General features: G+C 56.5%; 57 protein-coding genes, 2 pseudogenes and 1 riboswitch (1 of these 60 cut by a window edge). Of the genes and pseudogenes, 31 read left to right on the top strand and 28 right to left on the bottom strand.

What is annotated here, in order from left to right:
- Positions 1-36 carry the 5' portion of a bifunctional glutathionylspermidine amidase/synthase gene (gss, locus tag ABLV11_RS16500; RefSeq protein ID WP_224329746.1) on the bottom strand. It extends 1,836 nt beyond the left edge of the window, so only the first 36 of its 1,872 coding nucleotides appear in the window; the start codon lies at positions 34-36; its stop codon lies beyond the left edge, outside the window.
- Between the two features lie 76 nt (positions 37-112).
- Positions 113-220 (bottom strand): hypothetical protein, encoded by a 108-nt coding sequence (locus ABLV11_RS16495; RefSeq protein WP_340689373.1) that lies wholly within the window; start codon positions 218-220, stop codon positions 113-115.
- 22 nt (positions 221-242) lie between these two features.
- On the opposite strand from ABLV11_RS16495, the gene ABLV11_RS16490 reads away from it, so the two are divergent.
- Positions 243-803: a thioredoxin domain-containing protein gene (locus ABLV11_RS16490; RefSeq protein WP_004115608.1), complete on the top strand. Its 561-nt coding sequence runs from the start codon at positions 243-245 to the stop codon at positions 801-803.
- 60 nt (positions 804-863) lie between these two features.
- The gene (gene yghU, locus ABLV11_RS16485) at positions 864-1,730 is read left to right on the top strand and encodes a glutathione-dependent disulfide-bond oxidoreductase (protein ID WP_004105799.1); all 867 of its coding nucleotides are present in this window, start codon (positions 864-866) and stop codon (positions 1,728-1,730) included.
- Positions 1,731-1,764: 34 nt separating this feature from the next.
- Here yghU and ABLV11_RS16480 read toward each other — a convergent pair whose 3' ends face one another.
- The 5 genes from ABLV11_RS16480 to exbB all read right to left on the bottom strand — a co-directional run bounded on the left by ABLV11_RS16480 (position 1,765) and on the right by exbB (position 4,943).
- Positions 1,765-2,052: a DUF2623 family protein gene (locus ABLV11_RS16480; protein WP_004105801.1), complete on the bottom strand. Its 288-nt coding sequence runs from the start codon at positions 2,050-2,052 to the stop codon at positions 1,765-1,767.
- Between the two features lie 78 nt (positions 2,053-2,130).
- Positions 2,131-3,018: a YghX family hydrolase gene (yghX, locus tag ABLV11_RS16475; RefSeq protein ID WP_224329745.1), complete on the bottom strand. Its 888-nt coding sequence runs from the start codon at positions 3,016-3,018 to the stop codon at positions 2,131-2,133.
- Between the two features lie 121 nt (positions 3,019-3,139).
- Positions 3,140-3,634, bottom strand: a complete 495-nt coding sequence (locus ABLV11_RS16470; protein WP_004105804.1) for a TIGR00645 family protein — start codon at positions 3,632-3,634, stop codon at positions 3,140-3,142.
- A gap of 145 nt (positions 3,635-3,779) precedes the next feature.
- Entirely contained in the window at positions 3,780-4,205 is a 426-nt protein-coding gene (gene exbD / locus ABLV11_RS16465) for a TonB system transport protein ExbD (RefSeq protein WP_004105810.1), read from the bottom strand.
- A gap of 6 nt (positions 4,206-4,211) precedes the next feature.
- Entirely contained in the window at positions 4,212-4,943 is a 732-nt protein-coding gene (exbB, locus tag ABLV11_RS16460; protein WP_004105812.1) for a tol-pal system-associated acyl-CoA thioesterase, read from the bottom strand.
- Positions 4,944-5,194: 251 nt separating this feature from the next.
- Between exbB and metC the strand changes: the two genes are divergently transcribed.
- A complete protein-coding gene (gene metC, locus ABLV11_RS16455) occupies positions 5,195-6,382 on the top strand; it encodes a cystathionine beta-lyase (protein WP_004105814.1) in 1,188 nt (395 codons plus the stop codon).
- A gap of 132 nt (positions 6,383-6,514) precedes the next feature.
- The gene (gene yghB / locus ABLV11_RS16450) at positions 6,515-7,174 is read left to right on the top strand and encodes a DedA family general envelope maintenance protein YghB (protein WP_004105816.1); all 660 of its coding nucleotides are present in this window, start codon (positions 6,515-6,517) and stop codon (positions 7,172-7,174) included.
- A 43-nt stretch (positions 7,175-7,217) separates the two neighbouring features.
- Here the strand turns inward: yghB and ABLV11_RS16445 are convergent, their stop codons facing one another.
- Positions 7,218-8,117 (bottom strand): AraC family transcriptional regulator, encoded by a 900-nt coding sequence (locus ABLV11_RS16445; RefSeq protein ID WP_004115613.1) that lies wholly within the window; start codon positions 8,115-8,117, stop codon positions 7,218-7,220.
- Positions 8,118-8,313: 196 nt separating this feature from the next.
- On the opposite strand from ABLV11_RS16445, the gene yqhD reads away from it, so the two are divergent.
- The 3 genes from yqhD to ABLV11_RS16430 all read left to right on the top strand — a co-directional run bounded on the left by yqhD (position 8,314) and on the right by ABLV11_RS16430 (position 10,991).
- Positions 8,314-9,477, top strand: a complete 1,164-nt coding sequence (gene yqhD, locus ABLV11_RS16440) for an alcohol dehydrogenase (protein WP_017145414.1) — start codon at positions 8,314-8,316, stop codon at positions 9,475-9,477.
- A 132-nt stretch (positions 9,478-9,609) separates the two neighbouring features.
- Entirely contained in the window at positions 9,610-10,437 is an 828-nt protein-coding gene (gene dkgA, locus ABLV11_RS16435; protein ID WP_004105823.1) for a 2,5-didehydrogluconate reductase DkgA, read from the top strand.
- 98 nt (positions 10,438-10,535) lie between these two features.
- Positions 10,536-10,991, top strand: coding sequence for an HIT family protein (locus ABLV11_RS16430; RefSeq protein WP_004105825.1), 456 nt, complete (start codon positions 10,536-10,538; stop codon positions 10,989-10,991).
- A gap of 153 nt (positions 10,992-11,144) precedes the next feature.
- Here the strand turns inward: ABLV11_RS16430 and ABLV11_RS16425 are convergent.
- The 5 genes and pseudogenes from ABLV11_RS16425 to ABLV11_RS16405 form a co-directional block, all read right to left on the bottom strand.
- Positions 11,145-13,359: pseudogene (locus tag ABLV11_RS16425) on the bottom strand (YgiQ family radical SAM protein); the annotation flags it as partial.
- Positions 13,360-13,390: 31 nt separating this feature from the next.
- Entirely contained in the window at positions 13,391-14,803 is a 1,413-nt protein-coding gene (ftsP, locus tag ABLV11_RS16420) for a cell division protein FtsP (RefSeq protein WP_004105829.1), read from the bottom strand.
- An 84-nt stretch (positions 14,804-14,887) separates the two neighbouring features.
- Positions 14,888-15,625, bottom strand: coding sequence for a 1-acylglycerol-3-phosphate O-acyltransferase (plsC, locus tag ABLV11_RS16415; RefSeq protein WP_004115619.1), 738 nt, complete (start codon positions 15,623-15,625; stop codon positions 14,888-14,890).
- 184 nt (positions 15,626-15,809) lie between these two features.
- On the bottom strand, positions 15,810-18,068 hold the full coding sequence (gene parC, locus ABLV11_RS16410) for a DNA topoisomerase IV subunit A (protein ID WP_064343840.1): 2,259 nt from the start codon (positions 18,066-18,068) through the stop codon (positions 15,810-15,812).
- Between the two features lie 150 nt (positions 18,069-18,218).
- A complete protein-coding gene (locus ABLV11_RS16405) occupies positions 18,219-18,626 on the bottom strand; it encodes a YgiW/YdeI family stress tolerance OB fold protein (protein WP_004105835.1) in 408 nt (135 codons plus the stop codon).
- Positions 18,627-18,777: 151 nt separating this feature from the next.
- Here ABLV11_RS16405 and qseB point away from each other — a divergent pair, with 151 nt between their 5' ends.
- The 4 genes from qseB to ABLV11_RS16385 all read left to right on the top strand — a co-directional run bounded on the left by qseB (position 18,778) and on the right by ABLV11_RS16385 (position 21,876).
- Complete coding sequence (gene qseB / locus ABLV11_RS16400; protein WP_348855464.1) at positions 18,778-19,437, top strand: quorum sensing response regulator transcription factor QseB; 660 nt, start codon at positions 18,778-18,780, stop codon at positions 19,435-19,437.
- Entirely contained in the window at positions 19,434-20,783 is a 1,350-nt protein-coding gene (gene qseC / locus ABLV11_RS16395; RefSeq protein WP_163530460.1) for a quorum sensing histidine kinase QseC, read from the top strand. The genes qseB and qseC overlap by 4 nt, the downstream gene beginning before the upstream one ends.
- A 106-nt stretch (positions 20,784-20,889) precedes the next feature.
- Positions 20,890-21,471, top strand: a complete 582-nt coding sequence (locus ABLV11_RS16390) for an NAD(P)H-dependent oxidoreductase (RefSeq protein WP_004105846.1) — start codon at positions 20,890-20,892, stop codon at positions 21,469-21,471.
- Between the two features lie 90 nt (positions 21,472-21,561).
- On the top strand, positions 21,562-21,876 hold the full coding sequence (locus ABLV11_RS16385) for a putative quinol monooxygenase (RefSeq protein ID WP_004105848.1): 315 nt from the start codon (positions 21,562-21,564) through the stop codon (positions 21,874-21,876).
- A 42-nt stretch (positions 21,877-21,918) separates the two neighbouring features.
- On the opposite strand, the gene parE is transcribed toward ABLV11_RS16385, so the two are convergent.
- From parE to nudF, 5 genes are read right to left on the bottom strand one after another with little or no spacing between them, the layout of a single operon-like run.
- The gene (parE, locus tag ABLV11_RS16380) at positions 21,919-23,814 is read right to left on the bottom strand and encodes a DNA topoisomerase IV subunit B (protein WP_004105850.1); all 1,896 of its coding nucleotides are present in this window, start codon (positions 23,812-23,814) and stop codon (positions 21,919-21,921) included.
- Positions 23,815-23,844: 30 nt separating this feature from the next.
- On the bottom strand, positions 23,845-24,420 hold the full coding sequence (gene yqiA, locus ABLV11_RS16375) for an esterase YqiA (RefSeq protein WP_004115623.1): 576 nt from the start codon (positions 24,418-24,420) through the stop codon (positions 23,845-23,847).
- Positions 24,420-25,247, bottom strand: a complete 828-nt coding sequence (gene cpdA / locus ABLV11_RS16370) for a 3',5'-cyclic-AMP phosphodiesterase (protein WP_004105854.1) — start codon at positions 25,245-25,247, stop codon at positions 24,420-24,422. The genes yqiA and cpdA overlap by 1 nt, the downstream gene beginning before the upstream one ends.
- Positions 25,248-25,271: 24 nt before the next feature.
- Positions 25,272-25,694, bottom strand: a complete 423-nt coding sequence (locus ABLV11_RS16365; RefSeq protein ID WP_004105856.1) for a DUF1249 family protein — start codon at positions 25,692-25,694, stop codon at positions 25,272-25,274.
- The gene (gene nudF, locus ABLV11_RS16360) at positions 25,691-26,323 is read right to left on the bottom strand and encodes an ADP-ribose diphosphatase (protein ID WP_004105859.1); all 633 of its coding nucleotides are present in this window, start codon (positions 26,321-26,323) and stop codon (positions 25,691-25,693) included. The genes ABLV11_RS16365 and nudF overlap by 4 nt, the downstream gene beginning before the upstream one ends.
- A gap of 195 nt (positions 26,324-26,518) precedes the next feature.
- On the opposite strand from nudF, the gene tolC reads away from it, so the two are divergent.
- The 3 genes from tolC to ABLV11_RS16345 all read left to right on the top strand — a co-directional run bounded on the left by tolC (position 26,519) and on the right by ABLV11_RS16345 (position 29,983).
- Positions 26,519-27,979: an outer membrane channel protein TolC gene (tolC, locus tag ABLV11_RS16355; protein ID WP_023330044.1), complete on the top strand. Its 1,461-nt coding sequence runs from the start codon at positions 26,519-26,521 to the stop codon at positions 27,977-27,979.
- 169 nt (positions 27,980-28,148) lie between these two features.
- The gene (locus ABLV11_RS16350) at positions 28,149-28,817 is read left to right on the top strand and encodes a DUF1190 family protein (protein WP_004105863.1); all 669 of its coding nucleotides are present in this window, start codon (positions 28,149-28,151) and stop codon (positions 28,815-28,817) included.
- Between the two features lie 5 nt (positions 28,818-28,822).
- Entirely contained in the window at positions 28,823-29,983 is a 1,161-nt protein-coding gene (locus ABLV11_RS16345) for a glutathionylspermidine synthase family protein (RefSeq protein ID WP_004105865.1), read from the top strand.
- Between the two features lie 45 nt (positions 29,984-30,028).
- Here ABLV11_RS16345 and ygiD read toward each other — a convergent pair whose 3' ends face one another.
- Entirely contained in the window at positions 30,029-30,820 is a 792-nt protein-coding gene (ygiD, locus tag ABLV11_RS16340) for a 4,5-DOPA dioxygenase extradiol (protein ID WP_023330045.1), read from the bottom strand.
- Between the two features lie 195 nt (positions 30,821-31,015).
- On the opposite strand from ygiD, the gene zupT reads away from it, so the two are divergent.
- Entirely contained in the window at positions 31,016-31,786 is a 771-nt protein-coding gene (zupT, locus tag ABLV11_RS16335; RefSeq protein WP_026055884.1) for a zinc transporter ZupT, read from the top strand.
- Between the two features lie 61 nt (positions 31,787-31,847).
- On the opposite strand, the gene ribB is transcribed toward zupT, so the two are convergent.
- Positions 31,848-32,501, bottom strand: coding sequence for a 3,4-dihydroxy-2-butanone-4-phosphate synthase (ribB, locus tag ABLV11_RS16330; RefSeq protein ID WP_004105870.1), 654 nt, complete (start codon positions 32,499-32,501; stop codon positions 31,848-31,850).
- 105 nt (positions 32,502-32,606) lie between these two features.
- A riboswitch (FMN riboswitch) is annotated at positions 32,607-32,758 on the bottom strand.
- A 120-nt stretch (positions 32,759-32,878) separates the two neighbouring features.
- On the opposite strand from ribB, the gene ubiK reads away from it, so the two are divergent.
- Positions 32,879-33,160, top strand: coding sequence for a ubiquinone biosynthesis accessory factor UbiK (gene ubiK, locus ABLV11_RS16325; RefSeq protein WP_004105871.1), 282 nt, complete (start codon positions 32,879-32,881; stop codon positions 33,158-33,160).
- Positions 33,161-33,213: 53 nt separating this feature from the next.
- Here the strand turns inward: ubiK and glgS are convergent, their stop codons facing one another.
- On the bottom strand, positions 33,214-33,423 hold the full coding sequence (gene glgS / locus ABLV11_RS16320) for a cell surface composition regulator GlgS (protein ID WP_004115630.1): 210 nt from the start codon (positions 33,421-33,423) through the stop codon (positions 33,214-33,216).
- Here glgS and ABLV11_RS16315 point away from each other — a divergent pair.
- Positions 33,415-33,543: a hypothetical protein gene (locus tag ABLV11_RS16315; protein WP_319922773.1), complete on the top strand. Its 129-nt coding sequence runs from the start codon at positions 33,415-33,417 to the stop codon at positions 33,541-33,543. The two genes, glgS and ABLV11_RS16315, sit on opposite strands and share 9 nt — an antisense overlap.
- Positions 33,544-33,696: 153 nt before the next feature.
- On the opposite strand, the gene hldE is transcribed toward ABLV11_RS16315, so the two are convergent.
- From hldE to ABLV11_RS16300, 3 genes are read right to left on the bottom strand one after another with little or no spacing between them, the layout of a single operon-like run.
- Positions 33,697-35,130: a bifunctional D-glycero-beta-D-manno-heptose-7-phosphate kinase/D-glycero-beta-D-manno-heptose 1-phosphate adenylyltransferase HldE gene (gene hldE, locus ABLV11_RS16310; protein WP_004115631.1), complete on the bottom strand. Its 1,434-nt coding sequence runs from the start codon at positions 35,128-35,130 to the stop codon at positions 33,697-33,699.
- Positions 35,131-35,188: 58 nt separating this feature from the next.
- Positions 35,189-38,023, bottom strand: coding sequence for a bifunctional [glutamate--ammonia ligase]-adenylyl-L-tyrosine phosphorylase/[glutamate--ammonia-ligase] adenylyltransferase (glnE, locus tag ABLV11_RS16305; protein WP_348855460.1), 2,835 nt, complete (start codon positions 38,021-38,023; stop codon positions 35,189-35,191).
- A gap of 23 nt (positions 38,024-38,046) precedes the next feature.
- Positions 38,047-39,345 carry an inorganic triphosphatase gene (locus ABLV11_RS16300; RefSeq protein WP_032726653.1) on the bottom strand — a complete coding sequence of 433 codons (1,299 nt, stop codon included), beginning with the start codon at positions 39,343-39,345 and terminating at the stop codon, positions 38,047-38,049.
- A 214-nt stretch (positions 39,346-39,559) separates the two neighbouring features.
- Between ABLV11_RS16300 and ABLV11_RS16295 the strand changes: the two genes are divergently transcribed.
- Both ABLV11_RS16295 and ABLV11_RS16290 read left to right on the top strand, forming a co-directional pair.
- On the top strand, positions 39,560-40,180 hold the full coding sequence (locus tag ABLV11_RS16295; RefSeq protein ID WP_004105876.1) for a TIGR04211 family SH3 domain-containing protein: 621 nt from the start codon (positions 39,560-39,562) through the stop codon (positions 40,178-40,180).
- Between the two features lie 60 nt (positions 40,181-40,240).
- On the top strand, positions 40,241-41,482 hold the full coding sequence (locus tag ABLV11_RS16290; protein ID WP_126489567.1) for a multifunctional CCA addition/repair protein: 1,242 nt from the start codon (positions 40,241-40,243) through the stop codon (positions 41,480-41,482).
- 10 nt (positions 41,483-41,492) lie between these two features.
- On the opposite strand, the gene bacA is transcribed toward ABLV11_RS16290, so the two are convergent.
- Both bacA and folB read right to left on the bottom strand, forming a co-directional pair.
- Positions 41,493-42,314, bottom strand: coding sequence for an undecaprenyl-diphosphate phosphatase (gene bacA, locus ABLV11_RS16285; protein ID WP_004105879.1), 822 nt, complete (start codon positions 42,312-42,314; stop codon positions 41,493-41,495).
- Positions 42,315-42,516: 202 nt separating this feature from the next.
- Positions 42,517-42,900, bottom strand: coding sequence for a bifunctional dihydroneopterin aldolase/7,8-dihydroneopterin epimerase (folB, locus tag ABLV11_RS16280; RefSeq protein ID WP_004105881.1), 384 nt, complete (start codon positions 42,898-42,900; stop codon positions 42,517-42,519).
- Between the two features lie 221 nt (positions 42,901-43,121).
- Here folB and plsY point away from each other — a divergent pair, with 221 nt between their 5' ends.
- On the top strand, positions 43,122-43,742 hold the full coding sequence (gene plsY, locus ABLV11_RS16275) for a glycerol-3-phosphate 1-O-acyltransferase PlsY (protein ID WP_004105883.1): 621 nt from the start codon (positions 43,122-43,124) through the stop codon (positions 43,740-43,742).
- 207 nt (positions 43,743-43,949) lie between these two features.
- Here plsY and ABLV11_RS16270 read toward each other — a convergent pair.
- Positions 43,950-44,033 (bottom strand): annotated as a pseudogene (locus tag ABLV11_RS16270) (short-chain dehydrogenase); the annotation flags it as partial.
- Between ABLV11_RS16270 and ABLV11_RS16265 the strand changes: the two are divergent.
- From ABLV11_RS16265 to ABLV11_RS16230, 8 genes are all read left to right on the top strand, one after another.
- Complete coding sequence (locus ABLV11_RS16265) at positions 44,023-44,847, top strand: urease accessory protein UreD (RefSeq protein ID WP_126489568.1); 825 nt, start codon at positions 44,023-44,025, stop codon at positions 44,845-44,847. The pseudogene ABLV11_RS16270 and the gene ABLV11_RS16265 sit on opposite strands and share 11 nt — an antisense overlap.
- A gap of 9 nt (positions 44,848-44,856) precedes the next feature.
- Positions 44,857-45,159, top strand: coding sequence for an urease subunit gamma (locus tag ABLV11_RS16260; RefSeq protein WP_004105887.1), 303 nt, complete (start codon positions 44,857-44,859; stop codon positions 45,157-45,159).
- Between the two features lie 9 nt (positions 45,160-45,168).
- Positions 45,169-45,489 (top strand): urease subunit beta, encoded by a 321-nt coding sequence (locus ABLV11_RS16255; RefSeq protein WP_004105889.1) that lies wholly within the window; start codon positions 45,169-45,171, stop codon positions 45,487-45,489.
- The gene (ureC, locus tag ABLV11_RS16250) at positions 45,482-47,185 is read left to right on the top strand and encodes an urease subunit alpha (protein ID WP_016808009.1); all 1,704 of its coding nucleotides are present in this window, start codon (positions 45,482-45,484) and stop codon (positions 47,183-47,185) included. The genes ABLV11_RS16255 and ureC overlap by 8 nt, the downstream gene beginning before the upstream one ends.
- A gap of 9 nt (positions 47,186-47,194) precedes the next feature.
- Positions 47,195-47,665: an urease accessory protein UreE gene (gene ureE, locus ABLV11_RS16245; RefSeq protein WP_004105893.1), complete on the top strand. Its 471-nt coding sequence runs from the start codon at positions 47,195-47,197 to the stop codon at positions 47,663-47,665.
- On the top strand, positions 47,666-48,340 hold the full coding sequence (locus ABLV11_RS16240) for an urease accessory protein UreF (protein ID WP_064356506.1): 675 nt from the start codon (positions 47,666-47,668) through the stop codon (positions 48,338-48,340).
- A gap of 8 nt (positions 48,341-48,348) precedes the next feature.
- The gene (ureG, locus tag ABLV11_RS16235) at positions 48,349-48,966 is read left to right on the top strand and encodes an urease accessory protein UreG (protein ID WP_004105899.1); all 618 of its coding nucleotides are present in this window, start codon (positions 48,349-48,351) and stop codon (positions 48,964-48,966) included.
- Between the two features lie 151 nt (positions 48,967-49,117).
- Positions 49,118-50,725 carry a cytosine permease gene (locus tag ABLV11_RS16230; RefSeq protein ID WP_126489569.1) on the top strand — a complete coding sequence of 536 codons (1,608 nt, stop codon included), beginning with the start codon at positions 49,118-49,120 and terminating at the stop codon, positions 50,723-50,725.
- A gap of 47 nt (positions 50,726-50,772) precedes the next feature.
- On the opposite strand, the gene tsaD is transcribed toward ABLV11_RS16230, so the two are convergent.
- On the bottom strand, positions 50,773-51,786 hold the full coding sequence (gene tsaD, locus ABLV11_RS16225) for a tRNA (adenosine(37)-N6)-threonylcarbamoyltransferase complex transferase subunit TsaD (RefSeq protein WP_142472333.1): 1,014 nt from the start codon (positions 51,784-51,786) through the stop codon (positions 50,773-50,775).
- Between the two features lie 237 nt (positions 51,787-52,023).
- Between tsaD and rpsU the strand changes: the two genes are divergently transcribed.
- The 3 genes from rpsU to rpoD all read left to right on the top strand — a co-directional run bounded on the left by rpsU (position 52,024) and on the right by rpoD (position 56,209).
- Positions 52,024-52,239: a 30S ribosomal protein S21 gene (gene rpsU / locus ABLV11_RS16220; RefSeq protein ID WP_001144069.1), complete on the top strand. Its 216-nt coding sequence runs from the start codon at positions 52,024-52,026 to the stop codon at positions 52,237-52,239.
- A gap of 233 nt (positions 52,240-52,472) precedes the next feature.
- Complete coding sequence (gene dnaG, locus ABLV11_RS16215) at positions 52,473-54,215, top strand: DNA primase (RefSeq protein ID WP_224329738.1); 1,743 nt, start codon at positions 52,473-52,475, stop codon at positions 54,213-54,215.
- 149 nt (positions 54,216-54,364) lie between these two features.
- A complete protein-coding gene (gene rpoD, locus ABLV11_RS16210; RefSeq protein ID WP_004105908.1) occupies positions 54,365-56,209 on the top strand; it encodes an RNA polymerase sigma factor RpoD in 1,845 nt (614 codons plus the stop codon).
- Positions 56,210-56,299 lie beyond the last annotated feature (90 nt).

Raw genomic sequence — 56,299 nt, 5'->3', positions numbered from 1 at the left:
AAACGGGGCGTCACTGTTTGTCGAACCTTTGCTCATTTAGCCTGACCTCAAATTAATGCAGCCCGGGCAGTTGGCGAAACAAAACTCCCTCTTCTTATCCTGCCGCAGGCACTTACCAGACAGAGGTGAAGTGATGATACCACTCATTCGATTCGCTAATCGTGCCCTTAAGGAAAATAAGCCTGCGCCCCCGGGCAAAAGTGATATCGTTATTTGAGATAAAAAATTATCAGGAGCCGACAATGAGCACACCTTCGCATCTGACCGCCCAACCGCTGGTCTGGGGTCATGGGCCACGCACCTTTGAGGTGTTCCTTGAACCCACCTGCCCCTATTCCGTTCGCGCCTTTAATAAGCTTGATGACCTGCTGGATGAAGTTGGCGCAGATAACGTGACGATCAAAATACGTTTGCAGTCTCAACCGTGGCATCTGTTCTCCGGCGTCATCGTCCGCTGTATTCTCGCCGCGTCAACCCTCCCGCACGGCCGCGAGCAGGCGCATAAGGTGCTTAAAGCCGTCGCCGACCACCGCGAAGAGTTTGAGTTTACCGACCACTGTAGCGGGCCGAATATGGACGCCACGCCGCAGCAGATTATTGAGCGTCTCGAACGCTACAGCCGCGTCTCGCTGGCCGCGGCGTTTGCCCGTCCCGAGCTGCAAAACGAGATCAAATGGCATAGCAAATACGCCCGCCAGAACGGCATCCACGTGTCGCCGACCTTTATGGTTAATGGCCTGGTGCAGGCGGATCTCGGCAGCGGCGACGACGTCAGCGTATGGGCCGCGCGGATTCTGGCTTAGACCGGCGCTCCGGCACGGTAACGTCACGACTTCAACACCTCACTAAAAAGGCAGATCAGCATGTCAGAGAATAACTACCAGCCACCTAAAGTGTGGGAATGGAAGCAAAACAACGGCGGCGCATTCGCCAATATCAACCGCCCGGTCTCCGGCGCAACGCACGAGCGGGAACTGCCGGTGGGCGCGCATCCGCTTCAGCTCTATTCGCTGGGGACGCCCAACGGCCAGAAGGTGACCATCATGCTGGAAGAGCTGCTGGCGTTAGGCGTTAGCGGCGCGGAATATGACGCCTGGCTGATTCGCATCGGTGAAGGCGATCAGTTCTCCAGCGGCTTTGTGGAGGTTAATCCAAACTCAAAAATCCCGGCGCTCCGCGACCATTCCACCACTCCGCCGACCCGCGTTTTTGAATCCGGCAGCATCCTGCTCTATCTGGCGGAAAAGTTCGGTTTCTTCCTGCCAAAAGATCCGGCAGGCCGCACTGAAACCCTCAACTGGCTGTTCTGGCTGCAGGGCGCGGCCCCGTTCCTCGGCGGCGGCTTTGGCCACTTCTTTAGCTATGCGCCGGTGAAAATCGAATACGCGATAGACCGCTTTACGATGGAAGCCAAACGCCAGCTTGACGTGCTGGACAAGCAGCTTGCCCGCGGTCGTTTTGTGGCGGGAGAAGAGTACACCATCGCCGATATGGCCATCTGGCCGTGGTACGGCAACGTGGTGCTGGGGAATGTCTATAATGCCGCCGAATTCCTTGATGCCGGAAGCTATAAAAACGTGCTGCGTTGGGCGCAGGATGTTGGCAATCGCCCCGCCGTACAGCGTGGACGCATGGTTAACCGTACCTCTGGCCCGCTCAATGAGCAGCTTCATGAGCGCCATGCCGCCAGCGACTTCGAAACGCAAACCGAAGATAAGCGCCAGGCGTAACGCTCTGGCCCACCGGAGGCGCCGCCTCCGGTTTTTAGCTTTCCAGCCGATAGCCCGCCATAAAGTAGCGCATCGCGGTCGAAGAACCGCCCTCTTTGAAGAAGTCCATCACCATGTCTCTTTCCAGGCCATAGCGACGAGTGAGGATCCCCGCTTCCCAGGCGCTGAGCTGGCGGTCGCCGGTTTTTTCAAACATGCGGTGCGAGTAGCCGAGCACAAACCCGCGTTTATAGTCGGTGCAAAAATTCGCCGCATGCGCGGCGGTGTCAGCATGGGATGCCTGTAGCCCCGCCATTAAGCCTTTTCCAAAATGATTTTCCATCGCGCTCTCCCAATCGTTATATAATAAATTATATAGCGATTTTTTGAGCGAGCGGTAGCGCTATTTATGGCGTTTGCGCTAGCGTAAATACTTTTCAAACCACGCCAGCGTACGTTGCCAGGCCAGGTCAGCCGCAGCCCGATCGTAGCGCGGCGTGGAATCATTATGAAAGCCGTGATTCACGCCCTGATAGAGATAGGCCTCGTAGACTTTATTATGCACCTTCAGCGCCTGTTCATAGGCGGGCCAGCCTTCATTAATGCCGCTATCGAGTCCGGCGTAATGCAGCAGCAGCGGCGCTTTAATTTTATCGACCTCCTTCAACGGCGGCTGGCGGCCGTAAAACGGCACCGCGCAGGCCAGCTCCGGGATCGCCACCGCCGCCGCGTTGCTGACGCCGCCGCCGTAGCAAAAACCGGTGATACCGACCTTCCCCGTCGCCTGCGGATGCTTCGCCATAAATTCGACCGCCGCAAAAAAGTCATTCATCAGCTTCACGGGATCGACTTTCTGCTGTAGCGCGCGGCCTTCATCATCATTCCCCGGATAGCCGCCGACGGAGCTCAGGCCATCCGGCGCCAGCGCGATATACCCCGCTTTCGCTACCCGCCGGGCTACGTCTTCAATATAGGGGTTCAGGCCGCGGTTCTCATGAACCACCACCACGGCGGGCGCTTTGTCGGCTATTTTCGTCGGCGTCACCAGGTAAGCCCGCACTTCGCCGTGGCCATCAGGAGAGGGATAATGAATATACTCCGGGCGGATATCCGGGTCGGTGAACGGTACCTGCTCTGCCAGGGCATAGTCGGGCTTCAGCAGATTAAACAGCGCCAGCGCGGTCATCCCGCCGACGGTATATTTCCCCGCCAGCTGGAGAAACTCGCGTTTGCTGATTTTGCCGTGGGCATAGTAGTCATAATACTCGAGCAGCTGCTGCGGGAAATCTTTGGCCGTTAATCGCGTCATCACCCTGCCTCCGTTGTTAAGCGCCCTTTAAGCAAAGCAGAAGCCCGGACATACGCCAGCGCAGAAAAGCAGAAACGGGGAGAAAAAAGCCCAGCGGCTAACGCCGCCGGGAGAGAAGGGATCAGTGTTTCACTTTGGTCAGACGATCGAGGTAGCCCATAACAAAGGCCGAGAGCACAAAGGTCAGGTGGATGATGACGTACCACATCAGCTTATTGTCCGGGACGTTTTTCGCATCCATAAACACCCGCAGCAGGTGAATAGAGGAGATCGCCACGATGGAGGCGGCAACCTTATTTTTCAGCGACGTCGCGTCCATTTTGCCCAGCCAGCTGAGTTTTTCTTTACCCTCGTTAATATCCAGCTGCGAGACAAAATTTTCATACCCGGAGAACATCACCATCACCAGCAAACCGCCCACCAGGGTCATATCCACCAGCGACAGCAGGGTCAGAATCATATCCGACTCACTGACGCTAAAAATATGCGGCAGTATGTGGAAGATCTCCTGAAAAAATTTGATGGTCAGCGCAATCAGACCGAGCGAGAGGCCAAAATAAACCGGCGCCAGCAGCCAGCGCGAGGCGTACATAGCATTTTCCAGAAAGCGTTCCATAAGATCCTGTCAGTTAACATAAACGGCCGCCATTATATCGCAACAGGGTAACGTTATAGCAACAGGCGTCCAACAAGAGGGCGATTCCTGAAGATAAAAAAAGCTGGCGCAAGGCCAGCCTGAGGAGATGCGTGGAAAGGGGGGATTACTTCGCTTTGACGGTTTCTTCGCCCACCAGACCAATCTTCAGATAACCCGCCTGATGCAGGGTATCCATAACTTTCATCATCGTCTCGTAGTCCACGGTTTTATCCGCACGGAAGAAGACCGTGGTGTCTTTCTTACCTTCGGTCAGCGCATCCAGAGACGCAATCATGTTCTCGTCAGTAATGGGGTCATTGCCGAGGAACATGGTTTTGTCCGCCTTCACCGACAGATAGATCGGTTTTTCCGGACGCGGCTGCGGCTGGCTGGAGGACGCAGGCAGATTGACCTTCACGTCAACGGTCGCCAGCGGCGCCGCCACCATAAAGATGATCAGCAGCACCAGCATGACGTCGATAAACGGCGTCACGTTGATGTCGTGCATTTCGCCGTTATCATCGAGGTTTTCGTTAAAATGCATCGCCATAGAGCATCAACCTACGCGTAATTTCTGGGCGGTACGTACCGGCTTAACGCCGCTGGCGCTCAGGTCCAGATCGCGGCTTTGCAGCAGCAGAACCTGGGCGGCGACATCGCCAAGGGACGCTTTGTAGCTGGCAATCATTCGGGCGAAAATGTTATAGATGACGACCGCCGGAATCGCAGCGAACAGGCCGATTGCCGTGGCCAGCAGCGCTTCCGCGATGCCCGGAGCAACAACCGCCAGGTTAGTGGTCTGGGTCTGGGCAATCCCGATAAAGCTGTTCATGATGCCCCAGACGGTACCAAACAGGCCGACGAACGGGGAAATCGCGCCGATGGTCGCCAGATAACCGTTGCCGCGTCCCATGTAACGACCTACCGCCGCGACGCGACGCTCCAGGCGGAAACCGGTACGCTCTTTAATGCCTTCGTTATCTTCAGAACCCGCAGAAAGTTCAAGCTCATTTTGCGCTTCGTTGATCAGTTGCGAGGTCAGGCTTTTCGCATCGAAACCGTTAGCGATATCGCTGGCCTGGTCGAGAGAGCGTGCTTCAGCAACCAGCTGCTGTTCGCGCTTGAGGCGGCGCTTGCTGGCCAGGATTTCTGCGCCTTTGCCGAAAAAGATAGCCCATGTAACGACCGACGCCAGAATCAGGCCGATCATCACTACCTTAACGACAATATCGGCATGATGATACATGCCCCAAACGGAGAGATCCGCCTGCATCAAATTATTACCCACACTGTATCTCCAGGACGTAAATCACAAAATCTGCGCACAATAATATCAAAACGACATCGAATTGATAGTGGTTCTCATTAGTATTTACACTGTGCAGCAAATCACGTTTATTTTCCTTGCGCTTACGCAGTAAAAAAGTTGCTGACCCCGCGGTTAGTAAAATTTTTACCTGTATCCGCCGCGACCCGGTACATCAACGGGCATTCATGATAGTTTAGACGTCCAGACGTATAAAAACAGGTTATCTGAACATGGCTGATAAACATCTTGATACTGCGCTGGTTCATGCCGGGCGCAGCAAAAAATATACTCAGGGCTCGGTCAACAGCGTGATTCAGCGCGCGTCATCGCTGGTTTTCGACACCGTCGAAGCGAAAAAGCACGCCACCCGCAACCGCGCCAAAGGCGAACTGTTCTACGGTCGTCGCGGGACGCTAACCCACTTCTCCCTGCAGGAAGCGATGTGCGAACTGGAAGGCGGCGCCGGCTGCGCCCTCTTCCCCTGCGGCGCAGCGGCGGTCGCAAATACTATCCTGGCGTTCGTCGAGCAGGGCGATCATATTCTGGTAACCAACACCGCCTACGAGCCGACCCAGGATTTCTGCACTAAGATCCTCGCCAAACTCGGCGTAACCACCGGCTGGTTCGACCCGCTTATCGGCGGCGATATCGCCCGTCTGGTACAGCCGAATACCCGAGTGGTATTCCTCGAATCGCCCGGCTCCATCACCATGGAAGTCCATGATGTCCCGGCGATCGTCGCGGCGGTGCGCAGCGTCGCTCCGCAAGCCATCATTATGATCGATAACACCTGGGCGGCGGGAGTACTGTTCAAAGCGCTGGAGTTTGGTATCGATATCTCTATTCAGGCCGGAACCAAGTACCTGATCGGCCATTCCGATGCGATGGTCGGCACTGCGGTGTCCAATGAGCGCTGTTGGGCGCAGCTGCGGGAAAATGCCTACCTGATGGGGCAAATGGTGGATGCCGATACCGCCTATATGACCAGCCGCGGCCTGCGCACCCTGGCCGTCCGCCTGCGTCAGCATCATGAGAGTAGCCTGCAGATTGCCGAATGGCTGGCACAGCATCCACAGGTAGCGCGCGTGAATCATCCCGCTCTGCCCGGCAGCAAAGGCCATGAGTACTGGAAGCGGGACTTCACCGGTAGCAGCGGTCTGTTCTCTTTCGTGCTGAACAAACGCCTGAGCGATGCCGAGCTGTCCGCCTACCTCGACCACTTCAGCTTGTTCAGCATGGCCTACTCCTGGGGCGGCTTTGAATCGCTGATTTTAGCCAATCAGCCGGAACACATTGCCGCAATCCGTCCTGATGCTGAAGTTGACTTCAGCGGCACGCTAATTCGGGTACATATCGGATTAGAAAATGTTACCGATCTGCTGGATGATTTAGCGGCGGGCTTCGCGCGTATCGTGTAAAGTGACAGTCAGTGGCAACAATAGCGGACGTTTTTAAGAAAAGCGGCCGCTTTAGTTGCGCCCGGGATCAAGGTGCTCGGGCCTCTTCAGGAGTACACTAAATAAAAAACACGGTACCACTTAGGAAAGTCCATGGTTGTCATTCAAGAAATCGTCGCCGCTCTGTGGCAGCATGATTTTGCCGCGTTGGCAAACCCCCACGTTGTGGGCGTTGTATATCTGGTCATGTTCGCAACCCTGTTTCTGGAAAACGGTCTGCTGCCCGCCTCGTTTTTACCGGGCGATAGCCTGCTGCTGCTCGCCGGCGCGCTCATCGCCAAAGGCGTGATGGACTTTGTACCGACTGTCGCTATCTTAACCGCTGCAGCCAGCCTCGGCTGCTGGCTGAGCTATATTCAGGGGCGCTGGCTGGGTAATACCGCCACGGTTAAGCGCTGGCTTGGGCATCTGCCGCATAAATACCATCAGCGGGCAACCTGCATGTTTGACAAGCACGGCCTGCTGGCGCTGCTGGCCGGACGCTTCCTGGCGTTTGTTCGCACCCTTCTGCCAACCATGGCGGGCATTTCCGGGCTGCCGAACCGCCGCTTCCAGTTTTTCAACTGGCTGAGCGCGCTGCTGTGGGTTGGGGTAGTTACCGGTCTGGGCTATGCGTTGAGTATGATTCCCTTCGTAAAACGTCATGAAGATCAGGTCATGACCTGCCTGATGATTCTGCCTATCGCGCTGCTGATAGCCGGGCTGCTCGGTACAGTTATCGTGGTGATTAAAAAGAAATACTGCAACGCCTGATAGGGTGCCAGGGCGGCGAGGATTTGCCGCCCTGAGATCGTTATTACATCCCCTGTATTGTCCTGATGCGTGCCGCATCTTCTCCCGGCGTCATGCCGAAATAACGCTTAAATTCGCGGCTGAACTGCGATGCGCTCTCATACCCTACCCGCATCGCCGCCGCGCTGGCTTTCATGCCGTCGTGGATCATCAGCATGCGCGCTTTATGCAGGCGATAAGTCTTCAGATACTGTAGCGGGGAGGTGCTGGTAACTGATTTAAAGTTATGGTGGAACGCCGAGACGCTCATATTGGCCTCAGCCGCCAGCTGATCGACGCTGAGGTTCTCAGTGTACTGGCTTTCAATGCGCTTCAGCACGCGGCTGATCAGGCTGAAGTGGGTTTGACGGCTGACCAGCGCCAGCAGCGCTCCCCCGCACGGCCCGGTCAGCACGTGATAGAGAATTTCGCGGATGATCTGTTTGCCAAGAATGCGCGCGTCAAGCGGGCGTTCCATCACATCCAGCAGCCGCTCCGCCGCGCACAGAATCTCTTCGGACAGCACCGCAGAGTTGATCCCGCTTGACGCCATGGACGGCTGAAACTGCTCATCCTCCCCGATATCCATCAGCAGTTCTTGCAGTTGAAGAATATCGACATTCAGCCTTATTCCCGCCAGCGGTACTTCCGGGGTGGCAAAAGTTTCGCACTCAAACGGCAGCGGAACCGTCAGCAGCAGATACTCATTGGTGTCATAGCGGAAGGTACGCTCATTGATATAGCCAATTTTATGCCCGGAAAAGAGAAAAACGATCCCCGGCTGGTACATGACCGGCGTACGCGTCCCCGGCTGAGTGCCGTACAGCAGGCGGATATCCGGCAGCAGACCATTAAGCATTTCTTCTTTATCTTTCAGCTGATTAACCTTATGCGTTAATAGCTGGCATATCTCAGCGCGGTTCATTTATCGTGCTTCTCCGAACGTTTTTATACCTTCGCATTGTGCGCACTTCCGGCGAATTTCTCCAGCTACAAAGAGAAATGGGCAAGACAACGGCAGGAATGTGCATTGAGGGGAACGGCCCGCGGGAACACAATGTCCGTCATCTGGCAGAGGTATTGTCTCTGTTGGCGGTTTTATCTATTTGAGGGCACCAGCCATGAATAATTTCGACCTACATACCCCAACCCGCATTCTGTTCGGTAAAGGCGCGATTGAAAATCTGCGCGATCAAATCCCGGCAGATGCACGTGTGCTTGTCACCTACGGCGGCGGTAGCGTGAAGAAAACCGGCGTGCTTGATCAGGTTCTCAGCGCGCTGAACGGCATTGACGTTCGGGAATTTGGCGGCATCGAGCCAAACCCGTCCTACGAAACGCTGATGAACGCGGTGAAAATCGCGCGTGATGAAAAGATCACTTTCCTGTTGGCGGTGGGCGGCGGCTCCGTTCTCGACGGCACTAAATTCATCGCCGCGGCGGCCCACTACGATGCCAGTATCGATCCGTGGGAAATTCTCGAAACTTACGGCAGCAAAGTGGCCAGCGCTATCCCGATGGGCTCCGTGCTGACGCTGCCTGCGACCGGTTCCGAATCTAATAAAGGCGCGGTGATCTCGCGTAAAACCACCGGCGACAAACGCGCGTTTATGTCCACCCACGTCCAGCCGGTGTTCGCTATTCTGGATCCGGTTTACACCTACACCCTGCCGCCGCGCCAGGTGGCTAACGGCGTCGTTGACGCATTCGTCCATACCGTTGAGCAGTACGTTACCTATCCGGTCGACGGTAAAATCCAGGACCGTTTCGCCGAAGGCATTCTCCTGACCCTGGTGGAAGACGGTCCGAAGGCGCTGAAAGAGCCGGAAAACTACGACGTTCGCGCCAATATTATGTGGGCCGCCACCCAGGCGCTGAACGGCCTGATCGGCGCAGGCGTACCGCAGGACTGGGCGACGCACATGCTGGGCCACGAACTGACCGCCATGCACGGGCTCGATCACGCGCAGACGCTGGCCATCGTTCTGCCGGCGCTGTGGAATGAAAAACGCGAGGCTAAACGCGCTAAACTGCTGCAGTACGCCGCTCGCGTCTGGAACATCACCGAAGGTTCTGAAGAAGAGCGTATTGATGCCGCCATCGCCGCAACGCGTGATTTCTTCGAACGCATGGGCGTCCCGACTCGCCTTTCCGCCTACGGTCTGGATGGTAGCTCCATCCCGGCGCTGCTGGCGAAACTGGAGGAGCACGGTATGACCCAACTGGGTGAAAATCAGGATATTACTCTGGACGTCAGCCGCCGTATTTACGAGGCTGCACGCTAATCAACGCCCTCTCCGACGCGTAAACTCGCGCAAAGGAGAGGAGTTTAACTACCGTTTTTAGCTATTTCGTCCAGACTTAATGCTACCCCTCAGCGGATTCTGTCCCGCTGAGTTCATTAACAGGAGGAAGGCATGACACATCCAACCGTTATAAAACTACACGACGGCAACCTGATGCCGCAGCTGGGGCTCGGCGTGTGGAAAGCAGGCAACGAGGAAGTCGTCTCCGCCATTCATAAGGCGCTGGAAGTCGGTTATCGCTCATTTGACACCGCCGCCGTATACCAGAATGAAACCGGCGTCGGCAATGCACTGAGCAGCGCAGGCGTCGCCCGCGATGAGCTGTTCGTCACCACGAAGCTGTGGAATGACGATCAAAAGCAGCCCCGTGAAGCGCTGCAGGAAAGCCTTAAAAAACTCAAACTCGACTACGTCGACTTATACCTCATTCACTGGCCGGTGCCGGCTACGAACCATTATGTTGATGCCTGGAAAAGCCTAATTGAGCTACAGCAGCAAGGGCTGGCAAAAAGCATCGGCGTCTGTAATTTCCAGGTCCACCATCTGCAAAAAATCATTGATGAAACCGGCGTCGCCCCGGTGATAAACCAGATTGAACTGCATCCTCTGCTGCAGCAGCGTCAGCTTCATGCCTGGAATGCGACGCATAAAATTCAGACCGAGTCCTGGAGCCCGCTGGCACAGGGCGGTGAAGGAGTTTTCGATCAGAAAATTATTCACCAACTGGCGGACAAATACGGCAAAACGCCGGCGCAAATCGTCATCCGCTGGCACCTCGATAGCGGCCTGGTGGTGATCCCGAAATCCGTAACGCCGTCGCGCATCGCCGAGAATTTTAACGTTTGGGACTTCCGTCTCGATAAAGATGAATTGAGTGAAATCACTAAGCTGGACAAAAACAAACGCCTCGGACCTGACCCGGATCAGTTCGGCGGTTAATCTTTCCTGCTCCGTCGGATCCCGGCGGAGCATCGCTTTGCAGTCCGGCTAAAACCACGTACATTTATGGCTTATTGCAATCAAATGGATGCGTGCTGATGAGCTGTATTTTCTGTCAAATTGTTGAGGGGAAAGCCCCCTGCCACAAGGTGTGGGAAGATGAGCACCACCTCGCCTTTCTCTCCATTTATCCAAATACCGACGGTTTTACGGTCGTGATCCCGAAGAAGCACTATCCCAGCTATGCGTTTGATATGCCGCCGCAGGCGCTGGCCGACCTGGTGCTGGCGACGCAGAAGGTGGCAAAGCTTCTGGATAAATCCTTCGATGACGTGGGACGTACGGGGATGTTTTTTGAAGGCTATGGCGTTGACCATGTCCACAGCAAACTCAGTCCGATGCACGGCACCGGGGATATGTCCCAATGGCGGCCGATCGAGTCGCGTCAGACTAAGTTTTTTGCGCAATATGAAGGCTATCTCTCCTCCCACGATCACGAGCGGGCGGATGATGAAAAGCTGGCAGCGCTGGCGGCCAGAATCAGAGAAGCATAGCCATAGAATTTGCTTTGCCGTTTGGCAAGCGGCTGACCGGGCCCGGGATGATCAGGCCCGGTCAGCGAGGCACCACCGGGCAATACTGCAGGCTTAACGACCGGCAACCTTGCCGCGTTTTACGGGCTTCTTCGCCGTCGCCCCGCCGTTCGAACGCTGGTGCACAATCGGCGTATGCTTCGTCAGCGCCGGTCGGGTATGGCGGTTCTGGCGACGCGCCTCGCGCATTTCTTCCAGCGTCGGCGCCGGTACCAGGCAATCGCGACGGCTGCCGATCAGGTGCTTTTTACCCATCGTTTCCAGCGCCTGACGGATCAGCGGCCAGTTGGCCGGATCGTGATAGCGCAGCAGCGCCTTGTGCAGGCGGCGCTGTTTGTCGCCCTTCGGCACCACCACATCCTCACTCTTATAGCCAATCTTACCCAGCGGGTTCTTGCCGGTGTAATACATGGTGGTCGAGTTCGCCAGCGGCGACGGATAGAAGTTCTGCACCTGATCCAGGCGGAAACGATGCTGCTTCAGCCACAGCGCGAGATTCACCATATCTTCATCTCGCGTCCCCGGGTGGGCGGAAATAAAGTATGGAATCAGATACTGCTCTTTACCCGCCTGCTTCGAATAAGTATCGAACAACTGCTTAAAGCGATCGTAGCTGCCCATACCCGGCTTCATCATCTTCGACAGTGGCCCCTCTTCGGTATGTTCAGGAGCAATCTTCAGATAACCGCCGACGTGGTGGGTGGCCAGCTCTTTGATGTAGCGCGGATCTTCAACGGCAATGTCGTAACGAACGCCGGATGCGATGAGGATCTTTTTGATGCCTTTAAGATCGCGGGCGCGACGGTAAAGGTTAATCGTCGGCTCATGGTTGGTGTCCATATGCGGGCAGATATCCGGATAAACGCATGACAGGCGGCGGCAGGTCTGCTCGGCGCGCGGCGACTTGCAGCGCAGCATATACATGTTGGCCGTCGGGCCGCCAAGATCGGAAATAATACCGGTAAAGCCGGGCACCGTATCGCGAATCGCTTCGATTTCATTGATGATCGAATCTTCGGAACGGCTCTGAATGATCCGACCTTCATGCTCGGTAATCGAGCAGAACGAACAGCCGCCAAAACAGCCGCGCATGATGTTAATGGAGAAGCGAATCATCTCATAGGCCGGAATGCGGGCATCGCCGTAAGAAGGATGCGGAACGCGCTTATAGGGCAGCGCAAACACGCTATCCATCTCTTCGGTTGAGAGCGGAATGGCGGGCGGGTTAATCCAGATATAGCGCTCGCCGTGCTTCTGCATCAGCGCCCGGGCGCAGCCGGGGTTAGTTTCATGGTGCAGAATGCGCGAGGCATGCGCGTAGAGAACTTTATCGCCTTTTACTTTCTCAAAGGAAGGCAGCAGGACGTAGGTCTTCTCCCACGGCTTAGGACGCGGCGGCTGGACGGTAACGCGCTTCGCTTCCTGCTTTGGCGGCGCGACGGTTTTGTTATCCGCGCACGGTAGATCTTCACCGTACGGATGCGGGATCGGGTCGATTTTCCCCGGCGTGTCCAGACGCGTGGAGTCCACCCCGCTCCAGCCTGGCAGCGCTTCCTTCACCATGATGGCGGTGTTGCGTACATCGCGAATTTGCCCGATAGGCTCGCCGGCGGCCAGACGGTGCGCCACTTCCACCAGCGGACGCTCGCCGTTGCCGAACATCAGCATATCGGCCTTAGAGTCCACCAGCACCGAACGGCGCACGGTATCGGACCAGTAGTCATAGTGCGCGGTACGGCGCAGGCTGGCTTCGATGCCCCCGAGGATCACCGGGACATCTTTCCATGCCTCTTTGCAGCGCTGAGTGTAGACCAGCGTAGCGCGATCCGGGCGTTTACCGGCCACGTTACCCGCCGTGTAGGCATCGTCATGGCGCAGCTTACGGTCGGCAGTGTAGCGGTTGATCATCGAGTCCATGTTACCGGCAGTCACGCCGAAGAACAGGTTCGGTTTACCCAGACGCATAAAGTCATCTTTGTTGTTCCAGTCCGGCTGGGAAATAATCCCCACGCGGAATCCCTGGGATTCCAGCATGCGTCCGCAAATCGCCATCCCGAAGCTCGGGTGATCGACATAAGCATCACCGGTCACCAGGATGATGTCGCAGCTATCCCAGCCAAGTTGATCCATCTCTTCTCGCGACATTGGCAGAAAAGGCGCGGGGCCAAAACAGGCGGCCCAGTACTGCGGCCAGGAGAAAAGGTCACGATCCGGTTGGATCAGGGATATTGCGCTCATATTGCTTCCGGGGAAAATGATAAAAAAATAATCAAAAAGGGCGGCGATTATAAGCCGGAACGATGGGAGAAATGAAGGAGGTTTTTCCAATCCCGGCCAGCAGCAGGCCGGGACAAAATAAATTACGGCGCCGGATTCACCAGAATCTGGCCAATGGAGCCGCGGTCGGCAAGCTCCAGCGTCTGGCTTAAGTACTGGAACGGAAAGTGCGGCCAGGAGGGCTGGTTGTAATAGACCAACAGCTCAACCTGCCCGTCGATCCAGACGGTATCCTTCCAGCCGCGGTCTTCCGGGAACGGCGCAGAACCGTTCACGTTACGCACCTGGAACATGACGCCTTCAATATGGAACGACTGCGGCCGGTCGGCGCGCACCGTCCAGCGCTCCCAGGTTCCCTGCTGCGCCGTAATATCAATACGCTGCGGATCCCACAGCTGGCCGTTGATTCCCGGATCGTCGCCAAGCGTAATATCGCGGCTGCGGATCGGCGCGCCGGCCAGCATTTCCGTAGGCAGCAAGCGCACAGGCAGGCTATCGGTCACCAGCGGCAGCAGGCCCGTCGGGCGCAAAGTCAGAATCAGCGTTGAAATCAGGATGCTCGATGGTTCGAAGAAACCGCGAATACGATCGACGATACTCGCCGCTTCCCCGCAGGTTATCGACACTTCATCGCCGTTGGTCATGTCGACCAGGATTTCGCGCCGTTCGCCCGGAGCCAACGACAGCTGCTTCAGCGAAACCGGCGCCGGAAGCAGCCCCTGGTCACCGGAGATGACGTGCAGCAACCGACCATCGCTCATCTGCAGCTGGTAGCGCCGGGAGTTAGACGCATTCAGCAGACGCAGGCGCACCCAGCCGCGCGACACTTCAACAAAAGGCCCCTGCACGCCGTTCACCAGCAGCGTATCGCCAACGAAGCCGCCGCTGCCGGGTTCGCTATATTCAGGCGTACCGAAGTTATCCAGGCGCTTGTCCTGAATAATCACCGGGAAATCATCCACACCGTAGTGGTTAGGGATCGGCAAATTCTTGCTAACCTCATCTTCTACCAGCCACATCCCGGCAAGACCGTTATAAACCTGTTTCGCCATATGGTTTGGCGTGTTGGCCTGATACCACAGCGTCGCCGCGCTTTGGCGGATCGGCAGCACCGGAGCCCAGTCGGCGTTGGCGGACATCATACGCGCCGCGCCGCCAATCAGCGGACCGGGAACCTGCAGACCGCGTATCGTCATCGCGACGTTTTCCGTCAGGCGGTTGCTGTAGATCAGCTTCACATCGTCGCCGTTCCAGACGCGGATGGTTGGCCCCATGTAGCGGCCGTTAATCCCCCACACCGATGCGCGGGTGCCCGGCGTAAACGACCAGTGCGCACGCTGTAGCGTCAAAAATAGCGGCTGCCCGCGGCGGGACTCAAGCAAAGGAGGAATCGGCAGCGCGGGCTGCTGACCAGCAGCCTGTGCCTTCAGCGGCGCGGCGCCTGCGCACAGCGCTACGCCTGTAGCCTTAATGAACTGACGCCGACTGAGTGACATATTAACTCCATGAGACACTGACTAATGAATAAGGGAATTCGTTTCCCGCCAGCAATACGCGCGCCGTTTGCGGCGTTTCCGGTGTTATTTCTTGCCGGCCGCTTCGCGTTCGGCAACTTCTTTATCCAGCTCGGCAATTTTCGCGGACATCAGCTCGCGACAGTGCGTCGCCAGCGCGCGGACGCCCTCTTTCCCGTACTGGCTGGTGTCGACCGGCGGCAGCATTTCGACAATCACCAGACCGTTATTCAGGCGATTGAGCTTAATTTTATTCGAAGTATTAGACACGCATACCGGAATAATGGGTACGCCCGCCGCGATAGCCGCATGAAAGGCACCGGTTTTAAAAGGCAGCAAACCGCGACCGCGGCTGCGAGTCCCTTCCGGAAACATCCAAAAAGAGATTTTGCGCTTTTTAAATGCGTTCACGACTTCTGCAATGGTGCCGTGCGCTTTTGTCCGGTTATTGCGGTCAATCAGTAGATTCCCCGTCAACCAATAGAGCTGGCCGAAAAAAGGGATCCACGCCAGGCTTTTTTTACCTACCGTAACGGTCGGCGGCTGTACGATATTGGATGCCGTCACCATATCATAGTTATTCTGGTGGTTAGCGATATAGATAGCGTTACCGTAGCTTTCGGCATCGGCAGGCTTGCGGAGTTCAACCTTCAGACCGAAGACCGGCGACAGCTTGCCAAAAAGGTGACCGAAGGTGGCGACGTGCTTAGGATTACGCGGACTGAACAGACAATAGATACAGCCGAAGATGCACACCAGAATACAGTAAATGACAACGATAATTAGTCGAAAAATAAATAGCATAGCTACCTCTAAAACCCAAACCGCTTAGAATTATACTCGCTGTTTAGCAAATGATTGACGCCATAGCGCAATTCAGGCCGGGCACAGGTTCCCTGGGAGCACATTGTTAATCGCAATGCCTGAATAAACAACGTTTTTGCGGTAAATATTCACCTCCCCCGCCTCACCGCGAGGGAGGTGCATCTTACTCTTCGCTACCGCCCGCAGAGGCGCGACGCGGAGAATCAATCTCTATCCGATCGATTTTCTGCAATCCGCGCATCAGAGAGCCGCGGCGGCCGCGCTCGCCGGTCACTTTTTGCAGCTCTTCCGGACGGAGTTTAATTTTCCGCTTACCGACATGAATAGTCAGCGTACTTTGCGGCGGCAGGACAAACAGATGCGCCAGGCCATCCTGGCCCGCAGCCGCTTCCGCCGACGGAATATTAATAATCTTGTTGCCCTTACCTTTCGACAGCTGCGGCAAGTCACTGACCGGGAACATCAGCATGCGGCCGGCAGCGGTAATGGCCAGCAGCATGTCCGATTCGTCTTCTATTACCAGCGGCGGCATCACGTGCGCGTTATCCGGAAGGCTAATCAGCGTCTTACCGGCGCGGTTGCGCGCCACCAGATCGTTGAAAGTACAGATAAATCCGTAGCCTGCGTCGGAAGCCAGCAGCAGTTTTTGATCATCGGCTTCCATCAGCATATGTTCAACCGTCGCCCCCGGAGGCAGCGTCAGCTTACCGGTGAGCGGCTCGCCCTGACCGCGCGCGGACGGCAGGGTAATTGGGTCAATCGCGTAGCTGCGCCCGGTAGTGTCAATAAAGACCACCGGCTGATTGCTCTTCCCTTTCACGGCCGATTTAAAACTGTCGCCCGCTTTATAGTTCAGCCCCGGCGCGTCAATATCGTGACCTTTGGCGCTGCGTACCCAGCCGCTCTGCGACAGAACGATAGTCACCGGCTCAGACGGCAGCATATCGTGCTCGCTCATCGCCTTGGCTTCTTCGCGCTCGCGCAGCGGCGAACGGCGATCGTCGCCAAAGGCGTCGGCGTCGGCCTGCAGCTCTTTCTTCAGCAGGTTATTCATCTTGCGTTCAGAGGCCAGGATGGCCTGCAGGTTGTCGCGCTCTTTTTCCAGCTCGTTCTGCTCGCCGCGAATCTTCATCTCTTCCAGTTTGGCGAGATGGCGCAGTTTTAACTCCAGAATCGCTTCCGCCTGGGTCTCGCTGAGGCCGAAGCGCGACATCAGCGCCGGTTTCGGCTCATCTTCGTGACGAATGATCTCGATAACTTCATCGATATTCAGGAACGCCACCAGCAAACCTTCAAGAATATGCAGGCGCTTGAGGACCTTTTCCAGACGGTAGCTGAGACGACGGCGCACGGTATCGCGACGGAAGGTCAGCCATTCCGAGAGGATTTCCAGCAGGTTTTTAACCGCTGGACGGTTATCGAGCCCGATCATATTCAGGTTGATACGATAGCTTTTTTCCAGATCGGTCGTCGCGAACAGGTGGTTCATCACCTGCTCCATATCGACGCGGTTAGAGCGCGGGACGATCACCAGGCGAGTCGGGTTTTCGTGATCCGACTCGTCGCGCAGATCATCCACCATCGGCAGCTTTTTGTTGCGCATCTGGGCGGCGATCTGCTCAAGCACGCGGGCGCCGGAAACCTGATGCGGCAGCGCGCTAATCACCACCGCGCCGTCTTCTTTGGCCCATACCGCGCGCATCCGCACCGAACCGCGGCCATTCTGGTAGATTTTGCGGATTTCGGCACGGGGGGTAATGATTTCCGCTTCGGTCGGGTAATCCGGCCCCTGCACGATATCCAACAGGTCATCCAGCGAGGTTTGCGGCTTTTCAATCAGGGTAATGGCCGCCCGGGCCACTTCACGCAGGTTGTGCGGCGGAATGTCCGTCGCCATCCCAACGGCAATGCCGGTAGTACCGTTTAGCAGAATATTGGGCAGGCGCGCAGGCAGCATCTTCGGCTCCTGCAAAGTGCCGTCGAAGTTTGGTACCCAGTCAACGGTGCCTTGCCCCAGTTCGCTCAGCAGCAGCTCAGCATACTTCGACAAACGGGATTCGGTATAACGCATTGCGGCGAAGGATTTAGGATCGTCCGGCGCCCCCCAGTTTCCCTGACCGTCAACCAGCGGATAGCGGTAGGAGAAGGGCTGGGCCATCAGCACCATGGCTTCATAGCACGCGATGTCGCCGTGGGGATGGTATTTACCCAGCACGTCGCCGACGGTGCGGGCGGACTTTTTGAACTTCGCGCTGGCGTTCAGACCCAGTTCAGACATCGCATAGACGATGCGACGCTGGACCGGCTTCAGGCCATCGCCAATAAACGGCAGCGCCCTGTCCATGATGACGTACATGGAGTAGTTAAGGTAGGCGTTTTCCGTAAATTCATGCAGCGCAAGGCGCTCTGCCATATCGCTCATTAATCGTGAATCCTCAATCTGCGTACCGGCCGTTCGGACGGCAAAACTACCGGCGATAATACCCTATCTGACGCCCTGAGTCACAGGGCGTTAGGGCGGTTGAGGAATTCCGTGAGCATCCTTCAGTTATGGCTGAAGGCGATTCGCAAATTAGGGGGTGATTTTACGAATCTGCTTTACATCGATCTCCACTGAGTTCCAGTCTTTATCGACTTCGCCCTGGATCTCTACCGTATCCTGCGGTGTAACGGTCACGCCGTTCCAGCGCTTGTGATCGATATCGACGTTGACGGTGCCGGAGCTGTCCTGGAATTTATACAGATCATCGGAAATACGCTCCACGATTTTACCGCGCAGGGTCACCCAAGTATCGTCACGCAGGCTTTTCGCATTCGCAACCGTCGTTACGCTCCCGTTCGGGCCAATAAACCCGCCATTTTGCGAGGTTGTCTGGCTGGTTTGCGTGGAGCCAGGGCCGGAAAATCCGCCCTGTTCAGCAGCCAGTACCGGCATGGAAACTAAAGCGATGATGGCGGTCATTGCGGCGATTTTCTTCATGATGTGTTCTCCCTTTGTGTTTATATCGTCACTATTACACCGGGCAAAACTTAACAACTTCTTAAGCGGAAAAAATAAATTTTATTCCTGTACAGGGCGCGCCGCAACGCGCTTTACTGCTGGAATAGCCGAGGGATACAGGAGCAGGAGAATGCGTATTTTATTGGTGGAAGACGATAAACTGATCGGTGACGGCCTCAAGGCAGGGCTGACAAAAATGGGATTCAGCGTCGACTGGTTTACCCGCGGTGAGGAAGGAAAAGCCGCATTATACAACGCCCCCTATGACGCCATTATTCTGGACCTGACCCTTCCCGGCATTGATGGGCTGGATATCCTGCGCGAATGGCGCGACAAAGGCCGCCATGAACCGGTACTGATCCTTACCGCCCGCGACGCGCTAAGCCAGCGGGTTGAAGGGCTTCGGCTCGGCGCCGATGACTATCTATGCAAACCCTTTGCGCTGATTGAAGTCGCCGCCCGTCAGGAAGCGCTGATGCGCCGCGCCCACGGCCAGAGCAGCAGCGAGCTGCGGCACGGCAGCGTGGTTCTCGACCCGGGCCGGCTCACGGCCACCCTGAACGGCGAAAGCCTGGCGCTCAAGCCAAAGGAGTTTGCTCTGCTGGAGCTGATGATGCGTAACGCCGGACGCGTGCTGCCGCGTAAGCTGATCGAAGAAAAACTCTACAGCTGGGATGACGACGTTTCCAGCAATGCGATAGAGGTGCACGTCCACCATCTACGCCGTAAGCTCGGCAGCGGTTTCATTCGCACCGTTCACGGTATCGGCTACACCCTGGGGGACGCATGAAACGACTGGGCAAACTGAGTCTGCGCGTTCGCCTGACGCTCCTTTTCCTGCTGCTGACCAGCGCCGCATGGGGCATCGCCAGCTTTGTGGCCTGGCAACAAACGACCGATAAGCTGGATAAGCTCTTCGATACCCAACAGCTGCTATTCGCCCGTCGCCTTAGCGCAATGAATTTTGACGAGCTTCACACTCTCTCTTCGCAGGTGCGAGAGAAGAAGAAGGTCAAGCACGGTCATCTCGACGACGACGCGCTGGCTTTCGCTATCTTTACCACCGATGGCAAGATGGTGCTTAACGATGGCGAGAATGGCCAGGATATCCCGTGGGGCAGCAATCGGGAGGGATTCAGCGACGGCTATCTGCGCGGCGATGACGACGAGTGGCGTTTTCTGTGGCTCACCACACGCGACGGCCGCCATCGTATCGTTGTCGGCCAGGAGTGGGATTACCGTCGCGAGATGGCGCTGGATATCGTCACCAGCCAGCTCACGCCCTGGCTGATTGCGCTGCCGCTTATGTTTTTGCTACTCATCGTGCTGTTAAGCCGGGAACTGGCGCCGCTGAAAAAGCTGGCCAACACGCTGCGCGCCCGGGCGCCGGATTCCGCCGAAACGCTGAATAATGAAAACGTGCCCAATGAAGTTCGCCCGCTGGTCGACGCGCTAAATCAGCTGTTTATCCGCACGCATGATGCCATGATCCGCGAGCGTCGCTTTACATCCGATGCGGCCCACGAACTGCGCAGTCCGCTGGCGGCGCTGAAGGTGCAAACTGAAGTAGCCCAGCTTTCGAAGGACGATCCGCAGGGGCTGGATAAAGCGCTGGCGCAGCTTCACCAGGGTATCGATCGCGCAACCCGCCTGGTCGATCAGCTTCTGACTTTGTCGCGCCTGGATTCGCTGGCGCAGCTGGACGATATCCAGCGCGTCGCCATGGACGACCTGCTGCAGTCGGCGGTGATGGAGATGTACCACCCCGCTCAGCAGGCCGGCGTTGAGCTGCGTCTGCATCTGAATGCGGATAACGTCGCACGCACCGGCCAGCCGCTGCTGCTGAGCCTTCTGGTGCGCAATCTTTTAGATAACGCCGTACGCTATAGCGCCGCCGGAAGCCAGGTCGATATCACGCTTGAAGCTGGTGAATTTCGCGTGCGCGATAACGGCCCGGGCATTAGCGCCGAAGCCCTGGCGCGTATCGGCGAGCGCTTTTATCGCCCGCCGGGACAGGAACAACCCGGCAGCGGTCTTGGGTTATCCATCGTCAAACGTATCGCCGCGCTGCACGGAATGACGGCCAGTTTCGGCAACGCCCGGGACGGCGGATTCGAAGCGCGCATTCGCTGGTAGCGCTATTATTGCTAAAAAAGCAAAAGACTTTGCACATTTTGCTCATTTTACCGCTCTGCCCGACGGGGTAACATGACTCACAAAATTGAAAGGTTGAGGATAAAAAATGAGCAACATTCTGATTATCAACGGTGCGAAAAAATTCGCCCACTCTAACGGCCAACTGAACGACACCCTGACCGAGGTCGCGGATGGTTATCTGCGCGACGCCGGGCATGATGTTAAGGTCGTCCGCGCCGAGAGCGAATACGATGTAAAAGAAGAGGTGCAGAATTTTCTCTGGGCTGACGTGGTTATCTGGCAGATGCCGGGCTGGTGGATGGGCGCGCCCTGGACGGTGAAAAAGTACATCGACGATGTCTTTACCGAAGGTCACGGAGCGCTGTACGCCAGCGATGGCCGCACCCGCTCCGATGCCAGTAAGAAATATGGTTCCGGCGGCCTGATTCAGGGCAAAAAATATATGCTGTCCCTGACCTGGAATGCGCCGATGGAAGCCTTCACCGAGAAAGATCAGTTTTTCCACGGCGTCGGCGTCGACGGCGTTTACCTGCCGTTCCATAAGGCTAACCAGTTCCTTGGGATGAGCGCCCTGCCGACCTTCATCGCCAACGATGTGATCAAAATGCCCGATGTTCCGCGTTATACGGCAGAATATCGCAAGCATCTGGCGGAAATTTTTGGTTAACTGTACTGAGTGATGAAAAGACGACAAGCGCGGCTACTCTGGCGGCTGCTTGAAGTATGATGAGAATACACAGAAGGAGTTGAGTTAACCATGTTGACAGTGATTGCTGAAATTCGCACTCGTCCGGGGCAACACCATCGTCAGGCGGTGCTGGATCAGTTCGCAAAAATTACCCCGACCGTTCTCCAGGAAGAGGGCTGTCACGGCTATGCGCCGCTGGTGGATCACGCCGCTGGCGTCAGTTTTCAGACCACCTCGCCGGACTCCATCGTCATGGTCGAGCAGTGGGAAAGCGTCGCGCATCTTGAAGCGCACCTGCAGACTCCGCACATGAAAGCCTACGGTGAAGCCGTTAAAGGCGACGTGCTGGAGATGAATATCCGTATTCTGGAATCCGGTATTTAAGCGCACAAAATAAATCGGCCAGTTCCCTGGCCGATTTTTTCATTACCCGTCCAGCTCAGCCAGATCGCCCTTCTCTTGTAGCCAGTTACGCCGATCTTCAGAACGCTTCTTCGCTAACAGCATGTCCATCATGGCGGTCGTCTGCTGTTCGTCTTCATCGTTGATAATCAGCTGCACCAGACGGCGGGTATTCGGATCCAGCGTCGTCTCACGCAGCTGCATCGGGTTCATCTCGCCCAGCCCTTTAAAGCGCTGGACGTTTGGCTTACCCTTCTTCCGCTTAAGCTGTTCCAGCACGCCGGTTTTCTCTTCTTCCGTCAGCGCGTAATACACCTCTTTACCGAGGTCGATACGGTATAGCGGCGGCAGCGCCACGTAAACATGGCCGTGTTTAACCAGATTACGGAAGTGTCTGACGAACAGCGCGCACAGCAGGGTTGCGATATGCAGACCGTCGGAGTCGGCATCCGCCAGAATACAAATCTTGCCGTAGCGCAGCTGGCTCAGGTCGTCGCTATCCGGGTCGATACCGATGGCGACAGAAATGTCATGTACTTCCTGTGAAGCCAGTACTTCATCGGAAGAGACTTCCCAGGTGTTAAGGATTTTACCTTTCAGCGGCATGATCGCCTGATATTCGCGATCGCGCGCCTGCTTGGCAGAACCGCCCGCCGAATCCCCTTCCACAAGGAACAGTTCGGTTCGGTTCAAATCCTGGGCGGTGCAGTCCGCCAGTTTGCCGGGCAGCGCCGGACCGCTGGTTAGCTTTTTGCGCACCACTTTTTTCGCCGCGCGCAGGCGGCGCTGGGCGCTGGAGATCGCCATTTCCGCCAGCAGCTCTGCCGACTGGACGTTCTGGTTTAGCCACAGGCTGAAGGCATCTTTGACTACCCCGGAAACAAACGCGGCGCACTGGCGTGAAGAGAGGCGCTCTTTGGTTTGCCCGGCAAACTGCGGATCCTGCATCTTCACGGAGAGTACGTAGGCGCAGCGCTCCCAGATATCTTCCGCCGACAGCTTCACGCCGCGCGGCAGGATGTTTCGGTATTCGCAAAACTCGCGCATGGCGTCCAGTAAGCCCTGGCGCAGGCCGTTAACGTGGGTTCCGCCCTGCATGGTAGGAATCAGGTTGACGTAGCTTTCGGTCAGCAGCTCGCCGCCTTCCGGCAGCCACAGCAGCGCCCAGTCGACCGCTTCGGTATCGCCAGAGAAGGTGCCGACGAACGGTTTTTCCGGCAGCAGAGGCAGGCCGTTAACCGCTTCGCTAAGATAGTCGGTCAGGCCATCGGCGTAGCACCAGCGCTGCTCGCTGTCGTTGACCAGATCGCGGAAAACAATCTCTACGCCCGGGCAAAGAACGGCCTTGGCTTTTAACAAATGCGAGAGGCGCGAGACGGAAAAACGTGGGCTATCAAAAAAGCTTTCATCCGGCCAGAAATGGACGCTGGTCCCGGTATTGCGCTTACCGCAGGTGCCGGTCACGTGGAGATCTTCTACTTTGTCGCCGTTTTCAAAGGCGATGCTATAGACCTGACCGTCGCGGCGCACATTCACTTCAACGCGTTTCGATAAGGCGTTGACCACTGAAATCCCTACGCCGTGCAGGCCGCCGGAGAACTGGTAGTTCTTATTGGAGAACTTCCCTCCCGCGTGCAGGCGGCAAAGAATCAGTTCAACTGCCGGCACCCCCTCTTCAGGGTGGATATCTACCGGCATTCCGCGTCCATCGTCGATAACTTCCAGCGACTGATCGGCATGGAGAATGACCTCCACGCGTTTCGCGTGACCGGCCAGAGCCTCATCCACGCTGTTATCAATAACTTCCTGACCAAGATGGTTTGGTCGTGTGGTATCCGTGTACATTCCCGGACGGCGGCGAACCGGCTCTAGCCCGGTGAGTACCTCAATGGCATCAGCGTTATATGAAGATTGCGTCATGGTGTGTATTCGTAGGTCGTTCCGAACCGCTTAGCGCAGGCCCAGAAAATCGATAATCTGAGTGAAATGATCTTCAAAGCCAACAAATGCGTGATTACCGCCCTCCTCTACCGTTTGTCGGCAGGAGGCGAAATAATCAACGGCCTGGCGGTAATCAAGCACTTCATCGCCCGTTTGCTGTAATAACCAGATTAAATCCGGCGCTTCCAGCGGGTCAATTTGCATGACTTTGAGATCGTAAATATGGCGTGACTCTAGCACATATTGCTGCCCCGTGTATGGATTCTCATTGGGGCCCAGGAAATTGTTCAGCAGCTCGAACGGGCGCACCGCAGGGTTCACCACTACCGCGGGCAGCATAAAACACTGCGATAGCCAGGTCGCATAATATCCCCCCAGCGAGGAGCCGACAACGCCCAGCGGTTCGCCGCCGTGTTCCAGCACGAGGGCCTCCAGATATTCCGCCGCTTGCGCGGGATAAACCGGGAGCTCAGGTATCACCATAGAGATGTGGGGATAAGTCCGCGCCAGCCACTCTTTCAGCGCAGTCGCTTTTGCCGACCGCGGTGAGCTGTTAAAACCATGCAGGTAGAGAAGCGTAGACATCAGTATCCTTCTGAAGCGATATCCGGGTGAAATTTCACGCCTTCAAGGCGGCAAACTTCAGTGGTCAAGGTGCCGTCAGGATGCAGTTCCAGCCAGCGCCAGCCTGGGGAGACGGTATCGAGCGTGAAGTTAGCGCAGTGCGGCTTAAACTGCACGCAGGTGGATGGCGTGGCCATCATTCGCCGCCCGTTCCAGTCAAGGTCCAGCTCCTGGTGAATATGACCGCACAGCAGATGCTTAACGCGAGGAAAAGCAGCCAGCGCGCAATCAAGCGCCCCGGCATTGCGCAGGCTATGCTGATCCAGCCAGCTACAGCCTGACGGCAGAGGATGATGGTGTAACAGCAGCAGCGTGTAACGCTCAGGAACCTCCGTCAGCTTCTGCTCAAGCCACTCCAGCTGGAAATCGCTCAGCTCGCCGTGCGGCACACCGAACACCTGGCTGTCCATCAGCAATATTTGCCAGTGGTCGCCCAGCAATACGCGTTTAGCGGGGGAGATGCCTGATTCCTGCAGCGTGCTGTACATCGCCGGTTGAAAATCATGATTGCCCGGTAGCCAGACGCAGGGTGCAGCAAAACTCGCGATGCCTTCAGCAAAATGCTGATAGGCCGCGGCGGAGTGATCTTGCGCCAGATCGCCTGTGGCAACAATCAGGTCGCATTCTCGCTGAGAGGCGTGGATAGCATCCAGGACAGCCTGATAGCTTTCCCAGGTATTGATACCTAACAGCGTTTCGTGTTTTTCAGCAAACAGGTGAGTATCAGTAATTTGTAATATCCTGACTCTGGCCTCACCAGCCAAAGGTAGGTTTAACAGGCTTTCCAAATGGTGTCCTTAGGTTTCACGACGCTAACAAACCGGAATCGCCATCGCTCCATGTGCTAAACAGTATCGCAGCCAATCGGCCAGAAACTGATTAATTTGATGCTTTTCGTCGCGTTGATGCAACTTTTTATTAGGATAATCATACCGCGCTTTGAAGCGAAAGATCTGCTGGCTTGAACACACTTCAGCGACCATTGCATCGTGATAGAGCCGTACCGTCATTGACGGCAGACTCCAGTAGCTCACCGCTGGCAGAGTCTGTTCAATCGCCACTAAGGTAGTGTAGCGGGTCGATTCGACGATCGTTAATCGGTATTGCGCATTGCCCACCTGGTAACTCACCTTTTCTCCCGCTGCATCCGTTCGCGGCAACAGGCGGCGCAGCTGAGCAAAATTGGTTTCACACAGGCGCATCATTTCAGGGAAGTCAGGTGTATAACGCTTCATTTTGTCCACTCGTTTCGTAAATTGTGATAATGCAGTTGCAGCCATTGCAGCGCAATGACAGAGGCTGCGTTGTCGATTTTCCCCTCTTCTACCCACCGATAAGCCTGTTCCCGGCTTACCACATGGACACGAATATCCTCATTTTCATCGGCCAGTCCGTGAATCCCCTTTGCCGTCGTTGCATCGACTTCACCCACCATAATAGACAGCCTTTCGCTGGTGCCGCCGGGGCTGGCCAGGTAACTCAGGACCGGCTTAATACGGCCGACATTAAGCCCGGCTTCTTCTACCGCCTCACGGCGGGCGACATCTTCAGGCGACTCGCCTTCTTCAATCATGCCGGCGACCATTTCGAGCAGCCACGGGCTCTCACTGGTATCATACGCCGCAATACGGATCTGCTCGACGAGCACCACTTCATCACGCACCGGGTCAAAGGGTAGCAAGACTGCTGCGTGACCGCGCTCAAAAATTTCGCGGGTCACTTCGCCGCTCATCTCACCGTTAAACAGGCGGTGGCGGAAACGATATAAATCGAGCGAAAAAAAACCACGATAGAGCGTTTCGCGTGCAATAATTTCTACATCGTTTTTAGAGAAGGTAATCTCCTGCTGATTGACATTACTCATTTCGATATCCTGTAGAATATGAAGTTATGAATTTATAGACGGTGTGGCTACCGTTTTATGGCGCGTATGTTAGATTGGTGCAAATTACCGCCCCATGGCACATAACGCCAACTTTTTACGGTAACAGACTCTATACAATCAGCGATTATTTTTAGAATTTGAGTAGCGCTAAATGCTTCACAACAAGGAATGCAAATGAAGAAACTCTTTCCCATCCTTATCGGCCTGGGCCTGACTGGCTTCAGCGCCATGAGCCAGGCAGAAAACCTGCTGCAGGTTTATCAGCAGGCGCGTATCAGTAACCCTGATCTGCGTAAATCAGCAGCCGATCGTGATGCCGCATTCGAGAAGATCAACGAAGCGCGTAGCCCATTACTGCCGCAGCTCGGTCTGGGTGCGGATTATTCCTATACCAACGGATTTCGCGACAGCAACGGCGTTAACTCCAACGTCACCAGCGGCTCGCTGCAGCTCACGCAGGTCCTGTTCGATATGTCAAAATGGCGAGCGCTGACGCTGCAGGAAAAACAAGCGGGTATTCAGGACGTCACCTACCAGACGGATCAGCAATCGCTGATCCTCAATACCGCAACCGCCTATTTTAAAGTGCTGGCCGCGATCGACACGCTCTCCTATACCGAAGCGCAGAAACAGGCGATTTATCGTCAGTTAGATCAGACCACCCAGCGCTTTAACGTTGGCCTGGTTGCCATCACTGACGTACAAAACGCCCGCTCGCAGTACGATGCTGTGCTGGCGAATGAAGTCACCGCGCGCAACGATCTCGATAACGCCGTTGAAGAACTGCGCCAGGTGACCGGCAACTACTATCCAGAACTGGCGTCGCTCAACGTGGATGGTTTTAAAACCAACAAACCGTCAGCCGTTAACGCGCTGCTGAAAGAAGCGGAAAGCCGTAACCTGTCGCTGCTGCAGGCGCGTCTGAGCCAGGATCTGGCGCGTGAGCAGATTCGCCAGGCGCAGGATGGTCATCTGCCGACGTTAAGTTTGTCCGCCTCAAGCGGCGTGTCAAACACCAGCTACGACGGCTCAAAAACCCGTGATAATGCGCAATACCGAGATAACGATGCCGGTCAAAACAAAATCGGCCTTAGCTTCTCCCTGCCGTTGTATCAGGGCGGAATGGTAAACTCTCAGGTTAAACAGGCGCAGTACAACTTTGTCGGCGCCAGCGAACAGCTGGAAAGCGCCCACCGCAGCGTGGTGCAGACCGTTCGTTCATCCTTTAACAACGTGAACGCGTCTATCAGCAGCATTAATGCCTACAAACAGGCCGTGGTTTCCGCGCAAAGTTCCCTGGATGCTATGGAAGCAGGTTATTCGGTAGGTACGCGTACCATCGTCGATGTCCTGGACGCGACCACTACGCTGTATAACGCAAAACAGCAACTGTCCAACGCGCGTTATAACTACCTGATTAACGAGCTGAACATCAAATCCGCACTCGGTACGCTGAACGAGCAGGATCTGGTTGCGCTGAACAATACGCTGGGCAAGTCTATTCCGACTTCACCGGATAGCGTCGCGCCGGAAAATCCTCAGCAGGATGCCAGCGCCGACGGCTACAGCAACACCGCCGCGGCAAAACCAGCATCAGCACGCAGCACCAGCGGCAGCAACCCGTTCCGCCAGTAGTCCGCTTGCGTCGTCCGCGCTTCGCTTACCCACACGGGTAAGCGAAGCGTTAAACGTAAGGCAACGTAAAGATCTCCCGCTTTCCGCCCCTATTCGCTTCATTTTCCACCACTCATCCTCTATCCTGAGCGTTAACAAAACGCATACCACTGGGTCCAGGAAGACAATCATGAAACGGACAAAAAATATTAATCACGCCTCCTTTCGCAAAAGCTGGAGCGCGCGCCATTTAACTCCCGTTGCGCTTGCCGTTACGGCCGTGTTTATGCTCGCCGGTTGTGAACAAAGCGATGAAACGGTTTCTCTTTATCAAAACGCCGATGACTGCTCTGCCGCCAACCCGAGCAAAGCCGCAGAGTGCACCACTGCCTACAATAACGCGCTTAAAGAAGCGGAACGTACAGCCCCTAAATACGCCTCCCGCGAAGACTGCGTCGCCGAGTTCGGTGAAGGTCAGTGCCAGCAGGCGCCGGCTCAGGCCGGTATGGCTCCGGAAAACCAGGCGCAGGCGCAAAGCAGCGGCAGCTTCTGGATGCCGCTGATGGCTGGCTACATGATGGGCCGGATGATGGGCGGCGGAATGGGCGCTCAGCAGCCGCTGTTCAGCTCAAAAAACCCGGCCAGCCCGGCCTATGGTAAATATACCGACGCTGGCGGTAAGAGCTACGGCGCAGCGCAGCCGGGCCGTACCATGAACGTGCCGAAAACCGCAATGGCGCCAAAACCGGCCACCACCAGCACCGTGACGCGCGGCGGATTTGGCGACTCGGTCGCCAAGCAGTCAACGATGCAGCGCAGCTCGGCGAGCTCCTCTTCATCACGCTCGATGGGCGGCTAAGCGACATGGAAAGAATCAGCATTACCGAGCGCCCGGACTGGCGTGAAAAAGCGACAGAATATGGTTTTAACTTTCACACCATGTACGGCGAGCCGTACTGGAGCGAAGAAGCTTATTACAAACTGACGCTGGCGCAGGTTGAGAAGCTCGAAGACGTCACGGCAGAACTGCACCAGATGTGTCTGCAGGCGGTTGAAAAAGTCATCGCCAGCGATGATTTAATGACCAAATTCCGCATCCCCAAACATACCTGGGGATTCGTGCGTCAGTCGTGGAAAACCCATCAGCCCTCGCTGTATTCGCGTCTCGATCTGGCGTGGGACGGCGTCGGTGAGCCGAAACTGCTGGAGAACAATGCCGATACGCCGACCTCGCTGTACGAAGCGGCATTCTTCCAGTGGATCTGGATGGAAGATCAGCTGAACGCCGGTCAGCTGCCTGCGGGCAGCGATCAGTTTAACAGCCTGCAGGAGAAGCTGATCGATCGCTTCAGCGAGCTTCGCGAGCAGTTCGGCTTCCAGTTGCTCCACATGGCCTGCTGCCGCGATACCGTTGAAGACCGTGGCACCGTGCAGTATTTACAGGACTGCGCCGCAGAAGCGGGCGTGGCTACTGAGTTTCTCTATATCGAAGACATTGGACTGGGTGAAAAAGGCCAGTTTACCGACCTGCAGGATCAGGTGATTGGTAATCTGTTCAAGCTCTATCCGTGGGAGTACATGCTGCGCGAGGTGTTCTCCACCAAGCTGGAAGACGCTGGCGTGCGCTGGCTGGAGCCGGCCTGGAAGAGCATCATCTCCAACAAAGCGCTGCTGCCGCTGCTGTGGGAGATGTTCCCCAACCATCCGAACCTGCTGGCCGCTTATTTCAGCGAAGATGCGCACCCGGAAATGGACAAGTACGTTATCAAGCCCATTTTCTCCCGCGAAGGCGCTAACATTTCTATTGTTGAAAACGGCAAAGTGCTGGAGGCGGTAGAAGGTCCGTACGGTGAAGAAGGCACCATCGTGCAGGAGTTCTATCCGTTGCCGAAGTTTGGCGACAGCTACACGCTCATCGGCAGCTGGCTGATTAACGACCAGCCGGCGGGTATTGGCATTCGCGAAGACCGGGCGATGATCACCCAGGATCTGTCGCGTTTTTATCCGCACATTTTCGTTGAGTAACTTCTAACCCCGGCAGTATCGCGTACGGCCGGGGTTTATCTGTTCTCAAGCGCCAATCACCACTGACAGCATGCTCAGGGATCCCATTTCCATTCCTTCTACCGGGATCGTAATCGGCTCCTCGCCGTCCCAGGCCCCCAGTACGTACAGCAGCGGCAGGAAGTGATCGGCCGTTGGGTTAGATAACGATCCGCCTTCATGCGTCAGGTAATTCACCAGCGGATGTTCCTCCACGGGGCCTTTCCATGCCAGGTTCGCCTTCACGTAGTTATTAAACGACTCCGCCCAGGGATAGGCCGTATTCTCGCCGTGCCAGCGTGCGGTGCGCAGGTTATGCACCACGTTGCCGCTTGCCACCAGCATAATGCCTTCATCGCGCAGCTGAGCCAGCTTACGCCCCATTTCGAAATGCCATGCGGCAGGTTTCGTGCTATCAATACTTAGCTGCACCATCGGAATATCGGCGTCGGGATACATTTTAATCAACACGCCCCATGAACCATGGTCAAAGCCCCAGGCTTCTTTATCCAGCGTCACCGGCACCGGCGCCAGCAGCTCAACCAGGCGCTGGGCCAGTTCAGGTGAACCCGGAGCCGGATAATGCATATCGTATAGCGCCTGTGGAAAACCGCCAAAATCATGAATCGTTTTCGGCGCTTCCATCGCCGTCACTCCCGTACCGCGAGTGAACCAGTGAGCGGAGATAACCACGATGGCTTTCGGCCGCGGTAAAGTCTCGCCCAGATGCCGCCAGGCGCGAGTATAGATGTTATCTTCCAGCACGTTCATCGGGCTGCCATGGCCTAAAAATAGCGCGGGCATGCGGATACGGGACATAGTGATATCCTTGATTGAGAGAGAGTTGATGTATTTACATTACGCGCTTTTGATTCAGGATAAACTCAGATAAGCATGATGATGATCGTCAGAAAATTTGAATGTAAGGGGCGGTAAAGAGTGAATCCGTGCACTCGCGATCGTCTATGAATAGCGATATTCTCAATAAGAATCATTTTCATAAGGAGGTGAATGTTGTCCTCACCCATCATTTTGACTCTGCTGGCAGGGAGCGCCACCTTTATTGGGGCAATATTCGGCGTGCTCGGCCAGAAACCCTCGAACCGCTTATTGGGTTTCTCTCTGGGTTTCGCCGCCGGGATCATGCTACTCATTTCCTTAATGGAGATGCTGCCCGCTGCGCTGGCGACTGAAGGCATGTCGCCGCTGCTCGGCTACGGCATGTTTATCATCGGCCTTCTGGGCTACTTTGCGCTTGACCGCATGCTGCCTCACGCCCATGCGCAAGATCTGATGACCCCCGGCATCTCCCGCCCGCGAAATCTGCGACGTACGGCGATATTGCTGACGTTAGGCATTAGCCTGCATAACTTTCCTGAAGGTATTGCCACTTTTGTGACGGCCAGCAATAACCTTGAGCTGGGCATGGGGGTCGCGTTAGCCGTCGCGCTGCATAACATCCCGGAAGGGCTGGCAGTAGCAGGGCCAGTCTATGCCGCCACGGGTTCCAGGAGTAAAGCGGTATTCTGGGCAGGGCTTTCCGGGATGGCGGAAATCTTCGGCGGCGTGCTGGCCTGGCTGGTACTGGGCAGCGTGATCTCTCCGGTGATGATGGGCGCGGTCATGGCCGCGGTTGCCGGTATTATGATTGCGCTATCGGTTGATGAGCTCATGCCGCTGGCGAAAGAACTCGATCCGCAAAGCAACCCAAGCTATGGCGTGTTGTGCGGAATGTCGGTAATGGGATTAAGCCTGGTGGTTTTGCAAACGGTAGGGATTGGCTAAACAAAAGCTAAAAACAATAAAGCCCACCATAAGGCGGGCTTTATTCAGCAACCAGCGGCAATTAGCTGGCTTTACGCTCGTGTTCGCGGCGGTAAGCTACTAAATCTTCAATGGTGACCACTTCCATATTGTGCTGTTTAGCAAACTCAATGCACTGCGGCGCACGCGCCATAGAGCCGTCGTCGTTAGTCAGTTCGCACAGTACGCCCGCCGGTTTGAGGCCAGCCAGGGTAACCAGATCGATTGTAGCTTCGGTGTGGCCGCCGCGGGTCAGAACGCCGCCCGGCTGAGCGCGCAGCGGGAAAACGTGGCCAGGACGGTTCAGGTCTGACGGCTTCGCGCCATCGGCAATTGCCGCGCGTACGGTCGTTACGCGGTCAGCGGCGGAAACGCCGGTAGTCACGCCTTCAGCAGCTTCGATGGTGACGGTAAAACCGGTACCGTAGGCGCTGGTGTTGTTCTCTACCATCATTGGCAGGTCGAGCTGTTTACGACGATCTTCCGTCAGGCACAGGCAGACAATGCCGCTACCGTGGCGAATGGTCAGCGCCATCTGCTCAACGGTCATGGTTTCTGCGGCGAAAATCATATCGCCTTCGTTTTCACGGTCTTCATCGTCAAGTACCATCACACCGCGACCTTCGCGCAGTGCATCTAAAGCACGTTCCACACGTTCAAAAGCGGTACCAAAAGAGGAAAGTAGCGTCTGATTCATGGTAAATAAACCTCATTAATTGTATGGTTACCAGAATCAGGGCAGTCTTAGGAGCGCCGGTTTAGCGGCAAAAGTCAACGCAAGCGGGCGAAAACCCGACTGAGCCGTTACTCTCTCCCATCCGGACTCTAACCGTCGGCCCCGGAATTACACCGGATCTGCTGACCTTTCTGCATTTACAGAAAGCGCTCGCGGGCTTTCAACGCTATGGTTGATTTACCGCCGGTGGGGAATTTCGCCCCGCCCTGAGAATAAGCGAAGTAACTATAACGCTATTGACTATCGTCGGCAATGCATAAGCTTCAAACATTTATGGTTTATAGGTACCGCCGATCGCACTACAATGAGCGAATAACCGACCAGAGCAGGAAATCACCATGATTGACCCGAAAAAAATTGAACAAATCGCCCGCCAGGTTCATGAATCGATGCCGAAGGGGCTCCGCGATCTGGGGGAAGACGTGGAGAAAAAAATTCGTCAGGTGCTCCAGTCGCAGTTAACTCGCCTGGACCTGGTAAGCCGCGAAGAGTTCGACGTGCAGACGCAGGTGCTGCTGCGCACCCGTGAAAAGCTGGCGCTTCTGGAGCAACGTCTGAGCGAGCTGGAAAATCGTCCTCTAAACGCGCCGGCGGCACCGGACGCCGAAGAGAAGCTCTAAAAACAAGCAACGGGCCGTCAGGCCCGTTGTCGTATCGGTTGAGGGTAAGTAGATTAGTGCTCCAGCTCCGCTTCAGGGGTCATGGCTTTATTCGCCTGCTGGCAGTAAAGTTCATAGCGTTGACAAAACCATTCACGATGCTCTTCATCCATATTGCCGACAATGGCCTGAAGATCGACGGGCTGACCTTGTGCGTTCATTCTGGCGAAACTCTGGGCCAGAAAATCAAAATTCTTCATTAAATACATGTCTTTATTCTTCATACGCATACTCCTTCAGCCGTTGGTGTTCTGATTGGTCATATGCTTTTTACTGGCTTCAGTATTTATCCTTACCTTAACTTTTTTTGTACGAAAAATGCGCCCGAAATGGCTATTTATTGAGCCAAATCATTTATGCCGTCATTAAATAGAAAGAGGCCCACGATTAGACGATCGCGGGCCTCTGTTGTACGAATTTGCAGCGTTATCGCTGGTTACGCTTATTTTCGCTTACCAGATCCGGATTAGCAGCCGCTCCAGTGAAGAGAGAAAACATTACTGATTGTTATCTTTCTGGATCTTCCTGATGATATTGGTCGTTGAGCAGCCATCTTCGAAGTTGAGCACCAGCACCTCGCCGCCGTTTGCCCACACCTCTTCGCTGCCGGCAATCTGCTCCGGCTTATAGTCCCCACCTTTCACCAGCAGATCCGGCAGAATTCCGGCAATCAGCCGCTGCGGAGTATCTTCTTCAAAAGAAACCACCCAGTCGACGGCCTCCAGCGCGCCCAGCACGATCATTCGCTGATCCAGCGGGTTGACCGGACGAGACTCGCCTTTCAGACGCCGGGTTGAAGCATCGCTGTTCACCGCGACAATCAGCCGGTCACCCAGTTTGCGAGCGTTCGCCAGGTAGGAAACGTGGCCCGCGTGTAAAATATCGAACACGCCGTTGGTCATCACAACTTTCTCGCCGCGCTTGCGCGCCGCGGCTACCGCCAGTTTGAGTTCTTCTTCGCTCATCACGCCAAAACCGGTCTCGGAGCGCCCGCGTACCGCGTTCTCCAGTTCGATAGGCGAAACGGTAGAGGTACCGAGTTTACCCACCACGACGCCAGCCGCCGCGTTGGCAAAGTAGCAAGCTTCTTCCAGAGTATTGCCGGAAGCCAGCGTCGCCGCCAGCACGCCGATGACCGTGTCGCCCGCACCGGTAACGTCATAGACTTCCTGGGCCTGCGTGGGCATATGCAGCGGCGGTCGCCCCGGTTGCAGCAGCGTCATCCCCTGCTCGGAACGGGTCACCAGCAGCGCAGAGAGGTCGAAATCGGCGATGATTTTCATGCCGCGTTCAACGATCTCTTCTTCATCCTTACATTTACCCGCTACCGCCTCAAATTCTGAGAGGTTAGGCGTCAGCAGGGTAGCGCCGCGATAGCGTTCAAAATCCGTGCCTTTCGGATCGATAAGCACCGGAACGCCCGCATCGCGCGCCAGCTTGATCATGGTCTGGACGCTGGTCAGCGCGCCTTTGGCGTAATCAGAGAGCACCAGGGCGCCAATAGAGCCCAGCGCCTGCTGAATACGTTCGTGCATCGGCTGCGGATCGACACCGGAGAACCCTTCTTCAAAATCGAGACGAATCAGCTGCTGGTTGCGCGACAGCACGCGCAGTTTGGTAATCGTCGGATGCGTCGGAACGGATACGAAGTCGCACTTCACGTTGACGTCAGCCAGCGCCTTACTTAACGCACGGGCGGCATCGTCAATCCCGGTCAGACCAACGAGGCGGGAGGTCGCGCCGAGCGACGCAATGTTCATCGCCACGTTTGCCGCGCCGCCAGGACGTTCTTCGATATTTTCCACCTTCACCACCGGTACCGGCGCTTCCGGCGAAATACGGCTGGTGGGACCATACCAGTAGCGGTCCAGCATCACATCGCCAACCACCAACACTCCTGCACGTTCAAACTCTGGCAGCGTTACTTTCATTACTCCCTCCTGCGAGACGCAAACTTTGCGCGCGATAATAGCACACCCGGTTTTTTAGTTAAGCCATCAACCACTTCTGCCAGCTGGCGCTGACCTGTTCACGCTCCTGGCTAAACGCATCTGGCGCCACGTGCCCCGGCTGTTCCTGCAGCGCCAGGTGATGTAGCGCATCGCGCAGCGTGGTGTAAGCATGAGTTAACACCCTCGCCTCTGCCTCGTCCATAATGTCGTTCTGCGCCAGCAGTTCCAGGATACGAACGTTATCGGACCAGCGCGTGAGCTTCGGTTTATCACTGGCATAGCGTAGGACCAGATACTGGGTAATAAATTCAATATCGGTGATCCCACCGGCATCGGCTTTAATATCAAAGCGATCGTGATGCTTATTCCCCAGGTGAGCGCGCATTTTTTCGCGCATTTCCCGCACTTCGGTTTGCAATTTTTCGCCTTCTCGCGGGGTAGTAAGAACATCCCGGCGAATGACGTCAAAGCGCGCCTGTAGCTCAGGATCGCCATACACTACGCGGGCGCGAACCAGCGCCTGGTGTTCCCATGTCCATGCCTCATTCTGTTGATAATCAGCAAAGGAATCGGCGGTAGTGACCAGCATCCCCGCTGCGCCAGAGGGGCGTAGGCGAGCATCCACTTCGTACAGAATGCCTGACGAGGTGCGGGTACTGAAAAGATGCATGATGCGCTGCGCCAGGCGCAGATAAAACTGACGGCCATCGATTTCGCGTTCGCCGTCGGTCATCACCTCCATCGGGCAATCGTGGAGGAACACCAAATCGAGATCGGAACTGTAGCCCAGCTCCCATCCACCCAGCTTGCCGTAGCCGACCACCGCAAAACCGCGCCCCTGGCGATCGTGCAGGTGCGTCGGCTGCCCGTAACGGGCCACCATCTGCAGCCATGCCTGCTGGACGACTGCGTCAATCATCGCCTCCGCCAGCCATGTTAAGTGATCGCTCACTTTCATCACTGGCAGCGTTCCGGCGATATCGGCCGCAGCGATGTGCAGCAGCTGCGCCTGCTTAAACTGGCGTAGCGCCTCCAGCTGCTGCTCTTCATCATCTTCCGGTACGCGCAGCAGATACTGGCGCAGTTCATCGCGATAGGCATCGGTGGCCGTTGGCTGATAAAGCGTATTCGGGTCCAGCAGTTCGTCCAGCAGCAGCGGATGGCGGGCCAGCTGACTGGCGACCATCGGCGACGCCGCGCACAGGCTAATCAGGTGCTTTAACGCGCCGGGGAATTCGCTCAGCAGCTCCAGGTAAGTGGTGCGGGTGACAATTCCGGTGAGCAGCGGCGTAATACGCGCCAGCGGTACCGGAGCATCGGCGCGCGAACAAATTTCGCTAAGCAGATGCGGCATGAGCTGGTCAAGCACCTGACGACCGCGCGGACCAATCGTGCGCCGGTCCAGCTCTTTGCGAAAATCGGCGATCAGCGCCAGCACGCTGCGGCGATCGCTGTCTACAAGATGCGCCAGCGCCGGGCTGGTATCATCTTCCTGCAGCGCGTCCTGCCACAGCTCGCGCCAGTACTCTTCAAGCTGCTCATCCGGCGACTGCGTTTCATCGTCGCCGATCAGTTCATTAAACACGCGCCGCACATTAGCCATCTGTTCCGCCAGCCGCGCGCTGAGTGTCTCCCAGTCGGCAACGCCTATCCCCCAGGCCAGCCGGGCGCGATTAAGTTCATCCTGCGGCAAGGTTTGCGTCTGCTCGTCGTTGATGCTTTGCAGCAGGTTTTCCAGGCGACGCAAAAACAGATAGGCTTCGCGCAGCCTCTGCGCATCCCCTTCCGGCAGCAGATGTAGCTCTTCGATGGCGGCCAGCGTCGGCAGCAGCGCCCGCTGCTGCAGCATTGGCTCACGGCCGCCGCGAATCAGCTGGAAGACCTGGACGATAAACTCCACTTCTCGGATGCCGCCCGCGCCGAGCTTGATATTGTCTTTTAATCCCCGGCGGCGCACTTCCCGGGCAATCATGCCCTTCATGTTGCGCAAAGACTGAATCACGCTGAAATCGATATAGCGGCGGAAGACAAACGGCCGCAGCATGGCGCGCAGCTCGTTGGCATAGACGCCATCGTTATCGCCCATAATTCGCGCTTTCACCATCGCGTAGCGCTCCCAGTCGCGTCCCTGCTCCTGGTAATAATCTTCCAGCGCGGCAAAGCTCAACACCAGCGGACCGCTATCGCCAAACGGGCGCAGGCGCATATCCACGCGGTAGACAAAGCCATCCTGGGTGGGCTGATCCAGTACCTTAATCAGGCGCTGCCCGAGGCGGGTAAAAAACTGGGCGTTATCCAGTTCGCGACGACCGCCGCGCGTGGCGCCATGTTCCGGCCAGGCGAAAATCAGATCGATGTCGGAGGAGAAGTTCAGCTCGCCGCCGCCGAGCTTGCCCATCCCGAGGATCAGCAGCGGCTGCGGCGTACCTTCAGCATTACATGGAGTGCCCCATTCGCGACAGCAGGCAGCGTATAGCCAGTCGCGCGCGGCGACGATTAAGGTCTCCGCCAGCGCACTTAGCTGCTGCAGGCTGCTCTCTTCGCTGACCAGCGATAGCGCCTGGGCCCAGGCGATACGCACCATAATCCGACGGCGAAACTGGCGCAGCTCGCGCATCAGCGCGGCTTCATCATTGACCTCGGCCAGGCGAACCTGCAGCCAGTCGGCGTAGTGATGCCACTCCTGCGCCTCGGGGGGCGCACTTTCAAGCTCCGCCAGCCACTGCGGCTGCGCGATCAGACTCTGTTCGACGAAATCGCTGAATGCCATAACTGATTGCGCCCGATCGCTCAACGTCGATACGGGAAAATCCGCTGGCAGCCGGCCAGCGACCGTCTGCCAGTGCTGCTGTAATTGCGAAGAAAGCGGCATCTTAGGGGCTCCCTGGCCTGAAATTATCGTTTTCCACTATGCAGCCAGAACGGCTCTGCGGCCAGCGCCTGGCGACGAAAATATTCGATAACGCTGCTGTCATTATGCGCAATCGCCCGGCGGGTTTCTTGCCAGTTTTCCAGCCACGGCGCGGCAGCATCGGCATAGGCGCCGGATAACAGCTGAACGGTGTCAATTTCGCGGGTCAGACGCGGAAGCTGATCGGCATAACCGTCAGCGGACGGCTGACGAAAAGCGTTTTTCAGCTCCGCCGCCGCCCTGGAGAGCTGAATATCCGCAAAGCGTTTAAACGATCCGGCAATTTTCTGCTCTCCGGCTGCGTTCAGGAAAGGACGCCAGCCGCGGTTTACCAGCAGATCGGTGAGCGCCAGCTTCGCCCTGACGGTCGCCACGCTGAAAAGCGCGGCCTGGGTCGTTTCGGCTTCCGCCAGCGCCGCCTCGGCTTCGCTCAGACGTTCACGCAGCAGCGTGGTGGCCTTGCGCGGGACAATACCGCCAAACAGTACCAGCGCGTGCCGCACGCGGGCGATAGCGTGCAAAATCTCCGCTTTCGCTTTCGCATTGCCGCGATTGAGGACTTCATCATGATATAGCCAGTGCGCCAGCGCGCTTTCCAGCGCCGCCTCCAGCCCCTGTTCGACGCTGGCTTTCGGCGCGACGCGAAGGATCGTTAACTCGGTCAGCGGGCGTTCTTCGTTGCCCTGCGCCAGATGATAACCACGCGCCGCTTTGCTCAGGCTTCCCTGACGCAGTACGCCGGTATCCAGCAGGCCGCGGGCAAGGGTCAGAATATCCTGCGTATTACCGGACAGAAGCTCCAGCTCCAGCTCGCAAATGGGTTCCTGATGCTCGCCGGCTTTGACTTCGCCGCGATCGAGTGCGATTTCAATTTCGCTGTCGCCTTCTTTGACCACCCATCGCTCACGCTCAAAATCGGTGCTGAAAAGCGGCTGTACGTTCTCAGCAAGCTCCGCCGGCAGTTCACCCTGCGGCCAGACTTCAGCCGGAAGCTTTTCCAGCGCCAGCTCAGGGCTTTCCAGCGGAATGTTATATTCCGGACGCTGATGCAGCCCGCCGACGACGCGCCCGGCGATTTTCAGCGTCATCTCATAGCGCCCCTGGTCGCCGCGAACGCGCAGCCCCATGTCGTGGCGGCGCAGCCAGTTATCCGCCGTTTCATAGTAAATATTCAGTAATTGACCCGCGGGCGTGTGCTTTGCCTCCAGCGTATTGAGGTGCTGACGCAGCGCGTCAACGCCATTCTGATCAACGATAAACTTTAATTCGATTTCTTGAGCCATGACTGAATTCTTCCGCTTATATGCTGTGCCGGGAAATTGCGGCGAACTAACAACGATATTTCTTGTCAGTAAATAGTATTTTGCGGCGAATCGCCATGCAATGCGCATTTTGCCGGGCCACCTGATGGATGATTCCGATTGTGGCGGAAAACTTTGCGTCGCTTCGGCGATGCCACTACTATCGTTCAACTTTTTATGACCAAACGATGACCTGATGCCAAAATTACGCCTTATTACATTGACTTTGCTGGCGCTGAGCGCCGCCACGGCGGTTCACGCGGAAGAAAAACGTTACGTTTCAGATGAACTGAATACCTGGGTGCGCAGCGGTCCGGGCGATAACTATCGCCTTGTGGGCACCATCAACGCCGGCGAAGAAGTCGCAGTGCTGCAAACTAACGACAGCACTAACTATGCTCAGGTGCGCGACAGCAGCGGCCGTACCGCCTGGATCCCCTTGAAAGAGCTGAGCAACGAGCCCAGCCTGCGCACTCGCGTGCCGGATCTGGAAAACCAGGTAAAAACCCTGACCGATAAACTGAATAACATTGATACCACCTGGAACCAGCGCACGGCGGACATGCAGAAGAAAGTCGCCGGTAGCGATGCCGTCATCAACGGCCTGAAAGAAGAGAATCAAAAGCTGAAAAATGAGCTGGTTGTCGCGCAGAAGAAGGTGAATGCCGCAAATCTGCAGCTTGATGACAAACAGCGCACCATTATCATGCAGTGGTTTATGTACGGCGGCGGCGTGCTGGGCGTCGGCCTGATTCTGGGACTGGTGTTGCCGCACCTGGTACCGAGCCGCAAACGCAAAGACCGTTGGATGAACTAATTCGTCTTCTCTGCCAGACTTACGTATCATCGTAAGAAAATGAAGACGGGAGAGTAAGGCGTGAAGGTTTATCTGGTCGGTGGTGCAGTACGAGATGCGTTATTAAGGCTACCGGTTAAAGACAAAGATTGGGTCGTGGTTGGCGCCACGCCTCAGCAACTCCTCGACGCGGGCTACCAGCAGGTAGGCCGTGATTTTCCCGTGTTCCTTCATCCGCAAAGCCGCGAAGAGTATGCCCTGGCGCGCACCGAGCGCAAGTCCGGTTCCGGTTACACCGGTTTTACCTGCTATGCCGCCGCTGACGTTACCCTTGAGCAAGACCTGCTGCGCCGCGATCTGACGATCAATGCGCTGGCCCAGGACGCCGACGGTCAGATTATCGATCCCTACGGCGGCCAGTCTGATTTACGCAAGCGCCTGCTGCGCCACGTCTCGCCCGCCTTTAGCGAGGATCCGCTACGCGTTCTGCGCGTGGCGCGTTTTGCCGCCCGCTACGCGCATCTGGGGTTTCGTATCGCCGATGAAACCATGGCGCTGATGCGCGCAATGGCCGATGCCGGTGAGCTTGCGCATCTCACGCCGGAGCGGGTATGGAAAGAGACGGAAAGCGCCCTTACCACCCGCAACCCGCAGGTCTTCTTCCAGACCTTACGCGACTGCCGCGCGCTCAAGGTGCTGTTCCCGGAAGTCGACGCCCTTTACGGCGTACCGGCTCCGGCTAAATGGCACCCGGAAATCGACACCGGCCTGCACACCCTGATGACCGTCACCATGGCGGCGATGCTGTCACCCGAAATCGACGTACGTTTCGCTACCCTGTGCCACGACCTCGGGAAAGGACTGACGCCAAAAGAGCTCTGGCCGCGTCATCATGGTCACGGCCCGGCTGGCGTAAAGCTGGTCGAACAGCTCTGCGCCCGTCTGCGGGTACCCAACGAGCTGCGCGATCTGGCAAAGCTGGTCGCCGAATTTCACGATCTGATTCACACCCTGCCCATGCTGCAGCCAAAAACGCTGGTCAAGCTGTTCGATAATATTGATGCCTGGCGCAAGCCGCAGCGGGTCAGGCAAATCGCCTTGACCAGTGAAGCCGACGTGCGCGGGCGCACCGGTTTTGAGGCCTGCGATTACCCTCAGGGTCGCCTGCTGCTGGAAGCATGGGACGTTGCCCGAGCGGTCTCAACAAAAGAGGTCGTTGCGGAAGGGTTTCAGGGAATTGAGATTCGTGAAGAGCTGACGCGTCGGCGGATTCAGGCCGTCGCCCGCTGGAAAGAAAAGCGTTGCCCCCAGCCGCAGGACTGAGGGCTGGCGCTTAGAAGAAGACCACGTACACCGCTGCCGCGACGATAAAGCGATAGATGGCAAACGGGATAAACGAAATACGTTTAATCAGCTGCAGGAAGGTTTTAATCGCAATCAGCGCGACGATAAACGCCGTGATAAAACCGACGGCAAACATCGGAATATCGCTGGCGTTGAGGAAACCAATACTTTTGTACATATCCAGTACGGTCGCGCCCATCATCATCGGCACCGCCAGCAGGAATGAGAACTCAGAGGCCGCATAGCGGCTTACGCCCATCAGCATCCCGCCGGAAATTGTCGCCCCGGAACGCGAGAAGCCCGGCCACAGCGCCAGACACTGGAAACAGCCGATCACGAACGCCTGACGATAGGTCATATCATCAATGCCCACCGCGCGGGGCTGTTTTGGCTTCAGCACTTCCGCTGCGATCAGCAGCACGCCGCCGACAATCAGCGCGTACATCACGTTTATCGGGTTAAACAGAGACTTGATGGTATCGTGGAAAATCAGCCCCAGCACTACCGCCGGGATCATCCCCAAGAGAATATGGATAAGCGACAGGCGACCGCTGCCCTGGCCTTCATGCTCGGGCTTTTTGCCGAAATGAATACCGATAAGGCCGAACAGACGACGCCAGAACATCACAACAACGGCAAGAATGGAACCAAGCTGAATCACTACTTCAAACGTATTTGCGGTATCGCCTTCAAAACCCAGCAGATGACCGACAATAATCATATGACCAGTACTGGAAACAGGTAAAAACTCGGTCAAACCTTCAACCACACCCAATATTGCCGCCACCAGCAGCGAGTGTATATCGCTCATCCAATTAAACCCTTTAAAAAGTAATATGAAAAAAACCAGAAACGAATAACCAGGCTATCAGGCTTCAATATTGGCCACGGACAGCGCGCAGAAACGGGAGCGTACAGGTTGTACGCGCGGCTTTCGGGCGCTTCCCGGGGACAAAACGGCAAATAAAATAGCCTGATGGTCGGATTCTATGACCGGTATAAACACAATTTGTTTAACGAGTATGACCTGAAAAGTTTTGTTTCAGATTAAGGCCACGTTCAATCACGACGCCAACGTTGGCCGCCCGGGCTACCGCGCCAGGCTTGCTGACTTTAATACGCACCCATGGAGATTGAAACTTTTCCAGCAGCAGGTCAGCAATTTCTTCCGCCACGCGCTCGACCAGCGCAAAGCGCCCGCCTTCAACGTGGTTGATGACCGCCTCGCTGATATCAGCATAGCTGAGACAATCGCTGACATCATCGCTGGCCGCCGCTTTGCGGTTATCCCACGCCATTTCGATATCGAACACCAGCTTCTGTTCAATGGTTTGTTCCCAGTCATAAACACCAATAGTGGTGATTACCGAAAGTTGCTCTATAAATACAATATCCATCACGACCTGCCTGCTTTTTGGCTAAACCGGATACCACTTCCGGCCAATTATGCGTATTATCCACAGATGCAAAGACATCCCCTAAATAATTTGCGTTGCAGGAAGAGAGCGACGCGGCAAGGCCCCAGGAGCATAGCATCGCTATGGGTCTCTGCGAGCCAATGCGCGGATAACGCGCAGCGCACCGGGGATAAAACGACACTTTCAAAATGGAACAGCTGATGAGTGCAATCGCGCCTGGACTGGTTATCCTCGCCTACCTCTGCGGCTCAATCTCCAGCGCCATTCTCGTTTGCCGCCTCGCTGGCCTTCCCGACCCTCGCGACAGCGGCTCCGGCAATCCAGGGGCGACTAACGTCCTGCGAATTGGCGGCAAGGGCGCAGCCGTAGCGGTGCTTATTTTTGACGTACTGAAAGGCATGTTGCCGGTCTGGGGAGCGTGGGCGCTAGGCCTGACGCCGTTCTGGCTCGGTCTGGTGGCCATTGCCGCCTGCGTAGGCCATATCTGGCCGGTATTTTTTAACTTTCGCGGCGGTAAAGGCGTGGCGACCGCTTTCGGAGCCATCGCCCCTATCGGCTGGGATCTCACCGGCGTGATGGCCGGAACCTGGCTGCTTACGATTCTGCTCAGCGGCTACTCCTCGCTGGGGGCGATCGTCAGCGCGCTGATCGCGCCGTTCTATGTCTGGTGGTTCAAACCGCAGTATACTTTCCCGGTTTCGATGCTCTCATGCCTGATTCTGCTGCGCCATCACGACAACATTCAGCGTCTGTGGCGGCGTCAGGAAACCCGCATCTGGACCCGGTTCAAAAAGAAGAAAAAAACGCCGGAGCAGAAATAACCTTTGCTTCGACGCAACTTCGCGGCAAGGCGGTGAGTGAGTCCCGATGAGCTTACTCCAGTCAGTGATTCGGGCGAACGACAAATCTGCCGGGAGCAGATTTGAACGTCGCTTGCGACGGCCCGCCAGGGCGAGGCCCATGGATGGGCCGAGTAGCCCGTAGCCAACGCGGCTGCGGCTCGAAGTATGACGGACATAAGCTTTTCATATGACCGGGATGGTTGGCCCCCGATCAATACTCTTCGCTGCTGTTTTATCTTGATTTTGCAGGGGCGCGACATTGCACGGCACGGTGTTACCACAGAATAAAAAAGGCTGGCAGGCCAAGCTGGACCTCCGCTTTCAGCTTCTCGGCGGGAAAACAGCGCTCGCCTCCCGTCGTCATGTCGGTCCACTCACCGTTCAGCGTCCGTTTTATCCCGAAGAAGAGACCTGCCACCTCTATCTGCTTCATCCGCCCGGCGGTATCGTCGGCGGCGATGAACTCACCATCAGCGCCACGATTGAGTCCGATTGCCATACGCTGATCACCATGCCCGGCGCCAGCAAGTTTTATCGCAGCAGCGGCGCGCAGGCGCGGCTTCTGCAAACCCTGACGCTGGGCGATAACGCAACGCTCGAGTGGTTGCCGCAGGATGCCATTTTCTTTCCCGGCGCTCACGCCGCTTTGCATACGGCGTTTCACCTCTCCTCCTCCAGCACGCTGCTGGCCTGGGACCTGCTATGTCTTGGCCGTCCGGTCATCGGCGAAACCTTTAGCCACGGCGCGCTCGCCAACCGACTGGAGGTGTGGGTCGACGGCTCTCCGCTGCTGATTGAGCGCCTGAACCTGGCCGATGGAGAGCTGGCCTGCATCGCGCAGCAGCCATGGGTGGGAACAATGCTGTTCTACCCGGCGAACGAGACGCTGCTGGAAGGCGTACGCGAAAAACTTACGCCGCTGGCAAACTATGCCGGCGCCACGCTCACCGACGGCCTGCTGACGGTACGCTTTTTAAGTGACGATAATCTGCGTTGCCAGCGGGCGATGCGCGATATCTGGCAGTTTATGCGCCCGCACCTGACCGGCAAATCTCCGGTACTCCCCCGAATCTGGCTGACTTAAGAGAACGCTATGGAACTGACACCCAGAGAAAAAGACAAACTGTTGCTGTTTACCGCTGCGCTGGTGGCGGAGCGTCGCCTGGCCCGCGGCCTGAAGCTCAACTATCCCGAATCCGTGGCCCTGATTAGCGCTTTTATTATGGAGGGCGCGCGCGACGGCAGAAGCGTCGCAGAGCTAATGGAAGAAGGGCGCCACGTCCTGAGCCGCGAGCAGGTCATGGAAGGCGTACCGGAAATGATCCCCGATATCCAGGTCGAAGCCACCTTTCCGGACGGCTCGAAGCTGGTTACCGTCCATAACCCGATAATCTGAGGTAGCGCGATGATCCCAGGAGAATATCAGGTTAAACCGGGCCAGATCGCGCTTAACGTCGGCCGGGCTACCTGCTGCATTATCGTTGAAAATCACGGCGACCGGCCGATTCAGGTCGGCTCCCATTATCACTTCGCCGAGGTCAACCCGGCGCTGAAGTTCGATCGCCAGCAGGCAACGGGCTACCGTCTCAATATCGCGGCCGGAACCGCAGTGCGCTTCGAGCCGGGCCAAAAGCGCGAGGTGGAGCTGGTAGCGCTGGCCGGAGCCCGCGTCGTGCACGGTTTTCGCGGCGAAATAATGGGTGAGCTGGAGGCAAATGATGAGTGAGATTTCACGTCAGGCCTATGCCGACATGTTCGGCCCCACCACCGGCGATAAAGTTCGCCTGGCGGACACCGAGCTGTGGATCGAGGTCGAAGATGATTTGACCACTTACGGCGAAGAGGTCAAATTCGGCGGCGGTAAAGTGATCCGCGACGGTATGGGACAGGGGCAGATGCTTTCCGCCGGGTGCGCGGATCTGGTGCTGACCAATGCCCTGATCGTCGATTACTGGGGGATCGTTAAAGCCGATATCGGCGTCAAAGATGGAAGGATCTTCGCCATCGGCAAAGCCGGCAACCCGGATATTCAACCCAACGTCACGATCCCGATCGGCGCGGCCACGGAAATTATTGCCGCAGAAGGCAAGATCGTCACCGCCGGCGGCGTCGATACGCATATTCACTGGATCTGCCCGCAGCAGGCGGAAGAAGCGCTGGTCTCCGGCGTCACCACCATGATCGGCGGCGGTACCGGCCCGGCGGCGGGTACCCACGCCACGACCTGCACCCCGGGTCCGTGGTACATCTCGCGGATGCTGCAGGCTGCGGACAGCCTGCCGGTCAATGTCGGCCTGCTGGGTAAAGGCAATGGCTCGAATCCGGATGCGCTGCGTGAGCAGGTCGCGGCCGGGGTTATCGGCCTGAAAATTCACGAAGACTGGGGCGCGACGCCAGCGGCAATCAACTGCGCGCTGACCGTAGCCGACGAAATGGACGTTCAGGTTGCGCTGCACAGCGATACCCTTAACGAGTCGGGATTCGTTGAGGATACCCTGGCGGCCATCGGCGGGCGCACTATCCATACTTTCCATACCGAAGGCGCGGGCGGCGGCCATGCGCCAGATATTATTACCGCCTGCGCACACCCTAATATTCTGCCCTCGTCGACTAATCCGACGCTGCCCTACACCGTCAACACCATTGACGAGCATCTGGACATGCTGATGGTTTGCCATCATCTCGACCCGGATATCGCCGAGGACGTGGCGTTTGCCGAATCGCGCATTCGGCGGGAAACCATCGCCGCGGAAGACGTCCTGCACGACCTGGGCGCCTTCTCCCTTACCTCGTCCGATTCGCAGGCCATGGGTCGCGTCGGCGAAGTGGTGTTACGTACCTGGCAGGTGGCGCACCGGATGAAAGTTCAGCGCGGCCCGCTGGCGGAAGAGAGCGGCGATAACGATAACTTCCGCGTGAAGCGCTATATCGCCAAATACACCATTAATCCGGCGTTAACCCACGGTATCGCCCATGAAGTCGGTTCGATTGAAGTGGGTAAACTGGCGGATCTGGTGCTGTGGTCCCCGGCATTCTTCGGCGTAAAACCGGCGACGATCGTCAAAGGCGGCATGATCGCCATGGCGCCGATGGGCGACATCAACGCATCTATCCCGACGCCGCAGCCGGTGCACTATCGCCCGATGTTCGGCGCGCTGGGCAGCGCTCGTCACCGCTGCCGTTTGACCTTCCTGTCGCAGGCGGCGGCGGAAAACGGCGTCGCTGAACGGCTGAACCTGCACAGCGCGACGGCGGTGGTTAAAGGCTGCCGCACGGTACAAAAAGCCGATATGCACCACAACGGCCTGTTGCCCAATATTACCGTGGATTCACAAACCTACGAGGTGCGCATCGACGGCGAACTGATAACCAGCGAACCGGCGGACGTGTTACCCATGGCGCAACGTTATTTCCTGTTTTAAGGAGCGCAAATGCTTTATTTGACCCAGCGGGTAGAGACCCCGGCGCAGGCCACGGCCAGCGTTACCCTGCCGATTGACGTGCGGGTAAAAAGCCGTATTAAAGTCACCCTCAACGATGGCCGTCAGGCGGGCCTGCTGCTGCCGCGCGGTCTGCTGCTGCGCGGCGGCGATATTCTCAGTAACGAAAACGGCAGCGAATTCATTGAAGTGATTGCCGCCGATGAAGCCGTTTCGGTCGTGCGCTGCGAGGATCCTTTTATGCTGGCGAAAGCCTGCTATCACCTCGGCAATCGCCATGTCCCGCTGCAGATTATGCCCGGCGAGCTGCGCTACCATCACGACCACGTCCTGGACGATATGCTGCGCCAGTTTGGCCTGGCCGTGGATTTCGCGCATCTGCCGTTTGAACCGGAAGCCGGCGCCTACGCCAGCGAGTCGCACGGCCATCATCATCATCACAATCACGAGCACAGCCACTAAATGCCGACGCCGGAAAAACGTCTGCGGCTGATGCAGCTTGCCAGCAGCAGCCTCCCGGTTGGCGGCTACAGCTGGTCCCAGGGGCTGGAGTGGGCGGTGGAAGCGGGCTGGGTAGCGGATACCGCCGCCTTTGAGCGCTGGCAGCTGCGGCAGATGGAGCAGAGCTTTTTTACCGTCGACCTGCCGCTGTTTGCCCGGCTCTACCGGGCCTGCGAAGCGGGCGATCTGGACTGTGCCCGGCGCTGGACCGCTTATCTGCTCGCCTGCCGGGAAACCCGCGAGCTGCGCGATGAAGAGCGCAACCGCGGCGCAGCCTTCACCCGGCTGCTGGCCGACTGGCAGCCGGACTGCCCGCCCGAGTGGCGCAAGCTGTGTCAGCAAAGCCAGTTAACCGGTATGGCGTGGCTTGGCGTACGCTGGCAAATAGCCATTCCTGACCTGGCCCTGAGCCTTGGCTATAGCTGGATTGAAAGCGCGGTGATGGCGGGCGTCAAGCTGGTGCCCTTCGGCCAGCAGGCGGCCCAGCAGTTGATTCTGCGCCTGTGCGACCGCTATGCGGCGGACATGGACAGCGCCCTTGCGGCCCCGGATTGCGCAATCGGTTCGGCGACGCCGCTTGCGGCTATCGCTTCCGCGCGGCACGAAACCCAGTATTCCCGACTATTCCGTTCTTAGGAGAAGATATGAACATGATTAAGCAACCGCTGCGCGTCGGCGTCGGCGGCCCGGTCGGCTCCGGAAAAACCGCGCTGCTGGAAGCCCTCTGCAAAGCCATGCGCGACACCTGGCAGCTGGCGGTGGTGACCAACGATATCTACACCAAAGAAGATCAGCGCATTCTCACCGAAGCCGGCGCCCTGGAGCCAGAGCGAATTGTCGGCGTCGAAACCGGCGGCTGCCCGCATACCGCCATTCGCGAAGACGCATCGATGAACCTGGCCGCAGTGGAAGCGCTAAGCGAGAAATTCGGCAATCTCGATCTGATCTTTGTGGAAAGCGGCGGCGATAACCTGAGCGCGACCTTTAGCCCGGAGCTGGCGGATCTCACCATCTACGTCATCGACGTGGCGGAAGGAGAAAAGATCCCGCGCAAAGGCGGGCCGGGGATCACCAAATCCGACTTCCTGGTGATCAACAAAACCGATCTTGCACCATACGTGGGCGCGTCTCTGGAAGTGATGGAGCGCGATACCCTGCGCATGCGCGGCGAACGTCCGTGGAGCTTCACCAACCTGAAAAGCGGCGACGGCCTGCAAAATATCATCGCCTTTATCGAAGACAAAGGTATGCTCGGCAAATAACCTCTGCACCATCCCGACGCAAAGATGTCGGGATGGTGCATACCCTGCCCTCTCTTTAGCCATCCCCTTCATGAAGCCCTGACAGCGCCTGCCCTGCGATGTGGCATAAGGTTTGCTAATTCCAGTCATGCCCAACCATTAAGGAATGACTATGTCATCACTGGATATAAAAACTGATTTATCTGCGCAAACCAGTGCCTCCGGCTCCAAAGAAACGCTGGAAGACTATACGCTTCGCTATGCCCCGCTGAGCTTTCGCCGCTGGGGACCAGGGGTTGTCGCGGTGACGGCATTAGGTGGTATCGCCTACCTGGCCGACTTTTCTATCGGCGCCAGCATCGGCATGGCCTGGGGTACCACCAATGCGATTTACGCGATCCTGCTGGCGGCACTGGTTATTTTTCTTACCGGTATTCCGCTGGCGATTACCGCCGCGCGCTATAACATCGACCTCGACTTAATCACCCGCAGCGCCGGTTTCGGCTACTTTGGCTCGGTGATCACCAGCATTATCTTTGCCGGATTTACCTTTATCTTTTTCGCCCTCGAAGGCTCGATTATGGCGCAGGGGCTGCTGGTGGGCTTAGGGATCCCGCTGTGGATGGGCTACCTCATCGCCACCCTGATGGTATTGCCGCTGGTGGTCTACGGCATGAAGGCGCTGACTCGCCTTCAGGTCTGGACGACGCCGCTGTGGCTGGTCCTGATGGTGGTTCCGGTGGCCTGGCTTATCGCCAAAGACCCGGATCTGGTGGATGGGTTTATGAACTTCGCCGGTAAAAACCACGCAACAACGGTAGATTTAACCGCCATTATGCTCGGCGCGGGGGTATGCCTGTCGCTGATCATGCAGATTGGCGAGCAGATCGACTACCTGCGCTTTATGCCGCCGAAGACCGCAGAAAACAGCAAAAGCTGGTGGCTGGCGGTGTTCTCCGCCGGTCCGGGCTGGGTCGTGTTAGGTGCGATTAAACAGATTATCGGCGCTTTTCTCGGATTCTATCTGCTGACCCGCTTCCCGGCGGTGCACAACACCGAACCGGTACAGCAGTTCGTCAGCGTCTTCGATAACCTGGTTCCCGGCTGGCTGGCGCTCACCCTCGCGGTGGTGCTGGTGGTTATCTCGCAGATAAAAATAAACGTCACTAACGCCTATTCCGGCTCGCTGGCGTGGACCAGCGCCTGGACGCGCACCACCAAACGTTATCCGGGGCGAATTATTTTCGTCATCGTCAACCTGACGATTGCTCTCGCCCTGATGGAGGGCGACATGTTTAGCGCTCTGGCATGGATCCTCGGCTTCTACTCTAACTTTGCCATCGCCTGGGTGGTGGTGGTCGCCACCGATATCACCGTCAATAAAGGGGTGCTGAAGCTGGCGCCGGCGCAGCCGGAGTATCGCCGCGGGATGATCTACAACGTCAACCCGGTAGGCGTAGTCTCTTTTGTCCTCGCGGCAGGCCTTTCGATTAGCGCCTTCTTCGGCCTGTTAGGCGACACCCTGGCACCGTTCTCGCCGCTGATCGCGCTGGCGGTAGCGTTCGTGATGACGCCGGTCATGGGAATCGCCACCCGCGGGCGCTATTACATTAAACAACACGATGACGGTATCGCCGAGCCGCGCTACGATGCGCAGGGTAATGCGTCGATCACCGTTTACCGCTGCCTGAGCTGCCGGGAAGAGTACGAACGTCCTGACGTGATGCATTCGCATAAACATCAGGGGGCGATTTGCTCGCTGTGTAAGAGTATGGAATAAGTCGCGAAGGCAGGCCGACAGGACGTCGGCCTGTAAAACAGCAGAAATTATGCCGCCGGAAGTTCAGCCAGCGGCCAGCGCGGACGAACGGTGACGCCCAGCTCCGCTTTTGCCCCGGAACGCAGACGAACCATACCGGCATAGGCAATCATCGCACCGTTATCGGTACAGAATTCAGGACGGGCATAGAAGACTTCCCCGCCGCGCTTTTTCATCATTTCCGCCAGCTTCGCGCGCAGCGTACGGTTAGCGCTGACGCCGCCAGCCATCACCAGCCGTTTAAAACCGGTTTGATCCAGCGCGCGGCGGCACTTAATCATCAGCGTATCCACGACCGCATCTTCGAAAGCGCGGGCGATATCGGCGCGGGTTTGATCGTCATCGCCGTTGCTGCGAATGGTGTTCGCGGCAAAGGTCTTGAGGCCAGAAAAGCTAAAATCCAGCCCGGGGCGGTCGGTCATCGGGCGCGGGAAGACAAAGCGCCCTTCGGTGCCCTGGGAGGCCATCTTCGACAGCATCGGGCCGCCGGGATAATCCAGCCCCAGCAGTTTCGCTGTCTTATCGAAGGCTTCTCCCGCCGCGTCGTCAATCGATTCGCCCAGCAGTTCATACTGGCCAATGCCGGTGACGCTGATCAGCTGGGTATGGCCGCCGGAAACCAGCAGCGCGACAAACGGATACTGCGGCGGATTATCTTCCAGCATCGGCGCCAACAGATGCCCTTCCATATGGTGCACCGGGATCGCCGGCACGTTCCAGGCGAAGGCCAGCGAGCGGCCTACCGTCGCGCCGACCAGCAGCGCGCCAACCAGGCCTGGGCCCGCCGTATACGCAACGGCATCAATATCTTTTGCCGTCATCCCGGCCTCTTTTAGCGCCGCCTGAATCAGAGGGACGGTTTTACGCACGTGGTCGCGCGAGGCGAGTTCAGGCACCACGCCGCCGTAGTCAGCATGCAATTTCACCTGACTATACAGCTGGTTGGCTAACAGACCTTTTTCGTCGTCATAAATGGCGATGCCGGTTTCATCGCAGGATGTTTCAATTCCCAGTACACGCATGGCTAGTTTTACCTCGTTTCAATACCGCGCAGTGTAGGACCAATGCGGGTTGATGTAAAACTTTCCTCACCCCTGGCGCTCACTTCGTGTATACTCCCTGTCCTTATAAAAGTCCCTTTCAAAAATCGCGTCGGTGCTTTACAAAGCAGCAGCAATTGCAGTAAAATTCCGCACCATTTTGAAATAAGCTGGCGTTGATGCCAGCGGCAAACCGAATTTATCAAAGGTGAGAGTTACATGCCGGTAATTAAAGTACGTGAAAACGAGCCGTTCGACGTAGCGCTGCGTCGCTTCAAACGTTCATGCGAAAAAGCAGGTGTTCTGGCGGAAGTTCGTCGTCGTGAGTTCTATGAAAAACCGACTACCGAACGTAAACGCGCTAAAGCTTCCGCAGTGAAACGTCACGCGAAGAAACTGGCTCGCGAAAACGCACGCCGCACTCGTCTGTACTAATCTGTTGGGAGCCAGGCTCTCAATTCAGACCGAGTTGTAGTTGTAAGGCCGTGCTTCCGAAAGGAATGCGCGGCTTATTTTCGTTTATGCATTAGCATATACACCCAATCATTCAAGATGCATCAAGGCGGCAAGGGAGTAAGTCCCCGGAGCTTACTGAAGTAAGCGACAGGGGTGAACGAGCGAAGCCAACGCAGAGGCAGTTTGAAGGGGAAGTGTATAAAACGGGGCATATGGCTGGACGAATTCCACGAGTATTTATCAATGACCTGCTGGCGCGCACCGATATCGTCGATCTGATCGACGCGCGGGTGAAGCTGAAAAAGCAGGGCAAGAATTATCACGCGTGCTGTCCGTTCCATAACGAAAAAACCCCCTCTTTCACCGTCAACGGTGAAAAACAGTTTTACCACTGCTTTGGCTGCGGTGCGCACGGCAACGCTATCGACTTCCTGATGAACTACGACAAGCTCGAGTTCGTGGAAACCGTCGAAGAGCTGGCTGCTATGCATAATCTTGAAGTGCCGTATGAAGCCGGAACGGGCCTGAGTCAGATAGAGCGCCATCAGCGGCAAAATCTCTATCAGCTAATGGAAGGGTTAAATGACTTTTATCAGCAATCCTTCAACCAACCTAATGCCGAACCTGCGCGCCAGTACCTGGAGCAACGCGGCCTGAGTGCCGAAGTTGTCCAGCAGTTTGCTATTGGTTTTGCGCCGCCAGGCTGGGATAACGCATTAAAACGTTTCGGCGGTAATGTCGACAACAGGAAACTGCTGCTCGATGCCGGAATGCTGGTCAACAATGACCAGGGAAGAACTTACGACCGTTTCCGCAATCGCGTGATGTTTCCGATTCGCGACAAACGAGGCCGGGTGATTGGATTTGGTGGTCGCGTACTGGGTAACGATACGCCGAAATACCTCAACTCCCCGGAGACCGATATTTTCCATAAGGGCCGCCAGCTTTACGGCCTTTATGAAGCGCAGCAGCACCAGGCAGAACCACCGCGGCTGCTGGTTGTCGAAGGGTATATGGATGTCGTCGCTCTGGCGCAGTACGGTATTAACTATGCCGTTGCATCGCTGGGTACATCGACCACGGCCGACCACATGCATATATTATTCCGTGCGACGAACAACGTAATTTGCTGTTACGACGGCGACCGCGCCGGTCGAGATGCCGCATGGCGTGCGCTGGAAACGGCAATGCCGTACATGACCGATGGTCGTCAGCTACGCTTTGTGTTCCTGCCCGATGGTGAAGATCCGGATACGCTGGTACGTAAAGAGGGTAAAGAGGCTTTTGAAGCACGGATGGAGCAGGCTCAGCCGCTCTCCATGTTTTTATTTAACAGTCTCTTACCGCAGGTCGATCTGAGTTCGCCGGATGGCAGTACGCAGCTGGCCGCACTAGCGCTGCCGCTCATTAGCCAGGTGCCTGGCGATGCGCATCGTATTCAGCTGCGCCAGATGCTGGGCCTGAAGCTGGGCATTTTTGATGATACCCAGCTTGATCGTTTAATGCCGAAACAGGCAGAAAGTGGCGTCGTACGCCCGGCTCAGCAGATAAAACAGACGCCTATGCGTATACTTATAGGACTGCTGGTGCAGAATCCCAATCTGGCGCCGCTGGTGCCCCCTTTGCAGGGGCTGGCGCAGAGCAAATTACCGGGACTCAGCCTCTTCTCCGAGCTGGTGAACCTCTGTGTTGCGCAGCCGGGCCTGACCACGGGGCAGCTATTAGAGAACTATCGCGGGACTAGTGAATACTCAACACTTGAAAAACTCTCAGCCTGGAACGATATAAGGGATGAGAATGTTGAAAAAATGTTCACCGACACGCTAAACCGAATTTTTGATGCAATGCTTGAACAGCGGCAAGAAGAGTTGATAGCTCGCGACCGCACTCACGGTTTAAGCAGTGAAGAACGCCGGGAGTTCTGGGAAATCAGACAAGCCCTGGAAAAAAAATGAATTTAACGGCTTAAGTGCCGAATATCGTTCGGGAAGACCCCGACAGCCGCGCGAGGCGCAGCGGCAAAAATATAAGTACGCCCTCGCTTTAAATGTTGGCAGTTCATCTGCTTACACCAATCAAACGAATTAAGTGTGGATACCGTCTTATGGAGCAAAACCCGCAGTCACAGCTGAAGCTTCTTGTCCAACGTGGTAAGGAGCAAGGCTATCTGACCTATGCCGAGGTCAATGACCATCTGCCGGAAGATATCGTCGACTCCGATCAGATCGAAGACATCATCCAAATGATCAACGACATGGGCATTCAGGTGATGGAAGAAGCACCGGATGCCGATGATCTTTTGCTTGCTGAAACTAACAACAATACTGACGAAGATGCGGAAGAAGCTGCGGCGCAGGTTCTCTCCAGCGTTGAGTCTGAAATCGGACGCACTACCGACCCGGTGCGCATGTACATGCGTGAAATGGGTACCGTCGAACTGCTGACGCGCGAAGGCGAAATCGACATCGCTAAACGTATCGAAGACGGTATTAACCAGGTGCAGTGCTCGGTTGCTGAATACCCGGAAGCCATCACCTATCTGCTGGAGCAGTACGATCGCGTTGAGGCGGAAGAGGCGCGTCTGTCCGATCTGATCACCGGTTTTGTTGACCCGAACGCCGAAGAAGACATGGCGCCAACGGCGACGCACGTCGGTTCTGAACTCTCTCAGGAAGAGATGGATGACGACGAAGACGAAGATGAAGAAGAAGACGACGACAGCAGCGATGATGACAACAGCATCGATCCTGAGCTGGCGCGCGAGAAATTCGCCGAGCTGCGCACGCAGTACGAACTGACCCGCGATACCATCAAAGCGAAAGGTCGTAGCCACGCCGCAGCGCAGGAAGAGATTCTCAAGCTGTCTGAAGTGTTCAAACAGTTCCGCCTGGTGCCGAAGCAGTTCGATTACCTGGTTAACAGCATGCGCATCATGATGGATCGCGTTCGTACTCAAGAACGTATCATCATGAAGCTGTGCGTTGAGCAGTGCAAAATGCCGAAGAAAAACTTCATCACTCTGTTTACCGGCAACGAAACCAGCGAAACCTGGTTCAATGCGGCCATCGCGATGAATAAGCCGTGGTCAGAAAAGCTGCTTGACGTGAAAGAAGACGTTCAGCGCGGCCTGATGAAACTGCAGCAGATTGAACAAGAGACCGGCCTGACCATTGAGCAGGTAAAAGATATCAACCGTCGCATGTCCATCGGTGAAGCGAAAGCGCGCCGCGCGAAGAAAGAGATGGTTGAAGCGAACCTGCGTCTGGTTATCTCGATCGCCAAGAAATACACCAACCGCGGTCTGCAGTTCCTCGATCTGATCCAGGAAGGTAACATCGGTCTGATGAAAGCGGTAGATAAGTTTGAATACCGTCGCGGCTACAAGTTCTCCACCTACGCAACCTGGTGGATCCGTCAGGCGATCACCCGCTCTATCGCAGACCAGGCGCGCACCATCCGTATTCCGGTGCATATGATTGAGACTATCAACAAGCTCAACCGTATTTCCCGCCAGATGCTGCAGGAGATGGGCCGCGAACCGACGCCGGAAGAGCTGGCCGAGCGTATGCTGATGCCGGAAGATAAAATCCGTAAGGTGCTGAAAATCGCCAAAGAGCCGATCTCCATGGAAACGCCGATTGGCGACGATGAAGATTCGCATCTGGGAGATTTCATCGAGGATAACACCCTCGAGCTGCCGCTGGACTCTGCCACCACCGAGAGCCTGCGCGCCGCCACCCATGACGTTCTGGCTGGCCTGACCGCCCGTGAAGCAAAAGTCCTGCGTATGCGCTTTGGTATTGACATGAATACCGATCACACGCTGGAAGAAGTGGGTAAACAGTTCGACGTAACCCGCGAACGTATCCGTCAGATCGAAGCGAAGGCGCTGCGTAAACTGCGCCATCCGAGCCGTTCTGAAGTGCTGCGTAGCTTCCTCGACGATTAATCATCGCCGCTTAGCGCAAAAAAGCCAGTCAACTGTGGACTGCACCCCAAAAGTTGGACACCCAACTGAGTAAGGTGCAGTTTTTTATGG

Source organism: Klebsiella sp. GW_Kp181, assembly GCF_040062315.1.
Classification (GTDB): Bacteria; Pseudomonadota; Gammaproteobacteria; order Enterobacterales; family Enterobacteriaceae; genus Klebsiella; species Klebsiella oxytoca.
This window is presented reverse-complemented; position numbering and strand designations above follow the sequence as displayed.

Bases quoted from the DNA above. Each gene is read 5' to 3' on its own strand.
- ABLV11_RS16490 (WP_004115608.1), top strand. From the start codon at position 243: ATGAGCACACCTTCGCATCTGACCGCCCAACCGCTGGTCTGGGGTCAT.
- yghU (WP_004105799.1), top strand. From the start codon at position 864: ATGTCAGAGAATAACTACCAGCCACCTAAAGTGTGGGAATGGAAGCAA.
- ABLV11_RS16480 (WP_004105801.1), bottom strand. From the start codon at position 2,052: ATGGAAAATCATTTTGGAAAAGGCTTAATGGCGGGGCTACAGGCATCC.
- yghX (WP_224329745.1), bottom strand. From the start codon at position 3,018: ATGACGCGATTAACGGCCAAAGATTTCCCGCAGCAGCTGCTCGAGTAT.
- ABLV11_RS16470 (WP_004105804.1), bottom strand. From the start codon at position 3,634: ATGGAACGCTTTCTGGAAAATGCTATGTACGCCTCGCGCTGGCTGCTG.
- exbD (WP_004105810.1), bottom strand. From the start codon at position 4,205: ATGGCGATGCATTTTAACGAAAACCTCGATGATAACGGCGAAATGCAC.
- metC (WP_004105814.1), top strand. From the start codon at position 5,195: ATGGCTGATAAACATCTTGATACTGCGCTGGTTCATGCCGGGCGCAGC.
- yghB (WP_004105816.1), top strand. From the start codon at position 6,515: ATGGTTGTCATTCAAGAAATCGTCGCCGCTCTGTGGCAGCATGATTTT.
- ABLV11_RS16445 (WP_004115613.1), bottom strand. From the start codon at position 8,117: ATGAACCGCGCTGAGATATGCCAGCTATTAACGCATAAGGTTAATCAG.
- yqhD (WP_017145414.1), top strand. From the start codon at position 8,314: ATGAATAATTTCGACCTACATACCCCAACCCGCATTCTGTTCGGTAAA.
- dkgA (WP_004105823.1), top strand. From the start codon at position 9,610: ATGACACATCCAACCGTTATAAAACTACACGACGGCAACCTGATGCCG.
- ABLV11_RS16430 (WP_004105825.1), top strand. From the start codon at position 10,536: ATGAGCTGTATTTTCTGTCAAATTGTTGAGGGGAAAGCCCCCTGCCAC.
- ftsP (WP_004105829.1), bottom strand. From the start codon at position 14,803: ATGTCACTCAGTCGGCGTCAGTTCATTAAGGCTACAGGCGTAGCGCTG.
- plsC (WP_004115619.1), bottom strand. From the start codon at position 15,625: ATGCTATTTATTTTTCGACTAATTATCGTTGTCATTTACTGTATTCTG.
- parC (WP_064343840.1), bottom strand. From the start codon at position 18,068: ATGAGCGATATGGCAGAGCGCCTTGCGCTGCATGAATTTACGGAAAAC.
- ABLV11_RS16405 (WP_004105835.1), bottom strand. From the start codon at position 18,626: ATGAAGAAAATCGCCGCAATGACCGCCATCATCGCTTTAGTTTCCATG.
- qseB (WP_348855464.1), top strand. From the start codon at position 18,778: ATGCGTATTTTATTGGTGGAAGACGATAAACTGATCGGTGACGGCCTC.
- qseC (WP_163530460.1), top strand. From the start codon at position 19,434: ATGAAACGACTGGGCAAACTGAGTCTGCGCGTTCGCCTGACGCTCCTT.
- ABLV11_RS16390 (WP_004105846.1), top strand. From the start codon at position 20,890: ATGAGCAACATTCTGATTATCAACGGTGCGAAAAAATTCGCCCACTCT.
- ABLV11_RS16385 (WP_004105848.1), top strand. From the start codon at position 21,562: ATGTTGACAGTGATTGCTGAAATTCGCACTCGTCCGGGGCAACACCAT.
- parE (WP_004105850.1), bottom strand. From the start codon at position 23,814: ATGACGCAATCTTCATATAACGCTGATGCCATTGAGGTACTCACCGGG.
- yqiA (WP_004115623.1), bottom strand. From the start codon at position 24,420: ATGTCTACGCTTCTCTACCTGCATGGTTTTAACAGCTCACCGCGGTCG.
- ABLV11_RS16365 (WP_004105856.1), bottom strand. From the start codon at position 25,694: ATGAAGCGTTATACACCTGACTTCCCTGAAATGATGCGCCTGTGTGAA.
- nudF (WP_004105859.1), bottom strand. From the start codon at position 26,323: ATGAGTAATGTCAATCAGCAGGAGATTACCTTCTCTAAAAACGATGTA.
- tolC (WP_023330044.1), top strand. From the start codon at position 26,519: ATGAAGAAACTCTTTCCCATCCTTATCGGCCTGGGCCTGACTGGCTTC.
- ABLV11_RS16350 (WP_004105863.1), top strand. From the start codon at position 28,149: ATGAAACGGACAAAAAATATTAATCACGCCTCCTTTCGCAAAAGCTGG.
- ABLV11_RS16345 (WP_004105865.1), top strand. From the start codon at position 28,823: ATGGAAAGAATCAGCATTACCGAGCGCCCGGACTGGCGTGAAAAAGCG.
- ygiD (WP_023330045.1), bottom strand. From the start codon at position 30,820: ATGTCCCGTATCCGCATGCCCGCGCTATTTTTAGGCCATGGCAGCCCG.
- ribB (WP_004105870.1), bottom strand. From the start codon at position 32,501: ATGAATCAGACGCTACTTTCCTCTTTTGGTACCGCTTTTGAACGTGTG.
- ubiK (WP_004105871.1), top strand. From the start codon at position 32,879: ATGATTGACCCGAAAAAAATTGAACAAATCGCCCGCCAGGTTCATGAA.
- glgS (WP_004115630.1), bottom strand. From the start codon at position 33,423: ATGAAGAATAAAGACATGTATTTAATGAAGAATTTTGATTTTCTGGCC.
- hldE (WP_004115631.1), bottom strand. From the start codon at position 35,130: ATGAAAGTAACGCTGCCAGAGTTTGAACGTGCAGGAGTGTTGGTGGTT.
- glnE (WP_348855460.1), bottom strand. From the start codon at position 38,023: ATGCCGCTTTCTTCGCAATTACAGCAGCACTGGCAGACGGTCGCTGGC.
- ABLV11_RS16300 (WP_032726653.1), bottom strand. From the start codon at position 39,345: ATGGCTCAAGAAATCGAATTAAAGTTTATCGTTGATCAGAATGGCGTT.
- ABLV11_RS16295 (WP_004105876.1), top strand. From the start codon at position 39,560: ATGCCAAAATTACGCCTTATTACATTGACTTTGCTGGCGCTGAGCGCC.
- bacA (WP_004105879.1), bottom strand. From the start codon at position 42,314: ATGAGCGATATACACTCGCTGCTGGTGGCGGCAATATTGGGTGTGGTT.
- folB (WP_004105881.1), bottom strand. From the start codon at position 42,900: ATGGATATTGTATTTATAGAGCAACTTTCGGTAATCACCACTATTGGT.
- plsY (WP_004105883.1), top strand. From the start codon at position 43,122: ATGAGTGCAATCGCGCCTGGACTGGTTATCCTCGCCTACCTCTGCGGC.
- ABLV11_RS16260 (WP_004105887.1), top strand. From the start codon at position 44,857: ATGGAACTGACACCCAGAGAAAAAGACAAACTGTTGCTGTTTACCGCT.
- ABLV11_RS16255 (WP_004105889.1), top strand. From the start codon at position 45,169: ATGATCCCAGGAGAATATCAGGTTAAACCGGGCCAGATCGCGCTTAAC.
- ureC (WP_016808009.1), top strand. From the start codon at position 45,482: ATGAGTGAGATTTCACGTCAGGCCTATGCCGACATGTTCGGCCCCACC.
- ureE (WP_004105893.1), top strand. From the start codon at position 47,195: ATGCTTTATTTGACCCAGCGGGTAGAGACCCCGGCGCAGGCCACGGCC.
- ABLV11_RS16240 (WP_064356506.1), top strand. From the start codon at position 47,666: ATGCCGACGCCGGAAAAACGTCTGCGGCTGATGCAGCTTGCCAGCAGC.
- ureG (WP_004105899.1), top strand. From the start codon at position 48,349: ATGAACATGATTAAGCAACCGCTGCGCGTCGGCGTCGGCGGCCCGGTC.
- ABLV11_RS16230 (WP_126489569.1), top strand. From the start codon at position 49,118: ATGTCATCACTGGATATAAAAACTGATTTATCTGCGCAAACCAGTGCC.
- tsaD (WP_142472333.1), bottom strand. From the start codon at position 51,786: ATGCGTGTACTGGGAATTGAAACATCCTGCGATGAAACCGGCATCGCC.
- rpsU (WP_001144069.1), top strand. From the start codon at position 52,024: ATGCCGGTAATTAAAGTACGTGAAAACGAGCCGTTCGACGTAGCGCTG.
- dnaG (WP_224329738.1), top strand. From the start codon at position 52,473: ATGGCTGGACGAATTCCACGAGTATTTATCAATGACCTGCTGGCGCGC.
- rpoD (WP_004105908.1), top strand. From the start codon at position 54,365: ATGGAGCAAAACCCGCAGTCACAGCTGAAGCTTCTTGTCCAACGTGGT.